At 64.2% G+C, this 55,883-nt stretch carries 59 protein-coding genes (2 of these 59 cut by a window edge); 17 read left to right on the top strand and 42 right to left on the bottom strand.

The annotated features are described in order from the left end of the window. The 19 genes from M1D74_RS00595 to dacB all read right to left on the bottom strand — a co-directional run. Positions 1-917: the 5' end (the start) of a S9 family peptidase gene (locus M1D74_RS00595; RefSeq protein WP_458116149.1), read on the bottom strand. Its footprint begins 1,174 nt before the window's first position; the window shows 917 of its 2,091 coding nt (coding positions 1-917); it begins with the start codon at positions 915-917; its stop codon lies beyond the left edge, outside the window. A 113-nt stretch (positions 918-1,030) separates the two neighbouring features. Then, positions 1,031-3,538: an ATP-dependent Clp protease ATP-binding subunit gene (locus M1D74_RS00590; protein WP_309070099.1), complete on the bottom strand. Its 2,508-nt coding sequence runs from the start codon at positions 3,536-3,538 to the stop codon at positions 1,031-1,033. Between the two features lie 118 nt (positions 3,539-3,656). Next, entirely contained in the window at positions 3,657-3,980 is a 324-nt protein-coding gene (locus M1D74_RS00585; RefSeq protein ID WP_309070100.1) for a histone-like nucleoid-structuring protein Lsr2, read from the bottom strand. Between the two features lie 95 nt (positions 3,981-4,075). After that, positions 4,076-4,258 carry a hypothetical protein gene (locus M1D74_RS00580; protein ID WP_309070101.1) on the bottom strand — a complete coding sequence of 61 codons (183 nt, stop codon included), beginning with the start codon at positions 4,256-4,258 and terminating at the stop codon, positions 4,076-4,078. 3 nt (positions 4,259-4,261) lie between these two features. Continuing rightward, complete coding sequence (gene lysS / locus M1D74_RS00575) at positions 4,262-5,716, bottom strand: lysine--tRNA ligase (RefSeq protein WP_309070134.1); 1,455 nt, start codon at positions 5,714-5,716, stop codon at positions 4,262-4,264. A gap of 64 nt (positions 5,717-5,780) precedes the next feature. Continuing rightward, positions 5,781-6,683: a pantoate--beta-alanine ligase gene (gene panC, locus M1D74_RS00570; RefSeq protein ID WP_309070102.1), complete on the bottom strand. Its 903-nt coding sequence runs from the start codon at positions 6,681-6,683 to the stop codon at positions 5,781-5,783. Then, positions 6,680-7,624: a Rossmann-like and DUF2520 domain-containing protein gene (locus tag M1D74_RS00565; RefSeq protein WP_458116148.1), complete on the bottom strand. Its 945-nt coding sequence runs from the start codon at positions 7,622-7,624 to the stop codon at positions 6,680-6,682. Before M1D74_RS00565 ends, panC begins: the two co-directional genes overlap by 4 nt. Next, on the bottom strand, positions 7,611-9,149 hold the full coding sequence (locus tag M1D74_RS00560; protein ID WP_458116147.1) for a PH domain-containing protein: 1,539 nt from the start codon (positions 9,147-9,149) through the stop codon (positions 7,611-7,613). Before M1D74_RS00560 ends, M1D74_RS00565 begins: the two co-directional genes overlap by 14 nt. Beyond that, a complete protein-coding gene (locus tag M1D74_RS00555; protein ID WP_309070105.1) occupies positions 9,146-9,658 on the bottom strand; it encodes a PH domain-containing protein in 513 nt (170 codons plus the stop codon). Before M1D74_RS00555 ends, M1D74_RS00560 begins: the two co-directional genes overlap by 4 nt. After that, entirely contained in the window at positions 9,651-10,142 is a 492-nt protein-coding gene (locus M1D74_RS00550; protein ID WP_309070106.1) for a DUF3180 domain-containing protein, read from the bottom strand. Before M1D74_RS00550 ends, M1D74_RS00555 begins: the two co-directional genes overlap by 8 nt. Positions 10,143-10,150: 8 nt before the next feature. Beyond that, complete coding sequence (gene folK, locus M1D74_RS00545; RefSeq protein ID WP_309070107.1) at positions 10,151-10,645, bottom strand: 2-amino-4-hydroxy-6-hydroxymethyldihydropteridine diphosphokinase; 495 nt, start codon at positions 10,643-10,645, stop codon at positions 10,151-10,153. Continuing rightward, positions 10,642-11,025: a dihydroneopterin aldolase gene (gene folB / locus M1D74_RS00540; RefSeq protein WP_309070108.1), complete on the bottom strand. Its 384-nt coding sequence runs from the start codon at positions 11,023-11,025 to the stop codon at positions 10,642-10,644. The genes folK and folB overlap by 4 nt, the downstream gene beginning before the upstream one ends. A gap of 6 nt (positions 11,026-11,031) precedes the next feature. Then, positions 11,032-11,937 carry a dihydropteroate synthase gene (folP, locus tag M1D74_RS00535; protein ID WP_309070109.1) on the bottom strand — a complete coding sequence of 302 codons (906 nt, stop codon included), beginning with the start codon at positions 11,935-11,937 and terminating at the stop codon, positions 11,032-11,034. 14 nt (positions 11,938-11,951) lie between these two features. Beyond that, positions 11,952-12,569 carry a GTP cyclohydrolase I FolE gene (folE, locus tag M1D74_RS00530; protein ID WP_309070110.1) on the bottom strand — a complete coding sequence of 206 codons (618 nt, stop codon included), beginning with the start codon at positions 12,567-12,569 and terminating at the stop codon, positions 11,952-11,954. 43 nt (positions 12,570-12,612) lie between these two features. Further along, positions 12,613-14,712 (bottom strand): ATP-dependent zinc metalloprotease FtsH, encoded by a 2,100-nt coding sequence (ftsH, locus tag M1D74_RS00525; RefSeq protein ID WP_458116146.1) that lies wholly within the window; start codon positions 14,710-14,712, stop codon positions 12,613-12,615. 174 nt (positions 14,713-14,886) lie between these two features. Then, positions 14,887-15,438 carry a hypoxanthine phosphoribosyltransferase gene (hpt, locus tag M1D74_RS00520; RefSeq protein WP_309070112.1) on the bottom strand — a complete coding sequence of 184 codons (552 nt, stop codon included), beginning with the start codon at positions 15,436-15,438 and terminating at the stop codon, positions 14,887-14,889. A 15-nt stretch (positions 15,439-15,453) separates the two neighbouring features. Beyond that, positions 15,454-16,524 (bottom strand): tRNA lysidine(34) synthetase TilS, encoded by a 1,071-nt coding sequence (gene tilS, locus M1D74_RS00515; RefSeq protein ID WP_458116145.1) that lies wholly within the window; start codon positions 16,522-16,524, stop codon positions 15,454-15,456. Continuing rightward, complete coding sequence (locus M1D74_RS00510) at positions 16,521-17,645, bottom strand: zinc-dependent metalloprotease (protein WP_458116144.1); 1,125 nt, start codon at positions 17,643-17,645, stop codon at positions 16,521-16,523. Before M1D74_RS00510 ends, tilS begins: the two co-directional genes overlap by 4 nt. A 69-nt stretch (positions 17,646-17,714) precedes the next feature. After that, entirely contained in the window at positions 17,715-19,142 is a 1,428-nt protein-coding gene (dacB, locus tag M1D74_RS00505) for a D-alanyl-D-alanine carboxypeptidase/D-alanyl-D-alanine endopeptidase (RefSeq protein ID WP_309070115.1), read from the bottom strand. Positions 19,143-19,371: 229 nt separating this feature from the next. On the opposite strand from dacB, the gene M1D74_RS00500 reads away from it, so the two are divergent. The 5 genes from M1D74_RS00500 (at position 19,372) to M1D74_RS00480 (ending at position 23,022) form a co-directional block, all read left to right on the top strand. Then, on the top strand, positions 19,372-19,938 hold the full coding sequence (locus M1D74_RS00500; RefSeq protein ID WP_309070135.1) for an inorganic diphosphatase: 567 nt from the start codon (positions 19,372-19,374) through the stop codon (positions 19,936-19,938). A gap of 71 nt (positions 19,939-20,009) precedes the next feature. Then, on the top strand, positions 20,010-20,504 hold the full coding sequence (locus tag M1D74_RS00495; protein WP_309123632.1) for an RDD family protein: 495 nt from the start codon (positions 20,010-20,012) through the stop codon (positions 20,502-20,504). Between the two features lie 101 nt (positions 20,505-20,605). Next, positions 20,606-21,568 (top strand): hypothetical protein, encoded by a 963-nt coding sequence (locus M1D74_RS00490; protein WP_458116143.1) that lies wholly within the window; start codon positions 20,606-20,608, stop codon positions 21,566-21,568. Continuing rightward, on the top strand, positions 21,565-22,362 hold the full coding sequence (locus M1D74_RS00485) for a hypothetical protein (protein WP_309070118.1): 798 nt from the start codon (positions 21,565-21,567) through the stop codon (positions 22,360-22,362). The genes M1D74_RS00490 and M1D74_RS00485 overlap by 4 nt, the downstream gene beginning before the upstream one ends. A 33-nt stretch (positions 22,363-22,395) precedes the next feature. Then, positions 22,396-23,022, top strand: a complete 627-nt coding sequence (locus M1D74_RS00480; protein ID WP_458117211.1) for a hypothetical protein — start codon at positions 22,396-22,398, stop codon at positions 23,020-23,022. Here the strand turns inward: M1D74_RS00480 and M1D74_RS00475 are convergent. Then, positions 23,019-23,876, bottom strand: a complete 858-nt coding sequence (locus M1D74_RS00475; protein ID WP_309070119.1) for an HAD family hydrolase — start codon at positions 23,874-23,876, stop codon at positions 23,019-23,021. The two genes, M1D74_RS00480 and M1D74_RS00475, sit on opposite strands and share 4 nt — an antisense overlap. 87 nt (positions 23,877-23,963) lie before the next feature. Here M1D74_RS00475 and M1D74_RS00470 point away from each other — a divergent pair, with 87 nt between their 5' ends. Next, positions 23,964-24,230 (top strand): serine hydrolase, encoded by a 267-nt coding sequence (locus tag M1D74_RS00470; RefSeq protein ID WP_458116142.1) that lies wholly within the window; start codon positions 23,964-23,966, stop codon positions 24,228-24,230. Between the two features lie 65 nt (positions 24,231-24,295). Here M1D74_RS00470 and serS read toward each other — a convergent pair whose 3' ends face one another. Next, positions 24,296-25,561 carry a serine--tRNA ligase gene (gene serS, locus M1D74_RS00465; protein ID WP_309070120.1) on the bottom strand — a complete coding sequence of 422 codons (1,266 nt, stop codon included), beginning with the start codon at positions 25,559-25,561 and terminating at the stop codon, positions 24,296-24,298. Positions 25,562-25,627: 66 nt separating this feature from the next. Between serS and M1D74_RS00460 the strand changes: the two genes are divergently transcribed. Further along, positions 25,628-26,731 carry a diacylglycerol/lipid kinase family protein gene (locus M1D74_RS00460; protein ID WP_458116141.1) on the top strand — a complete coding sequence of 368 codons (1,104 nt, stop codon included), beginning with the start codon at positions 25,628-25,630 and terminating at the stop codon, positions 26,729-26,731. 8 nt (positions 26,732-26,739) lie between these two features. Here M1D74_RS00460 and M1D74_RS00455 read toward each other — a convergent pair whose 3' ends face one another. The 4 genes from M1D74_RS00455 to M1D74_RS00440 all read right to left on the bottom strand — a co-directional run bounded on the left by M1D74_RS00455 (position 26,740) and on the right by M1D74_RS00440 (position 29,486). Then, positions 26,740-27,126 carry a hypothetical protein gene (locus M1D74_RS00455; protein WP_458116140.1) on the bottom strand — a complete coding sequence of 129 codons (387 nt, stop codon included), beginning with the start codon at positions 27,124-27,126 and terminating at the stop codon, positions 26,740-26,742. 85 nt (positions 27,127-27,211) lie between these two features. Continuing rightward, positions 27,212-28,183, bottom strand: a complete 972-nt coding sequence (locus M1D74_RS00450) for a DNA topoisomerase IB (protein WP_458116139.1) — start codon at positions 28,181-28,183, stop codon at positions 27,212-27,214. A 32-nt stretch (positions 28,184-28,215) separates the two neighbouring features. Continuing rightward, a complete protein-coding gene (pheA, locus tag M1D74_RS00445) occupies positions 28,216-29,163 on the bottom strand; it encodes a prephenate dehydratase (RefSeq protein ID WP_309070124.1) in 948 nt (315 codons plus the stop codon). Continuing rightward, on the bottom strand, positions 29,160-29,486 hold the full coding sequence (locus M1D74_RS00440; protein ID WP_309070125.1) for a rhodanese-like domain-containing protein: 327 nt from the start codon (positions 29,484-29,486) through the stop codon (positions 29,160-29,162). Before M1D74_RS00440 ends, pheA begins: the two co-directional genes overlap by 4 nt. Before the next feature lie 92 nt (positions 29,487-29,578). Between M1D74_RS00440 and M1D74_RS00435 the strand changes: the two genes are divergently transcribed. Together M1D74_RS00435 and M1D74_RS00430 are read left to right on the top strand one after the other, a co-directional pair. Continuing rightward, on the top strand, positions 29,579-30,997 hold the full coding sequence (locus M1D74_RS00435; RefSeq protein WP_458116138.1) for an amidase: 1,419 nt from the start codon (positions 29,579-29,581) through the stop codon (positions 30,995-30,997). A gap of 49 nt (positions 30,998-31,046) precedes the next feature. After that, on the top strand, positions 31,047-32,513 hold the full coding sequence (locus tag M1D74_RS00430; RefSeq protein WP_309070127.1) for a peptide MFS transporter: 1,467 nt from the start codon (positions 31,047-31,049) through the stop codon (positions 32,511-32,513). A 69-nt stretch (positions 32,514-32,582) separates the two neighbouring features. On the opposite strand, the gene M1D74_RS00425 is transcribed toward M1D74_RS00430, so the two are convergent. Both M1D74_RS00425 and M1D74_RS00420 read right to left on the bottom strand, forming a co-directional pair. After that, positions 32,583-32,741, bottom strand: a complete 159-nt coding sequence (locus M1D74_RS00425; RefSeq protein ID WP_309070128.1) for a hypothetical protein — start codon at positions 32,739-32,741, stop codon at positions 32,583-32,585. A 216-nt stretch (positions 32,742-32,957) separates the two neighbouring features. Continuing rightward, positions 32,958-33,911, bottom strand: a complete 954-nt coding sequence (locus M1D74_RS00420; RefSeq protein WP_458116137.1) for an endonuclease domain-containing protein — start codon at positions 33,909-33,911, stop codon at positions 32,958-32,960. 421 nt (positions 33,912-34,332) lie between these two features. Here M1D74_RS00420 and M1D74_RS00415 point away from each other — a divergent pair, with 421 nt between their 5' ends. Beyond that, positions 34,333-35,352, top strand: coding sequence for a LacI family DNA-binding transcriptional regulator (locus tag M1D74_RS00415; protein ID WP_458116136.1), 1,020 nt, complete (start codon positions 34,333-34,335; stop codon positions 35,350-35,352). Here the strand turns inward: M1D74_RS00415 and M1D74_RS00410 are convergent, their stop codons facing one another. The 5 genes from M1D74_RS00410 to M1D74_RS00390 are packed head-to-tail and all read right to left on the bottom strand — an operon-like array spanning position 35,353 to position 41,328. After that, positions 35,353-36,714 (bottom strand): CoA transferase, encoded by a 1,362-nt coding sequence (locus M1D74_RS00410; RefSeq protein ID WP_458116135.1) that lies wholly within the window; start codon positions 36,712-36,714, stop codon positions 35,353-35,355. It abuts the gene before it with no gap. A gap of 32 nt (positions 36,715-36,746) precedes the next feature. Next, entirely contained in the window at positions 36,747-38,036 is a 1,290-nt protein-coding gene (locus tag M1D74_RS00405) for a glycoside hydrolase family 32 protein (protein WP_309124145.1), read from the bottom strand. 27 nt (positions 38,037-38,063) lie between these two features. After that, positions 38,064-38,915, bottom strand: a complete 852-nt coding sequence (locus M1D74_RS00400) for a carbohydrate ABC transporter permease (RefSeq protein WP_458116134.1) — start codon at positions 38,913-38,915, stop codon at positions 38,064-38,066. An 11-nt stretch (positions 38,916-38,926) separates the two neighbouring features. Further along, positions 38,927-39,886 carry a carbohydrate ABC transporter permease gene (locus tag M1D74_RS00395; protein WP_458116133.1) on the bottom strand — a complete coding sequence of 320 codons (960 nt, stop codon included), beginning with the start codon at positions 39,884-39,886 and terminating at the stop codon, positions 38,927-38,929. Beyond that, positions 39,883-41,328 carry an extracellular solute-binding protein gene (locus M1D74_RS00390; RefSeq protein ID WP_458116132.1) on the bottom strand — a complete coding sequence of 482 codons (1,446 nt, stop codon included), beginning with the start codon at positions 41,326-41,328 and terminating at the stop codon, positions 39,883-39,885. The genes M1D74_RS00395 and M1D74_RS00390 overlap by 4 nt, the downstream gene beginning before the upstream one ends. A 248-nt stretch (positions 41,329-41,576) precedes the next feature. On the opposite strand from M1D74_RS00390, the gene pgm reads away from it, so the two are divergent. From pgm to M1D74_RS00360, 6 genes are all read left to right on the top strand, one after another. Further along, the gene (gene pgm / locus M1D74_RS00385) at positions 41,577-43,208 is read left to right on the top strand and encodes a phosphoglucomutase (alpha-D-glucose-1,6-bisphosphate-dependent) (protein ID WP_309070802.1); all 1,632 of its coding nucleotides are present in this window, start codon (positions 41,577-41,579) and stop codon (positions 43,206-43,208) included. Positions 43,209-43,271: 63 nt separating this feature from the next. Beyond that, on the top strand, positions 43,272-44,600 hold the full coding sequence (locus M1D74_RS00380; RefSeq protein ID WP_309070801.1) for a uracil-xanthine permease family protein: 1,329 nt from the start codon (positions 43,272-43,274) through the stop codon (positions 44,598-44,600). Positions 44,601-44,746: 146 nt separating this feature from the next. Beyond that, complete coding sequence (locus M1D74_RS00375) at positions 44,747-45,508, top strand: mechanosensitive ion channel family protein (protein ID WP_458116131.1); 762 nt, start codon at positions 44,747-44,749, stop codon at positions 45,506-45,508. Positions 45,509-45,561: 53 nt separating this feature from the next. Then, positions 45,562-46,392 (top strand): DUF2382 domain-containing protein, encoded by an 831-nt coding sequence (locus tag M1D74_RS00370; protein WP_458116130.1) that lies wholly within the window; start codon positions 45,562-45,564, stop codon positions 46,390-46,392. Positions 46,393-46,534: 142 nt separating this feature from the next. Next, positions 46,535-47,212 (top strand): aspartate/glutamate racemase family protein, encoded by a 678-nt coding sequence (locus M1D74_RS00365; RefSeq protein ID WP_458116129.1) that lies wholly within the window; start codon positions 46,535-46,537, stop codon positions 47,210-47,212. Further along, positions 47,209-48,216, top strand: a complete 1,008-nt coding sequence (locus tag M1D74_RS00360; protein WP_309124142.1) for an aminoglycoside phosphotransferase/kinase family protein — start codon at positions 47,209-47,211, stop codon at positions 48,214-48,216. The genes M1D74_RS00365 and M1D74_RS00360 overlap by 4 nt, the downstream gene beginning before the upstream one ends. 2 nt (positions 48,217-48,218) lie before the next feature. Here the strand turns inward: M1D74_RS00360 and M1D74_RS00355 are convergent, their stop codons facing one another. The 9 genes from M1D74_RS00355 to M1D74_RS00315 form a co-directional block, all read right to left on the bottom strand. Further along, positions 48,219-48,701: a MarR family winged helix-turn-helix transcriptional regulator gene (locus M1D74_RS00355; protein ID WP_375164421.1), complete on the bottom strand. Its 483-nt coding sequence runs from the start codon at positions 48,699-48,701 to the stop codon at positions 48,219-48,221. A gap of 4 nt (positions 48,702-48,705) precedes the next feature. Continuing rightward, on the bottom strand, positions 48,706-48,966 hold the full coding sequence (locus M1D74_RS00350; RefSeq protein ID WP_309070796.1) for a hypothetical protein: 261 nt from the start codon (positions 48,964-48,966) through the stop codon (positions 48,706-48,708). Positions 48,967-48,992: 26 nt separating this feature from the next. Next, a complete protein-coding gene (locus M1D74_RS00345; RefSeq protein ID WP_458116128.1) occupies positions 48,993-49,763 on the bottom strand; it encodes a glycerophosphodiester phosphodiesterase in 771 nt (256 codons plus the stop codon). 6 nt (positions 49,764-49,769) lie between these two features. Further along, the gene (locus tag M1D74_RS00340; protein WP_458116127.1) at positions 49,770-50,576 is read right to left on the bottom strand and encodes an HAD family hydrolase; all 807 of its coding nucleotides are present in this window, start codon (positions 50,574-50,576) and stop codon (positions 49,770-49,772) included. 65 nt (positions 50,577-50,641) lie between these two features. Beyond that, a complete protein-coding gene (locus tag M1D74_RS00335) occupies positions 50,642-50,869 on the bottom strand; it encodes a zinc-ribbon domain-containing protein (RefSeq protein WP_309070793.1) in 228 nt (75 codons plus the stop codon). A gap of 24 nt (positions 50,870-50,893) precedes the next feature. Beyond that, on the bottom strand, positions 50,894-51,421 hold the full coding sequence (locus M1D74_RS00330; protein ID WP_309070792.1) for a YbhB/YbcL family Raf kinase inhibitor-like protein: 528 nt from the start codon (positions 51,419-51,421) through the stop codon (positions 50,894-50,896). Further along, positions 51,418-52,347 (bottom strand): carbohydrate kinase family protein, encoded by a 930-nt coding sequence (locus M1D74_RS00325; protein ID WP_309124139.1) that lies wholly within the window; start codon positions 52,345-52,347, stop codon positions 51,418-51,420. The genes M1D74_RS00330 and M1D74_RS00325 overlap by 4 nt, the downstream gene beginning before the upstream one ends. 44 nt (positions 52,348-52,391) lie before the next feature. Continuing rightward, complete coding sequence (locus tag M1D74_RS00320; RefSeq protein WP_458116126.1) at positions 52,392-52,826, bottom strand: PGPGW domain-containing protein; 435 nt, start codon at positions 52,824-52,826, stop codon at positions 52,392-52,394. 43 nt (positions 52,827-52,869) lie between these two features. Beyond that, complete coding sequence (locus M1D74_RS00315; protein WP_458116125.1) at positions 52,870-53,628, bottom strand: alpha/beta hydrolase family protein; 759 nt, start codon at positions 53,626-53,628, stop codon at positions 52,870-52,872. Positions 53,629-53,671: 43 nt separating this feature from the next. Here M1D74_RS00315 and M1D74_RS00310 point away from each other — a divergent pair, with 43 nt between their 5' ends. After that, the gene (locus M1D74_RS00310) at positions 53,672-54,766 is read left to right on the top strand and encodes a GTP pyrophosphokinase (protein ID WP_309070788.1); all 1,095 of its coding nucleotides are present in this window, start codon (positions 53,672-53,674) and stop codon (positions 54,764-54,766) included. Here M1D74_RS00310 and M1D74_RS00305 read toward each other — a convergent pair. Further along, positions 54,753-55,883: the 3' portion of a cytochrome b/b6 domain-containing protein gene (locus tag M1D74_RS00305; protein WP_458116124.1), read on the bottom strand. The gene runs 528 nt beyond the window's last position; only the last 1,131 of its 1,659 coding nucleotides appear in the window; its start codon lies beyond the right edge, outside the window; its stop codon occupies positions 54,753-54,755. The two genes, M1D74_RS00310 and M1D74_RS00305, sit on opposite strands and share 14 nt — an antisense overlap.

Genomic DNA, 55,883 nt, shown 5'->3' with positions numbered 1-55,883 from the left:
ACATCAGCACCGGTCCGGCGGCGCACCACCGCGACGATCGTTGAACTGTCCGGACTGATGGGGCCGGCGTCGTAATCGAAATCCGGGTGGTCCAGCAGGACAGTGCGTTCCCCCGTCGCAGCCTCAACCCGCACAAGAACCGACCGCTGATCACCGCCGGCGAGAGGCACGGTGTGGGAGGTGACCAGGAACGTGCCGTCCGGGCTGAACCGGGGAGTGGCGTTTCGCAGGCCCGGACCGAAGTCGGCGGTGACGTTGCGAAGTGTGAGGCGGGGTTCATCGTCGACTGTGACCGGTTCAGCCTCGCGCTGGACGTCCTCCTCAACCAGGAAGTAGCGGGGCTCCGCCGGCCCCAGATCGACGTCCCAGTGGCGCACGGGGTAGCCGCTGTGCAGAATCGCAGCGACCCCGGCTTCCTTGCGCGTCTTACGGCGCACCTCATCGTCCGCCTCATCGGTAGATCCCGCCAGCACCTCCGCTACTGCGACGACGGCGTCCGCTTTCGCTGCAGCGATGACCGACTGGATACCTCCTGGCCGGGAATGAACTATGCGGGCCTCGCCCCCGGCTGCGGGGAGTTTCCACAGCGCTGCGACGGGATCCTCATCGGATCCGTCCGGGTCCGGCCTTGAGGAGGTGAAGAGCAGGTCACCGCTGGGCACGAACGCGGCGCCTGACTCCCCCTTCGAACTGCGGGTAATGCGCCGAGCGGGTTCCTGTCCCGTGGGATCCAGTTCCCATAGCGCTGTGGCGTATGCGGTGCCCTTGGGGTTGAGGGTGGCTACCGAGGTAACAAGCCGTGTGCCGTCAATACTCAGGGTCAGACCGCTCAATCGCGGGAGGGAAACGAAGCGGTCCAGGTCGTGGAAGGCAGAGGCAGATTCAGCGGGGGTGGGCGAATCGGATGCAGATGTCATGCATCAATCTTTATCACCGGATGTGTCCTGCTTCACAGTCAGCGCCGGCCGCACCTGACGAAAATGCCCGCACCGGCGATGCGGTGCGGGCATTTTCGATCAGGCAGTTACAGTCACTCGGGAACGACAGCCTCGATCGCGGGCGGTGCATCCTCGATCTCCTTGGGTGCGCCGTGTCCGACGAAGGTGAAGCGAGCATCGTCGCCTTCGCCCTCGACGTCTACCGAGACGGTTTCGCCCGACTTCAGGTCTCCGAAGAGGATCTTCTCGGACAGCTGGTCCTCGATCTCGCGCTGGATGGTGCGGCGAAGCGGCCGTGCGCCCATCGCCGGATCGTAGCCGCGCGTGGCGAGCAGCACCTTGGCTGCGGGAGTGAGCTCGATGCTCATGCCCTTGTCCGCCATGCGCTTGCTCAGGCGCTCCAGGAACAGGTCGACGATCTGGATGATCTCGTCCTGTGTCAGCTGCGGGAACACCACGGTGTCATCAACACGGTTCAGGAACTCGGGGCGGAAGTGCTGCTTGAGCTCTTCCGTGACCTTCGCCTTGATGCGTGTGTAGCTCGTGTTGGTGTCGGTGCCCGACTGGAAGCCGGTCATGACGCCCTTCGAGATGTCCCGCGTACCCAGGTTGGTGGTCATGATGATCACGGTGTTCTTGAAGTCCACCACGCGGCCCTGGCTGTCGGTCAGGCGACCATCCTCAAGGATCTGCAGCAGCGAGTTGAAGAGGTCGGCGTGCGCCTTCTCCACCTCGTCGAACAGCACCACGGAGAACGGACGACGACGGACCTTTTCGGTGAGCTGTCCGCCTTCCTCGTAGCCCACGTACCCCGGGGGCGCTCCGAAGAGACGGGAAACCGTGTGCTTCTCGGAGTATTCCGACATGTCGAGCGTGATCAGGGCGTCTTCGTCGCCGAAGAGGAATTCCGCCAGCGCCTTGGCCAGCTCGGTCTTACCCACACCGGTAGGGCCGGCGAAGATGAACGAGCCACCCGGGCGCTTCGGATCCTTGAGGCCGGCACGAGTACGACGGATTGCCTGGGAGATTGCCTTGATGGCGTCGTCCTGGCCGATAACCCGCTTGTGCAGCTCCTCTTCCATCTTGAGCAGCCGGGAAGACTCTTCCTCGGTGAGCTTGAAGACCGGGATGCCGGTGGAGTTGGCGAGAACCTCGGCGATCAGTTCCTCATCAACCTCGGCGATGTCATCGAGACCACCGGACTTCCAGCGGCGCTCCTTGTCCATGCGCTCGTCGTGAAGCTTCTGCTCACGATCCCGCAGGCGGGCGGCGCCCTCGAAGTCCTGGGCGTCAATAGCGGATTCCTTCTCCCGCTTTACCGAGGCGATGCGCTCATCGATCTCCTTGAGCTCCGGCGGCGCGGTCATGCGGCGGATACGGAGACGCGCTCCGGCTTCGTCGATGAGGTCAATTGCCTTGTCCGGGAGGAACCGGTCGGAGATGTAGCGCTCGGCAAGGTTCGCGGCCGAGGCGAGTGCCGCATCGGTGATGGACACGCGGTGGTGCGCCTCATAGCGGTCGCGCAGCCCCTTCAGAATCTCGATGGCGTGCGCCACCGAAGGCTCCTGAACCTGGATGGGCTGGAAGCGGCGTTCCAGCGCGGCATCCTTCTCAATGTGCTTGCGGTACTCATCCAGCGTGGTTGCGCCGATGGTCTGCAGCTCGCCGCGGGCGAGCATGGGCTTCAGGATGGAAGCCGCATCGATTGCGCCCTCGGCGGCACCGGCACCGACGAGCGTGTGGATCTCGTCGATGAAGAGGATGATGTCACCGCGGGTGCGGATCTCCTTCAGAACCTTCTTGAGGCGTTCCTCGAAGTCACCGCGGTAGCGGGAACCGGCAACCAGCGAGCCGAGATCCAGGGTGTACAGCTGCTTGTCGCGGATGGTCTCAGGGACGTCTCCGCGGACAATTGCCTGTGCCAGACCCTCGACGACGGCGGTCTTGCCGACGCCGGGCTCACCGATGAGCACCGGGTTGTTCTTGGTGCGGCGCGAGAGGACCTGCATCACTCGTTCCATCTCGAGCTCGCGGCCGATGACCGGATCCAGCTTGCCCTCGCGGGCGGCCTGCGTGAGGTTGCGGCCAAACTGGTCCAGCACCACGGAACCTGCAGGAGTGCCCTCCTGCTGCTGACCCCCGGACGCCACGGGCTCTTTGCCCTGGTAGCCGGAAAGCAGTTGGATGACCTGCTGGCGGACACGGTTCAGGTCAGCGCCGAGCTTGACCAGGACCTGCGCCGCAACGCCCTCACCCTCGCGGATGAGGCCGAGCAGGATGTGCTCGGTTCCGATGTAGTTGTGACCGAGCTGGAGCGCCTCACGGAGAGACAGCTCAAGCACCTTCTTGGCACGCGGAGTGAAGGGGATGTGACCGGAGGGAGCCTGCTGGCCCTGCCCGATGATCTCCTGCACCTGCTCGCGCACCGCGCCCAGGGAAATGCTGAGAGATTCAAGCGCCTTCGCAGCGACGCCCTCACCCTCATGAATTAGCCCAAGCAGGATGTGCTCGGTGCCGATGTAATTGTGGTTGAGCATGCGGGCCTCTTCCTGGGCCAGCACTACAACTCGACGGGCACGATCCGTAAATCTCTCAAACATGAGACACACTCCTAGCTAACGCGTAATTCGATGCTACGTGCCGATGGAAGGCTTGTGGGGCGTGTTCGCCACAGGCGAGATAGCCCGGTGAGGCAGGAGTGCGTGCCCCGAGACCCAGCTAGCGCTGTGCGGCGCGGTATGCCTCGATGATTTCCGAATTGACCCGTCCCCGCGAGGAAACGTTGTAGCCGTTCGCTTTGGCCCATTCACGGATTTGCGAGGCTTCCTGGTTTCTGGAAGCCGGTGCGCTCTGGCGCTGTTTCGGCTGGCTTTCACGCCGGCCTGCCGAGACATAGCTGGAAAGAGCGCTTCGAAGCTCCTCGGCGTGTGCCGCCGAAAGGTCTATTTCATACTGCGTACCGTCGAGGCCGAACCTCACGGTTTCATCTGCCTCGCCGCCGTCGAGGTCGTCAATCAGGATGATTTTGACTTTCTGCGCCACGATAATCTCCTCAATCGGCCCCGGATCAGTATTCCAGAATAATCATCCTCCGCAATAAAGCCAAACGTCAAAGAGAAAGAATCGAACCTGAGTTCTTACTTCTCCTCCGCTGCGGCATCCTCTTCCGGTGGAAGTTTTGTTATTGCATTCTCCCGATTGGTCCGCTCCACCGATTCCGCTTCCCGCTCGGCCCGGTCCGCATTGAAGATCGCCTTCATGACGAAGTAAAAGATGAGCCCCACTGCGAGGGATGGGAGGAGAACTGTCAAATACTCCATGAATTAACCAAGCTCCGGCTTCAGCAGCGGGAATAGGATCGTTTCCCGGATACCGGCGGAAGTGAAAAGCATGACGAGTCGATCGATTCCCAGGCCGATTCCACCCATCGGCGGGGCTCCGTATTCGAGTGCACGAAGGAAGTCCTCGTCCAGTTGCATGGCTTCCTCGTCCCCGGCAGCCGCGCGCAGCGACTGCTCGGTGAGGCGCTCGCGCTGGATCACCGGGTCAATGAGCTCGGAGAACGCGGTTCCCCTTTCCATCCCTCCGATAATCAGGTCCCAGGCTTCGATCAACTGAGGCTGATCCCGGTGAGGGCGGGCCAACGGCTGGGCAGAGGGCGGGTAATCGTAAACGAACGTCGGCTGCAACAAAGTGGGTTCGACAATTTCACTGAAAAGTTCGAGGACGAGTTTTTCCTCGCCCCACGCGGGATCCACCGAAATTTCCCGTTCGGCTGCGACCGCGAGGAGCGTTTGCTTCGGGGTTTGGGGCGTGATCTCCCGGCCGACGGCTTCCGAGAGTCCGGGATAAACGCCCAACCAGCGCCATTCACCGTCGAGATCAATGGTGCCGGCCGGAGTCTCGATCTGCCTCGAGCCAAGGAGATCCGCGCAATTGAGGATGATCTCCTTCATTCGCTCGGCCATGACGAACTGGTCGGCATAAGCCTCGTAGCACTCGAGCATCGTGAATTCAGGGCTGTGCGTCGAATCAACACCCTCATTGCGGAAAATCCGGCCAATTTCGTAGACTCGGTCGATTCCACCGACGACGGCGCGCTTGAGATAGAGCTCCAGCGCGATGCGCAGAGTCATCTTCTGGTCAAAAGCGTTGACGTGCGTCTCGAATGGACGCGCCGCCGCCCCTCCATGGACGAGCTGCAGAATAGGGGTTTCAACTTCGATGTATTCACGCTGATGCAGGGTCTCCCGGATACTGCGCGTGATCATCGCGCGCGTCCGGACCATCTGCCGCGCTTCCTCCCGCACCAGCAGGTCGACGTAGCGCTGGCGGACCCGGGTCTCCTCATTGACGCCTGCGTGCAGTGTCGGCAGTGGGCGCAGGGCCTTGGACGCCATCATCCAGCCGGAAGCCATGACGGAGAGTTCACCGCGCCGTGAGCTGATGACCTCGCCGGTGACCTGCACATGGTCGCCCAGGTCGACGGTCGCTTTCCAGTCTGCGAGCGCTTCCTCACCCACAGCGGCAAGGCTCAACATGGCCTGCAGACGGGTACCGTCACCCTCCTGCAGGGTTGCGAAGCAGAGCTTTCCCGTGTTGCGCAGGAAGACCACACGCCCGACGACGCTGACGTTCTCCCCCGTCGACTCACCGGCTTCCAGGTCAGCGAAGCGTTCGCGGATCTCAGCCAGCGACGAACTCCGCTCCGGCTTGACGGGATACGGCTCATCACCGCGCTCCAGCAGTCGGGCACGCTTCTCCATGCGGATGCGCATCTGCTCATTGAATTCTTCGGTGGAGAGGATTGGCTCAGTGGTCACGATATCCAAGGTTACCGGTTCAGCTCTGGACGCCCACCGGATCAGCCGCGAGCGGCTGGTTGTCGATGAGCCGAACACTCCCTACGCGGGCGGCGATAAGTGCCAGTCCGTCACCTGTGAAGGGCGTGTCCCGGCAGTTGAAGGCGAGCGGCTCCAGTGTTTCCGGATCCACCACCTCGAAATATTCCAGCTTCACCAGTGGCTGGCTTTCAACCAGCGCGACGGCGGAGTCCAGGTCGAGCGGCTCACACCGGGAGGCTCGCTCGGCCAGGAGCCGCAACGCGCGAGACAGGACGAGGGCGGCCTCTGATTCTGCCGTACTCAGGAACCGGTTACGGCTTGAGAGCGCCAGCCCTTCCGCGGAGCGGACGGTAGGGACCGCCCGGATCTCCGCGGCGAAGTTGAGGTCACGTGCCATCCTGCGGATCAGGGCTAGCTGCTGGGCATCCTTCTGCCCGAAGTACGCGCGATATCGGACATCAGCCGCGGGCCATGCCAGATGCAGCAATTTGGCGACAACAGTCAGCATGCCGTCGAAATGTCCCGGCCGGAACTCGCCCTCGAATCTCTCACCGAGCAGACCGGCAGACAGCCGGACCAGCGGCTGGCCGCCGGGATACATCTCTTCCGGTGATGGAGCGAAGATCAGGTCAACCCCGCAGTCTCCCAAAAGTTCGGCATCGGCTTCAAGCGTCCGCGGGTAGCGGTCAAGGTCGTTCGGATCACCGAACTGCAGCGGGTTCACGAAAATGGTGGCCACAACGACGTCGTTTTCTTCCCGCGCGGCGCGGGCAAGCGCCGCGTGACCCTCATGCAGGGCGCCCATGGTGGGAACGAGTCCAAGGCTGCGGCCGCCGGACGTCAGCAACTCGATGGTCGCCGCACGGAGTTCGGCTGCGGTGGAGATGATTCGTGGGCTCATTCGGTTCCTTTCTGCCAGGACGATGTGAGGGCGTCGGTGATCGCCCGTGCCTGGTCGGCGCTGAGCAGGCCTCGATCAACCGCGCGGCGGGCGGTCACCTCGGCGAGCCTGATGTATGCGAGATGGATGTCTTCCGGCACGTCTGTGAGGGCTGCCGCGTGGGCTGCGACCGTTCCGGCGTCACCGCGCGCGACAGGTCCGGTCAGCGCACCCTCACCGCCGGCGAGGGCGTTCTCGAGCGAGGCCCGCATCAGGGGTCCGAGGAGCCGGTCCGGCCGCTCCACTCCTATGCTCGTGAGCAACTGGGTGGACTGCGCGGCGAGGGTTACCAGGTGGTTCGAGGCGTGCGCCAGCGCAGCGTGGTACACAACCCGGTCCTCCTCCTCGATGACCACAGGCTCTGCTCCCATCTCAACCACGAGCGCCTGCGCCACCGGGAGTATCGCGGCCGGTGCCGTGACGCCGAACGTGCAGTCAGGCAACCGTGTGAGGTCCAGGCTCATACCGGTGAAAGTCATCGCCGGATGGAGGGCGAGCGGGATGGCGCCCAGGGCGCGCGCAGATTCCAGGACGGCCGTGCCGAACCGGCCGGAGGTGTGAGCGACGAGCTGCCCCGGCTGCCAGGCATCGACCGCGGCGAGGCCGGAAACGAGTTCCGGGAGGGCGTCGTCGGGCACTGCCAGCAAAACGAGTTCAGCGCGCTCCACGATCGCTGGAATCTCAAGCACCGGGACGCCGGGAAGCAGGTTCTCCGCCCGCTCGCGGCTGGCTTCCGAGACTGCGGAAACGCCGACGACGGCGTGCTCAGCCGCGCGGAGAGCAGCCCCCAGTACTGCTCCCACCCGGCCTGCGCCGATGACCCCGACCCCGAGGCGGCCTGGCTTCCGGCGCGGCTTCTGCGAGCGGGAATCGGGACGGCCCGGAAATTCAGGAACGCTCATGTGCTGGACCCTCCTGGTAGGTCGGCGGCGGAGGCATGACGGGAGTTTCGGGTGGAACGTTCGGTTCTTCGGCGATCTCCTCAGCCGGCACCGGCCGCATCCACTGCTCCGGGACACTGCGCCTGCGGGCCTCCGCGGCCCGGGACGCCTGCTCATGGAAGAGTCGCCAGGCATCCTCCGCGGCGATCTGCTGCACACGGGGAGCTACCGGTCCCGGCGTGGTGTGGAAGATGAGGTCAGCGACGCCGAACCTGCGTGCCAGCGGTCCCTGGTGCAGTGCCAGCGACTGGGTCCGTTCATGAGGTACGACGGCGAGCTGCCGCCACCAGGCGCCGGACCGGGCCAACAACGCGGTGTCCGTCACGGCCACACCATTTCGCCGCCAGGCCAGCGGGGCAATCAGGCGGGCCCGCTGGGGAGTGGTGATGAAACCGGCGTCGGAATCCCGTCCGGCGAGACCGGCGGAAAAGACCTCAACCGGAGAACCCGTTCCGGGATCGGGGAGCACAAGCGCCATCACCTGGAGGACCTCGTCGAGCGTCCCCACTGGCAGGAGCGTTGCCCGTGCCTGCGCCTCGCCACTGACGGAAGCACCATACCCGGCGACGTTCACCGTGACCTTGTACCAACCCTTGAGGCGCCATAGCGGTGATTGCACCACGCCTACCGCCTGCACACGCCCGGGCGGCACGGTTTGGGTCCGCGTGTCGAGGAGACCGTAGCGGATCCGGATCCCGTCCGGCGAGATGGCCGCCCGGAAGTTGAAGCCGGTGTTCAGGACGTTCCAGTAGCCGCCAACGACACCGATGAGGATGGGTACGAGAGCTGCAAGCAGTGCGCCCGTATCAAGCACAACGGCGAAGACCACCACGCCGACCAGTCCGAGCAACACCGCCACCGTATTGCCCGAGAGGACCGCCGACCCGATGACCCGCGCCGGCGTGAGGGCGAGCACCTCCCGTTCCGGCGCTTCGGGAATGTCCTGCGGATGCTCGGGGTCCACGACAATTCCTGCCGCACGGGCAAGGATCGTGGCGCGGAGTTTCTCGGCCTCAGCCAATCTGAGGAAGGAGAGCCGCACTGCCGATTCGCCGGCGTCGGCCACATCGAACTTCAGCTCCGCGAGCCCGAAAACCCGCGCGAGAAAGGGCTGGACGACGTCGATGGCCTGGACCCTGTCCAGGCGCGCCTGCCGGTGCTGGCGGAAGATGACGCCGGAATTGACCCTCACATGTTCCTCGGTGACCTGATACCGGGTGTAGAACCAGGAGAGGAAGAAACCCGCAGCGATCAGCAGTACAACGCCGGCCCCGATTGCAACAGCAATGGCCAGGTTGTCGACCGATTCTCCCCGGAACCCCCTCGGTTCCCCGATCAGGAGTCCCTCGAACCAGTCCCTTCCCCCGAAAAAGATGAGCGCCGCGATGGCGATCCAGCCGCGCACCAGCGGCGAGATGATGTGCACCCGCTTCCATTCATCCGGCGAGCCGGACAAGATTGCCGGGTCGGGTTCTGCGTTGCTCACAGTCCAGCCAGTTTCGCTTCACCGCGTGCTGAGAGCTGCTCGCGCAGACGTGCTCCCTCGCTTGAAGGAAGCCCGGGGATCTCAGCGTTGGTGCCCGGGGATGCGGTGTGCAGCTTGAGGGTGCACAGCCCGAGGGCGCGTTCGATCGGCCCGACCGCGACATCCACGTACTGCATGCGGCCGTAGGGAACGACCATGGTGCGCTGGAAGAAGATTCCGCTGCGGATCAACAGATCCTCGTTGCGCTCGGCGTAACCGATGGCCCGCACCTGCCTCGGCAGCAGGAGTCCGCGCCAGGCGGCAAAGATGACGACGACGGCAGGCAGCAGCCATGCGAGCAGCAACGGAAGCCGCGGGAGGACACCGGTCAGCAACAGGATGAGCGGCACTGAGAAAATAGCCAGGAAAATGAAGCTGCCGATTGCCCACCCCGCGAGGCGCACCTTCAGATACTTCGGCGACACCCGCGTCCATTCAATGCCCGCCGGATCTATCGGTTCCCTACGCATACTCCCCCTCGCCGCTCTCCCGGGACGTGCCTGATCCGGCCTCGTCATCCGGGGGCAGCTTGCAGAAACTCTCTACGATCAATCCTGTTCCGATCATGACTATGCCACCGGCGATCAACGCCAGCGAACCCCACACCGGACCGAGGTTGCTTCGCACGCCTACCAGGATCAGCTGGTCTGCGAGGATGCCGACGTGCCATCCCGTGGTCAGCGCTCCCGCATAGGCGGTTGCCTGGGCCAGCACCACCGTGCGGGCCGCCAGAATCGGGTTTAGTACCCGGTTGCGGTTGCCCGAGCGCCAACGCCTCACCCTGAACCCGAACACCAGCGTCACGGCGACGACTGCGGCGATTGTGAGGAGGGAGCTGAGCGGAAGCGACGGCGTGGGATAGCCGTTCCTGGTGGCCCACCAGTTGATCAGCCACCCCGCGGCGCCGAACACGAGGCCGATAAGAAAAAGCCAACCTATTCGGATTGATCCCACTGGTTTGTTCAGGCCCCCTCGAACGGTATGAGCCCGGGGAGGTCCTCCGCCTGTTCCGCCAACTCGGTGACAGGCCGCCCGGAAAGGGTTGCGGTTCCGTCCATCCACGCCCAGGGTTGCAGGACGAACGCCCGCTCAGCCGCCCGGGGATGCGGCAGCGTCAGCCTCTCATCTTCCAGCACGAGGTCACCGTAGGTGATGATGTCCACGTCGAGCGTCCTGGGACCCCACCGTACGATTCGCACCCGGTGGTGTTTGTTTTCCACTGCCTGGCAGTGGTCGAGCAGTTCATATGGCCCGAGATCGGTTTCGATCTCGACCACCATGTTGAGGTAGTCGGGCTGCTCCGGACCGCCGACCGCTTTGGTCTGCACGATCGGCGAGACTTCCCGCAACCGGACGTTCGGGGAATCGACAAGGTCAGCAACGGCGAGGGAGAGGGTGTCCCGGCTTTCCCCGAGGTTGCTGCCCAGCGCGAGTATTGCCCGCACCGTACCGCTCATGTGCGCTCCCGATAGATCGAGACCGCAACGTCCCCGAACGGAACCTCGATGGGTGCCTTCGGCTTGTGAACGGTGACTTCAACGGCTTCCACGGCGAACGTTGCCAGAACGGAGGAAGCGATGCGCTCTGCAAGAGACTCGATCAAATCGAGCGGCTCGCCGGTGATGAGCTCCACGATCTGCTCGGCCAGCTCCCCGTAATGAGCGGTTTTGGTGAGGTCATCGCTCTGCCCCGCGGGCCGCAGGTCAAGATGAAGTACGACGTCGACAACGAAGGGCTGCCCATCGCGCCGCTCATGCTCGAAAACGCCATGATGGCCGACGGCGGTGATACCCGTCAGGGTGATTGTGTCCTGCCGCGCGGGCAGGCTGGGCGCCATAGCCGCCTACCTGGTCCAGGCTGCGGCGACCTTGACCGCATCCAGGTTCGCCGCGACGTCGTGCACGCGGACGCACCATGCGCCGTGGGCGGCAGCGAGGGCGGTGACCGCAATGCTGGCGCTGTCGCGTTCCGACGGAGGGGCCGCTTTGCCCGCCGAACTGAGCAGCGAGCCGAGGAAGCGCTTGCGGGAGGCGCCTACGAGGATGCGATGGCCGAGGACTTCCAACCGTTCCAGCGAACCCAGCAGCGCCCAGTTGTGGCTGTCGTTCTTGGCGAAGCCGATTCCGGGATCGACGATGATCTGCTCCTGCGATACTCCGGCGGCGTAGAACTTCTCCCGGATGTTGGTGAGCTCTGTAATCACGTCGTCAACGACGTCGTCGTAGTTGGCGAATGTCGCCATGGTCTGCGGGTTGCCGCGCTGGTGCATCAGGACGTAGTGGACACCGCGTTCGGCCACGAGGTCGGGCATCTCCGGATCGAATTCCAGCCCGGAGACGTCGTTGATGATGGCCGCGCCGGCCTCGATTGCCTTCGCTGCGGTGGACGCGTTCATAGTGTCGACGCTGACGAGCGCGCCGGCCTTCACGAGGGTTGAGATGACAGGGATGATGCGCTTCTGTTCGTCTTCGGCCGAGATGCGATCAGCGTTCGGACGGGTGGATTCCCCACCAACGTCCACGATGTCGGCTCCCGCGTAGTGCATGCGGAGACCCTCTGCAATGGCGTCATCCGCAGTCGCGAACTTGCCTCCGTCACTGAAGGAATCGGGGGTGACATTGAGAATCCCCATCACCAGCGACCGATCGGTAGGCAGATCCGCGAAGGACTTGCGGACCCGGGTCGGACGCAGGACTGGAATGGGCGAAGTTGCCGGTCCGGTTCCTGGAGCTGCCGCGAGTGAATCCATAAAGTTGCTGTGTCCTATCTTCCGAGTATCAGGCTCATGGCCTCGGCCCGTGTGGCGGCGTCCCGCACCTGCCCACGCACCGCCGAGGTGACCGTTTTTGCTCCTGGCTTGCGGATCCCCCGCATTGACATGCACATGTGCTCGCACTCGATGACTACTATGGCGCCCTTTGGTTGCAGGTACTCCATCAGCGCATCAACGATCTGCGTGGTGAGGCGTTCCTGAACCTGCGGCCGCCTCGCGAAGATTTCCACCAGTCGCGCCAGCTTGCTCAGACCGGTGACCTTGCCGTCATCAGAGGGGATGTACCCGATGTGGGCTGACCCGTGGAATGGTACTAGGTGATGCTCGCAGGTCGAGTAGAACGGGATGTCCTTGACCAGGACAAGTTCTTCGTGATCGATGTCGAAGGTTGTCGACAGGATGTCTTTCGGGTCCTGATGGATACCGGCGAAAAACTCGGCGTAAGCCCGGGCCACCCGCTTCGGGGTGTCCAGCAGTCCATCCCGAAGCGGATCCTCACCGATCGCCGCAAGGATCTCACGGACCGCTCGCTCGATTCTCGGCTGATCTACCGTGGAACCACTGGCCGCCAGCGCGGCATCAACCATCTCATCGTCAAAATCGGTCACGCCAAGAATCCTATCCCGGCCCGTGTGGCCGTCCCGCTAGTCGTTACGAGGCTTGACCGGGCCCCTGTGGGCGGTCGGCACCGGTATTTCCGGTTGTTCCGCCCTTGTCCTGCGGTTCGGTTTCGGGTTCCGGCAGCCCATCACCGGTGACGTCGAAGTCAGCCGGGAGGTTTGCGTCGGCGATCTGGTCCTGCGGTGACACGCTCTCCGGATCCGGTTCGCCGGCAGCCTCGGCTTCCTCACGCTCGCGGGGGGTGACCACCGGGGGCAGCGAATGCACGGGCCGACTGTCCTTCGACAGCCAGATGCTGCGTGCGTCCCGCTTGCGGATGTCGGCGAAGACCTCTGCGATTTCTGCCTGATTCAGCGTCTCCCGTTCAAGCAGTTCGAGAGCCAGCCGGTCCAGGACGTCACGGTTCTCGGTGAGGATCGCGTACGCCTCGTCGTGAGCATTGTCGACGAGGCGGCGCACCTCTTCGTCGACGATGTAGGCGATGTGGTCGGAGTAGTTGCGCTCGTGACTCATGTCGCGGCCCAGGAACGGCTCGCCGCCGCCCTGCCCGAGCTTCACAGCACCGATGCGCTCGCTCATGCCGTACTGCGTGACCATTTTCCGGGCCGTCGCTGTAGCCTTCTCGATGTCATTGGAAGCACCGGTGGAGGGATCGTGGAAGACGATCTCCTCGGCCACGCGGCCGCCCATGGCGTACGCCAGCTGGTCGAGCAGCTCATTTCGCGTGATCGAGTACTTGTCATCGGCGGGCAGCACCATGGTGTAGCCGAGCGCGCGACCGCGGGGCAGGATGGTCACCTTGGTGACCGGATCCGTGTTGCGCAGGGCGGCAGCAACAAGCGCGTGACCGCCCTCGTGGTAGGCCGTGATCTTCCGCTCCAGCTCCTTCATGACGCGGCTGCGCTTCTGCGGTCCGGCAATCACCCGGTCAATAGCCTCGTCAAGAGCACGGTCATCGATGAGCTGGGCGTTGGACCGCGCTGTGAGCAGGGCGGCCTCGTTCAACACGTTCGCAAGGTCGGCACCGGTGAAGCCGGGTGTCTTCTTCGCGACGGACTGAAGGTCGACGCCGGGCGCCATCGGCTTACCCTTTGAATGAACCTGCAGGATGCGGTGGCGCCCGCCCATGTCCGGAGCCTCGACGCCGATCTGCCGGTCGAACCGGCCCGGTCGCAGCAGCGCCGGGTCAAGCACGTCGGGGCGGTTGGTCGCCGCGATAAGGATGACGTTGGTGGTCGCGTCGAATCCGTCCATCTCGACCAGGAGCTGGTTCAGGGTCTGCTCGCGTTCGTCATTGCCGCCGCCCACGCCCGCACCGCGGTGGCGGCCGACGGCGTCGATCTCGTCCACGAAGATGATCGCGGGAGCGTTCGACTTGGCCTGCTCGAACAGGTCACGGACACGGGAGGCACCGACGCCGACGAACATCTCCACGAAGTCCGAACCGGAAATCGAATAGAAAGGCACTCCTGCCTCACCGGCAACCGCGCGGGCAAGAAGGGTCTTACCGGTTCCCGGAGGACCGTACAGAAGGACGCCTTTGGGAATCTTTGCGCCGAGGGCCTGGAACTTTGCAGGCTCCTGCAGGAATTCCTTGATTTCGTGAAGTTCTTCGACCGCCTCGTCCGCACCGGCTACGTCGTTGAACGTCACCTGCGGCATGTCCTTATTGATGAGCTTGGCCTTTGACTTGCCGAACTGCATCACCTTGGAGCCACCGCCCTGCATCCTGCTGAGCAGGAACCAGAAGATCACACCAAGGATCAGAATGGGCAGGATCAGTCCGAGGATGCTGGTGAACCAGTTGTTCTCGACAGGCTGGTCGGTGAAGCCGTCAACCTCGGAGCTGTTGATGGCGTCGACCACATCTTCAGCACGGGCAGCGCTGAAGAAGAAGGAGATGTTCCGGCCGAGGTCTTCATACTCATCGCGCAGGGTGAGGTCGACGCGCTGTTCGCCGTCGTAAATCTTGGCCTGCTCCACTTCATTGCTGGAAAGGAGTTCCAGGCCGACATTGGTGTCGACGCGGGCGCCGCTGGTGTTGAACACGGAAGGCAGGATGACCAGGAGTGCAGCGACAGCCAGCACGATCCAAAAGATCGGTCCTTTGATAATGTTCTTGAATTTCATTCAACTCAGGGCTGAGTGCCCTGTCCCTCCTGCTTAACGGCCACGATGGCGCCCGGTTGTCACGCTGCGCATCCCCAGTGAGGTGCACCCAACGTGCTACCAGCTTTACATTCCCTGCAGAATCCACGCGCATGCAGGGCGGAAAGTTCCCTCTGGGCGTACAGGACCGCCGTTTTACTCGTAGACGTGGGGCGCAAGCGTACCGATGAAGTCCAGGTTGCGGTACTTCTCCGCGAAGTCCAGGCCGTACCCGACCACGAACTCGTTGGGGATGTCGTAGCCGACGTACTTCACGTCGATGGCAACCTTCGCAGCATCCGGCTTGCGCAGCAGGGTGCAAATTTCCACCGAGGCGGGCCCACGCGAGAGCAGGTTCGCCTTGAGCCAGGAAAGCGTAAGCCCGGAGTCGATGATGTCCTCGACGATCAGGACATGCTTGCCCATCAGGTCCGTCTCGAGGTCCTTGAGGATCCGTACGACGCCCGAGGACTGGGTTCCCGAGCCATAGGAGGACACCGCCATCCAGTCCATGGTGATGTGGGAGTGCATGGCGCGGGCGAGGTCCGCCATGATCATTACGGCGCCCTTCAGCACGCCGACGATGAGCACGTCCCGGTCGGAGTAATCGCGGTCAATCTCCGCGGCCAGCTCCTGCACGCGTTGCTGAATCTCTTCCTTGGTGTAGAGAACGTGCTTGAGGTCCGACTGAACGTCGTTTGAATCCACCAATTGCTCCCGGATTTAGAGGTTTTTTCTAAGGACAAGACTGCCATAGCTTGGGTCCCCTTGGGGAACCCGGGAACCCCTCACCTGACGGTAGGCGCTCACCTTCCCGCCGAGCTGCACCGGACCCGCCGAACCGGTGCGCCGCAGCAGGTTTTCGGCGGCCAGCAGCCGCTCGAAACTCGGTTGCACGCCGCCCAGTTCGACGACGGCGAGCGCCAGGACCCGCTGCCGGATCGCAGGCGGCAGGGCACGCAGGGCGTCCTCGGACAGCAAGAGCTGCGCACCGTCGTCGTGCTCTGTGTTGTCAGCCTCCGCGCTGACCGCCGGCTTTCTGAGCCGTTCATACTCCGACGCGGCGAGTTCGTCCAGATAGGCGGCGTCCTGGGCGAGGATGCGGGACGTGCGGTAGAGCGATTCGGCGATGCCGGGACCGAGCGCGTCCTCCAGATATGGCAGCACCTGCGTGCGTACGCGTGAGCGGGTCAGTGCGGGATCGGTGTTGGTGGGGTCATGCCACGGCATCAGCCCCATGAACCGGCAGATTTCTTCTGTCTCCATCCGCCGCAGGCCAAGGAACGGTCGCAGATAGACTCCCCGCCGGGCCGGCATCCCGCTGAGCGAACGCGTCCCGGAGCCGCGCGCCAGGCCGAGCAGTACCTGCTCCGCCTGGTCGTCAAGCGTGTGGCCGAGCAGGACGGCCGCGGCTCCCTGCTGTTCCACAGCTGCGTCAAGGGCTTCGTAGCGTGCTGTCCTGGCTGCCGCCTCGGGACCCATCCCGGTAGTGGCCACCCGGACCCGACGCACCTCCACCCCGTCGAGGCCCAGTCCGGCGAGTTGAGTCCGTGCCGATTCTGCGACGTCAGCACTGTCCGGCTGCAGCCCATGATCGACGACGACGGCACCCACCCGGTACTGCCCGCTGTGCTCGAAGTAGGCGGCAGTGGCCGCCAGCGCCAGCGAATCCGTGCCGCCGCTGCAGGCCACCAGGATGTGGGATCCCAGGGCGATCCGTGCTTCGTCAAGCGCAGCACGGATGAGATTCCTCGCCGTGCCAACGGTAGGGCTGAGTCGTGGTCGCCGGGTCACAGCCCCATCCGGCGGATCCACTCTGTGGGGGCGTGGATCTCCTTCTCCGTGGGAAGGTTCTCCGCCCGCTCCCAGACCCTGTTGAAGCCTTCCATGCCGGCTGCGTCAACCACCGCGCGGACAAAGCGGGCACCGTCGCTGTACTGGCGCATCTTGGCATCCAGGCCCAGGAGGCGGCGAATGAACTTCTCCACCGGTCCCCTGGTCTTCCCGCGGGCATTGAACCGGCGGCGAATGGTCTTGACTGTGGGCACGATGCTGGAGTCGACGGCGTCCATCACCACGTTGGCGTGCCCTTCCAACAAACTCATGACGGCGGTGAGGTGTGAGAGGCGCGCCTTGTCTTCCGGGTCCTGGAGCAGGGACAGGATGCCGCCGTCGCCGGGCGGCACGCCGTCGTCGTCGTGCTGTTCCTGATTGTTCTGCTGACCGCGGGAGGGCAGCGACTTCAGCGCGTTGGCTAGGCGCTCGGCCAGTGTGTCGGCCTTGTCTGCCAGCCCGACCGTGAGCTTTGATATGTGCTCCATCATGTGGTCTTTCAGCCACGGAGCAGCGGCGAACTGCACCCGGTGCGTCTGCTCATGGAGGCACACCCAGAGCCGGAAATCAGCCGGTTCGACGTTCAGTTCCCGCTCCACGGACACGATGTTCGGTGCCACGAGCATGAGGCGACCGCCCGGACCGCGTGCAGAGGCGACAAAGGGATCGTACTGGCCAAGCACCTTGCTCGAGAGGAAGGCCAGGATGGCGCCCATCTGCGCGCCCGTGACCGTGCCGCCCAGTGCGGCGTTCGCGGCTTTCAGCTGCTCGGCCTTGGTGTGTGCGAGGTGGTCGATGGCCGGTGCCATCAGCGTCTTAAAGCTCTGGGTGTTGGCCTTGGCCCAGGATGCACGGTCCACGATGATCAGGTCCGAATCCCGAAGGTCCCGTGCTGCCTCCAGCCCGGTGATGCGGTGGACGTGCTCAACCGAGAGATCAGCCAGCTCCCGCAGATTGTCGACGACGGAGCGGACCTCCCGGGCACTCAGCTTCGGACCCGGAGGCGTAAGTTTCGCTGCCGTGGTCGCGGCGAGATCCCAGTTGACGAGCTGAAGAGGGGCGTTGCTGTCCATGGTGGCCATTCGACCACATTAGTCTGGGAAGCCGCTTGGGGGGCGTCCGTCTGCACCCGCCCCGTCGGTCGGGACTGGTTACCGGCACCCGCAGGTGGCGAGGACCGCCGCCGCCGCATCGACCGCTGCACGCGCGGGATCAGTGGTTCCGTTCAGGCCGCTGGCGATGAAAGAGAACACGAGCAGTCGCCCGTCGGCGGACACCACGTGGCCACTCAGGGCAGTCACGGCGTTGAGGGTACCTGTCTTGGCGCGCACCAGGCCTGCTCCGGCGAAAACCGGAGAGTCGGCGTCGTCGTAGCGGTCTGCCAGGGTCCCCGAGAGGCTTGCCACCGGGAGGCCGTGGAGCACGTGCCGCAGCGCGCGGCTGTCCGAGCGGAGCAACGTGCGCATCACGTCGGCCAGCTGCCGGGGCGCAACGCGGTTGCGGGGCGAAAGGCCGGCAGCGTCACCGAGCACCATGCCTTCCGTCGGAACCTCGAGCTCGGTGATGACTTCACCGATCGTTTCCAGACCGCCGCCGAAAGACGCCGGCCTCCCACTGGCGTCCGCAGCGAGGCGGGCGAGCACCTCTGCGAGGTAGTTATCCGACGTCAGCAACATGTGCTCCACCTGCGCCTCGACGGTGGCCGACTCGACGGACGCCAACACCACGGCGTTTTCAGCTGCGGGCTGCCGCTCGATGCCTTCCTCCACCTCCACTCCGGCGGCGATCAGCGCCTCCCGGAACACCGTCGCGGCGGCCATCGCTGCATCCGGGTTTCGGGCGCCGGACTGCTGCGACTCGTCGGCCCACGAGGAATTGATTGCGAGGGGATAGACCGGCGCGATCTCGCCCGCTTCGATGTCACCGGGCTGCCAGGTGGGATTCAGCGGATCGCCGACGAAGAACGTGTCGTCCAGGACGAGCCGGTAGGGTTCGCCGCTGCCGACTGCCGACGCGGTGCGCTCGGCAAGCGTTGCCAGACCGGCGTGGCCGCGAACGTTATCCGGGTCCGATTCCCCTGAACCTAGGAGGACGTCCCCTCCCCCGCGCAACACCAGAACGCCCTCGGCGCCGGTGCCTCCGGCGAGTACGGAGGTGGTCATGCGGTGGTCCGGAGCCAGTTTCGCGAGCACCGCCGTGGCGGTCAGGACCTTGATGTTCGACGCCGGCAGCTGCGGTTCGCTTCCTTGTTGGTCAAAGAGAACGTCACCGGTTTGCGCATCGAGGACGACGCCGCTCACCGGCGTATCGCCTGGTACCTGCAGCGCCGCCGTCAGCAGGGGCGCGAGCACCGCGGGGTCGGGTGTCGGCGCGTGGGCGTCAAGCTGGTCCACGACCGTTGGGGCCGTGACGTCGCGGGGGGTCTGCTGGATTGCGGGAATGTCCGGTTCTGCGTCGGCCGGTGGAGCGGTGAGGAGCTGAGCGACCTGGGGTCCGTAATGGAGGCCGAAAGGCACTGCGAGCGCGCCCAGAACGAGGGCAAGCAGGAGGGCAGTGAATACCCTTGCACTGCGCGTCATTGTGACCCCCCTTCCGAACATTCATGGAACTGCGTGAATCGGCGCTCCGGTCATGAATCGATGATGTCGGCGGCGGCCTATATCTTTAACAGTAGATCGGGGCCATGGGTAGATGGGTCACGCTGGATTGACACGTTTGAGTCACATTCCAGACGCGTCGCGTCGCCCTGCCACGGCCCGTCGAAGTTGCCCGTTTCTTCCCCGCTGACCGCAGGAGTTCCACATGGCCATGAAGCTCGACGTCACCATCGAGATCCCCAAGGGGTCTCGCGTCAAGTACGAGATCGACCACGAAACACACCGTCTCCGCCTGGACCGGGTGCTTTTCACCTCCATGCAGTACCCCACGCATTACGGCTACTTCGAGAACACCCTCGGAGAAGACGGCGATCCCCTGGATGCTTTGGTGCTGCTGCAGGACTTCGACCTCATTCCGGGCGTGCTGGTTGAATCCCGCCCCATCGGAGTCTTCAACATGGTTGACGACGGCGGCGGCGACGCCAAGGTGCTGTGCGTTCCCGTCGATCCGCGTTTCGATGACATCCAGGACCTCGGCGATGTCTCGAAGTTCCTGCTGGATGAAATCGAGCACTTCTTCCGCAAGTACAAGGACCTGGAGCCAGGCAAGTGGGTAGAAGCAGCTGACTGGCAGGGCCGCGAGGCTGCCGAGGCAGAGGTCGAGGCATCGCTGAAGCGCTTCGAGGCTCTCGGTGAGGCCAGCGAAGAGGACGAACCGCAGGGCCGCTCAGTGGACACCGACGCTGACAATGCCGACGTGCAGCCGCAGGGCCGCTAAATCAACCAGCACGGCGGCGCGCCACCCAGGCGGTGCGCGCCGCCGTCGTTCTCGAAAATCACAGGGGGAGCATGAGCCAGTCGACCCAGCAGAAGCCGTTACCGCCGTGGCGTGAAGGAACGTTCAAGGACGGACGGCCTTTCGTCGAGGCGACCAGTGGTCAACGCGTCGGTAAGTACGCCCTGGATGTGCTCATCGTCCTGGTGCTGTTCGTGATCCTCTTCTTCATCCTGGCGGCGGTCACGGCCGGAGCCGGCCTGTCCCGGGATGTTGGGGCCGCGATCGCGCTCGGCGGTGGATATGCGCTGAGTGCGCTCGGCTACGGTTTCGTTGCCGGCTTCTCACGCAGCCTCGGCGCAAAAGCCGCTGGTGTCCGTAATCTCCGCTACCGCGACGGCAAGCCCATGGGCCCTCTTCAGAGCTCCTGGCGGATGCTTGCGCTTGCGCTGTTGTGGCCCTTCATTTTCCTTGGCGTAGTGGTGAGCCCACTGACCGGCTCACCTGGGATCAACGCCAACAAGACCCGCTTCCGCAGCTACGTGGTTGCGGATGTGCGCCGCCGCTGAATCGGCCTTTCCGCGCTCATGGGGAGCTCTGCCCATGGCAGCACGCGACGGGTTGCCGATAGGTTCGGAACCTGATCCCTTAGTCTCAGCAGAAGGCCCTCATGTCGGAAACCCTTGGCGCCAACCTCGAGCAGCTTGAATCGCTGGCCGAGTGCTTCTCGCAATCCGCCGAGACCCTGCGCGGCATTCGATCAACGCTCACCGTAGGCGTCATCAATAACACGGGCTGGCTAGGACCGGACGCTGAATCACTGCGGGCGTCCTGGGACAGCCACCAAATGGCGATCATGTTGGCTGCCAACACCCTCGACCGCGGTTCCCGGGACCTCCTCGAACAAGCGCGTCAGCAGGAAGCCACCAGCGACGCCGGCTCCGGAGCCATCGGCGGCTCCCCCGACGGAACCGGGTTGCCCGGAACGCCGGCAGTCACCACTGAGGACGACTTCAGTATCTGGGAGGCCCTCGGTCAGGTCGTCGGTTTTGGACTCGACGTCAACAAGGTCTTCAAACTGGCCGACATTCAGAAGTTCCTGGCGAACACCCGGATACTCGACGTCACCGACCTGCGGAACATCTCACTCGCGAGCGAGTTCCTCGAAGAAACCTCGAAGATCACCAAGTTCTCCCGTTTCGCGGGCCCACTCCTGGCACCGCTCGGGATCTACGGCGGAATTCACGACATGATCAATCCGGAGCACGAGGGCTGGCGCGGAGCCGGCGACCGCGCAGCCGGTGGGCTCGGCGTCGTGGCTTCCGGCGGCACCCTGCTCCTTGCCGCAGGCATGCTGGGGCCGGTAGGTGCCGGTATCGTGGTCGGAGCCGGGCTTGTTGCGGGAGCGTGGGCTCTGGGAAATTACGTCTACGACAACTGGGACGGCATCACCGAGTGGACCTCCAACGCCTGGGACGCCACCACCGATTTCGTCGGCGACGCCTACGAGGGCGCTACCGACCTGGCGGGTGACGCCTGGGAGGGCGCGACGGATCTGGCGGATAGTGTGACAGAGGGTGTCGGAGATTTCGTTGAGGATCCGATCGGATCAATTGGAGGACTGTTCTCGTGACCACGCAGCCGATCGAGTGGACCACCCGAGACCTGGAAAGTGCACGTAAGGTCCTTGCTCTCTCCTTCGAGGAGAGTGAAGACCTACCCACCCTGACCGATGAAGAGATCGTGGCGCTCGACGGGATCGAACGCGAGCAATTCGTTGCGCTGCCGTTCCTCGAAAAGCACGAGGACCAGAAATACCTGGCCGCAACCGTTGCGCTGCGCAGCCTGATGTCCAAAGGGCTCGCATTTCCCGTTGTGGAAGAGGGTTATAACGAGCCCACCAGGCTCAACGCCACCGAACGCGTTACCGGCATCATGACGCTCCGCCGGACCGCCAGCCGCATCGTTACGGGTCAGCGGACGTCGCAGGTCGGAAGACACTGGCTGTTTGCCTACATCCACGACGACATCGTGCTGGAGGAAGAAGTGAACGACGGCGGCATCCACGCCTTCGTTGTCTACCCCACCTCGCGCCTCGCCGAACGGCTTGCCGTCCTGGCAGATCCGGAGAACAGCGCGTCAGTCGATGGGGAGCCCGTGATTCTCCCGCAGTCCGAGTTCGAAGCACAAGGAGCGCCGCTGCTGGCCGAGAGCCGTGCGGTAACGGTTTTCACCGGCGCATCGGGGGGTGCGGAGACGTTCACCAACCTCACGGTGTACACCGCTCCCTCGACTGTGAAGACGCTTCTGGCCGCCGAGCATGAGGGCTCTGTGACCTTCAGCATTACCGAGGTCTCACCCGCCTCCTTGCGCTCCTCGCTGCAGTCCGTGGTCGACGACCCGTCGGAATCAACGCAAATCGGTTGATTCCGCGCCTGACTCAGTCATACTGAGGTCATGCTGTTCGTGGTGACGATCAACCAGCGCGATTCCCGCGAAGTCGGCGACCTGGTTCCGGAGCTGCTGCGGGAATTCCGGTTCGTCGACGCCGTCATCCCCTTTCAGCGCTCCGTCGGAGACGAACTTCAGGGCGTCGTCGGGAGCGCAAAGCTGGCCGTCGATGTAGCGCTCAAGGCAATCCGGTTCCGCCGCTGGCACGTCGGTATCGGGGTCGGCGAAGTCCATTCGCCTCTTCCGGAACGGATCACCGACGCTGAGGGTTACGGCCTGGTGTACTCGCGCAGAGCTGTGAACCGTGCCCAGAAAACCGGCGAGCGTATACCGCTGGCCATCGAGGGGCCGGACTCGGAAGTCGCTGCCGAAGCAGAAGCGGTCCTGCGGCTGCTCGGGCAGATTGTCTATACCCGCACGGATGCCGAGTGGAACGTGCTGGATCTCATGACGCCCGGGGCACGCGGGCAGCAAAAGCTGATCGCAGTTGAGCTGGGTATTACCACCCAGGCCGTGAGCAAGGCCGTTATACGGTCGCACTGGGTAGAAGAGTGGGCCACGCGTCCCGCTGCCGCCCGGCTCCTCGATCTGACCTACGGTCCGGCGGCGCTGCCGCCGGCAGCGCTGGCCTACTAACGCTCCTCTTGCGCCCCGCGGGCGAGCGAACGCAGGATCTTGGCCGCGCCGTCGTCGTACACCGACGCCGTCACCTCGGAAGCGGCAGCCAGAACCTCTTCTGGCGCCTGCCCCATGGCCACGCCGCGCGCCGCCCATGAAAGCATCTCGATGTCATTGCGGCCGTCCCCGATAGCCACCGTCTCCGAGGGGTCGATGTCCAATCGCCGCCGAACCAGCTCAAGGGCGCTGGCCTTGGTGACCCCAGCGGCAGCAATGTCCAGCCATGCGGTCCAGCCCACTGAATAGGTCACGCCGTGGAGGCCGATTGACTCGACGGCATCGCCGAATTCCTCGGCGGTGCTGTCCGTGCTGAAGACCACCACGCGGACAGCGCGAGCCTTTAGCATGCGTTCGAAATCGACGCTTTCGGCTTCTGCACCGAAGCTCGCGTCCTGGAACCGCTCGGTGGAGAGGAAACGTCCCTCATCGTCCTCGAGGGCGAACTTTGCGGTGGGAAGACTTTTTCTCAGGGCAACGAGGGCCGGCCGCGGGTCGAAGATTACGCGGTTGATGATTTCGTAGCCGTCCTCGAACTCATCGACCCCGATGCGCAGGGTGACGCCGCCGTTCGAGCACACAGCATGCCCGCGGGTGAGTCCGATTTTCTGGATGATTGGAAGAGTGGCACCCAAAGACCTGCCGGTGGCGATCACCACTTCGTGGCCGGCGTCGACTACGGCGCTGGCCGATGTCCGAACTTCGTCCGACATCTGTCCCTCGTGATCGACCAGGGTTCCGTCGACATCGAGGGCAATGAGTTTCCGTGTTGTCTGCTGCTGGTCATCGATGCCAGCTGGATACGTGGTTGTCATCGTTAAAGTGAACCAGAAACCCGGTAATCGCGGGTAGGTTTTTGATCACAACTGGGCAAATGCGCGGTTACGGAACGGGGTGCCGGCATGCAGGTCGATGAACAGATACTCGACGAGGCGGTGGCGAAGAAGGCATTCACCAGCGAGCGTTTCGAGTACTGCAACGGTAGCTACATGGTGCTGGCGCTCATCCTGGAACGGATCACCGGCCAAACCTTCCACGAGGTCGTGCGCCAGCACGTTCTGGAACCGGCCGGCTTGGAGGACACCGGCTTCCTGCGCAGGGGCCTCGTTCCGGTCAACGCACCTCACCGAAACGAGCACTACGGTAAGCGTGCTGGGCAACAGCTCTGAGGGCGCGTGGCCGGTGATCTCGGCGCCGGCCGCACTGATTGATGCCGAGCTGGGTTGAGTCCGGCCTACAGGACCGGCAGGACCTCGAGTCCGCCGAGGTAAGGACGCAGCGCTGCGGGCACTGTCACCGACCCGTCCGGGTTCTGGTGGTGCTCAAGGATGGCAACGATCCACCGCGTGGTTGCGAGCGTACCGTTCAGCGTCGCCACGGCACGCGTGGACTTCGCGCCCGGAACTCGTTCGCGGATGTTCAGCCGCCGCGCCTGGAAGCTCGTGCAGTTGGACGTGGACGTCAACTCGCGGTAGGCATTCTGCGTCGGCACCCACGCTTCACAGTCGAACTTCCGGGCCGCTGACATCCCGAGATCGCCGGCGGCGGTGTCGATGACCCGATAGGGCAGCTCGACCTTGGCGAGCATCTCCTCCTCCCAGGCGAGCATGCGCTCGTGCTCCGCGTGCGACTCCTCGACGGTGGTGTAGGAGAACATCTCCACCTTGTTGAACTGATGCACCCGGATGATCCCACGGGTGTCCTTGCCATGCGATCCCGCTTCCCTGCGGTAGCAGGATGACCAACCGGCATAGCGCAGCGGTCCTGCCGAAAGGTCGAGGATCTCGTCCGAGTGGTATCCGGCCAGCGCTACCTCGGAAGTCCCGGTGAGGTAAAGGTCATCTTCCGGCAGCCGGTAGATCTCGGCGTCGTGGGCGACGTCGAACCCGGTGCCCTGCATCGTCTCCGGACGCACCAGCGTGGGTGTGATCATCGGCGTGAATCCGGCTGCAACCGCCTGGTCCATGGCCATGTTCAGGAGGGCGAGCTCAAGCCGCGCGCCTACGCCTTTGAGGAAGTAGAACCGCGAGCCTGAGACCTTGGCGCCCCGTTCCATGTCGATGGCGCCGATGAGCTCACCGATCTCGAGGTGGTCCCGGGGTTCGAAGTCGAACTCCCGCTTCTCCCCCACCGTCTTCACGACGACGAAATCGTCCTCGCCGCCGGCCGGCACGCCGTCGAGAATGGCGTTGGGAAGCCGGCGAAGCAGGGACTCGGCCTCCGACTTCGCCGCTTCAGCCTCTGCGGCTGCAGCTTTCACCGATGCTGCCAATTCCTTGACCTCTGCGAGGAGAGCCTGCTTCTCATCGCCCTGTGCCTTCGCGACCCGCTTACTGAAGGTGTTCTGTTCGGCGCGAAGCGACTCCGCGCTGGTGACTGCCTCTCGGCGGCGGGAATCTGCCGCGATCAGAGCATCCACCAGAGACTCATCCGCCTTTCGCGAACGCTGCGAAAGGCGGAACTTTTCGGGATTGTCGCGGAGTTCGTTTACGTCGATCACCACCCAAGAGTACCGAACGCCACCCGGGCGCCCGCACCCGGGCGCTGAAGGATAGTCTGGGGAATCATGCCCCTCGAGTGGATCATCGTCGCCCTTGCGGTTGTTGCCGCGGCCGCGTCAGCTTTCAGCTGGTGGGGAGTAGGAAAACTGCGCCGCGAACGGGCGCCTCACTGGGACGAGCCGCGTGCGGCGGTCCAGCCGACCGGTGAGCGTCAGCGGGTGGCGCTGGTCCTCAACCCGGTGAAGCTGAGCGCGCCCCTTGCACGCGAACAGGTCGAGCAGGCCTGTTCCGATGCGGGCTGGGATCCGCCCCTGATCCTGGAGACCACGGTGGAGGAGCCCGGTGAAGCCCAGGCGAGACGCGCGGTCGAGGAGGGGTGCGACGTCGTGATCGCCGGAGGTGGGGACGGCACAGTTCGTGCCGTGGCGTCCGCCCTGGTGCACAGCGGTGCCGCATTGGGACTGCTGCCGCTGGGGACCGGAAACCTGCTGGCGCGCAACCTCGGCATCGCCGTCAACGATGTCCCCCGCAGCGTACGGCAGGCACTCCACGGGGCGGTGCGGCGGATCGACATGGGCCGCGTGCAGCTGCACAACGAGCGGACCGGAGTCAGCGGCGACCATACGTTCCTGGTGATGGGCGGCGTCGGCCTCGACGCCGTAGTCGTCGCGGCGACCAAGGACACCCTGAAGCGGAAATTCGGCTGGCTGGCTTACAGCGAGGCAGGGGTACGGAGCCTGCCCGGCAAGCGTCAGCGCATGTCGATCAGCCTTGATGGAGAACCTGCGCAGACACGCAAGGTCCACAGCGTCCTCTTCGCCAATTGTGCCCGGCTCCCGGGCGGGATCACGTTCATACCGGATGCCACGATCGACGACGGCTACTTGGACATAGTGATCACCAGTCCGCGCAGCATGCTCGGATGGCTATGGGTGGCCGGGAAAATCCTGTTCCGCCATCCGGGCCCCATCCCCGTTATCAGCTACCACCGGGTGAAGCACGTGGAGGTCCGCGTATCCGAGGCAACAGGCACGCAGCTGGACGGAGACACCTCCGGTGATGTCACGTCGCTCAGCGTCGGAGTCGTCCCAGGCGCACTGATGGTCCGGGTCCCCGGGAGGGCAACCGGACCATCAGCAGGAATGTTCAGCGATTCCCTGAAGGAGTAGCGGGTCCGCTAGCGGCGGTCAGTGCCTTCTGCGTCGTCCCCGCCCTCCTGAAGGGATGGCACGGAGTCGACATCCGTGTATTCGCCCTCGAGGTCGGAGCCGGCGTCTGTAGTGCCGTCGACGTCGGTGTACTCACCCTCATCGAGCTGGTCCCCGCCCTCGGTGTACTCCCCCACGCCGTCCGCACGCTGGGCGCCGGTGTAGCCTCCGGTAACCCCCGCTGAGGCATCTCCGACAGCATCGGCGTTCTGCGCCTGACTGTTGATCAACTGCTGTTCCTCCGCGAAGCGAAGGTCATTCCCCTGGTCTCCGGCGTCGCCGTGCCAGTTCGGGTCGGAGGTTGCTCCGTCACCCTCGTTCGGGTTGACCTCGCTGTTGTGTGGCTGCTCGCTCATGGTGCCTGCCTTTCATCAAGGGTCGCGCCCCTGGCCGGGCGCTCACCATCAGCCTACTTAGCATCTGGGCGTGGCGAAAGGATTCCTAGTCATTAAGCAGCTCGCGAACAGCCTTCTCCGACGCTGAGTAGCTCGCCACAGGGATGACCTCCCCTGACATGAAGCGGTCCACGATGCGGGGATCAACGTACGAGCTCCGCGCGACCGCCGGAGTGTTGCCCAAATGGTCCGCGACTGAGCGCATGGTCGCTGCAACAGCCTTCTGCCGCGCAGTGCGGCTGGTGGCGCCCAGGTCCATCCGGGCGAGTTCCATGGAAGCCACGACGGTTGCCTGCCAGGTGCGGAAATCCTTCGCCGTGAAGCCCCCGCCCGTGACCTGGCGGAGGAACTCGTTGAGCTGGGAGGCATCGACTGAATGCCAGGATCCGTCCGGCATTCGATACGCCAGCATGGTGTCTGCGTCCTCCCTGGACATCATCGGTTCCAGCGCCGCGGCGAGGTCCGGGTCTTCTATCGTCGTATCCCACTGCTGTCCGCTCTTGCCCGGAAACTGCAGGGTGATCAGCGGACCGCTGATGGTTACGTGGTCCACTCGTAGGGTCGTTACCCCGAAGGAGCCGTTCTCGGCAGCGTACTGCGCCGAGCCGATGCGCAGCGCACCGGAGTCCACGATTCGCAGTGCAGCCGCGAACGCGCGTTCCTTGCCGCTACCATCGCTCCGAAGATGCTGGGTGATGACCCGACGTGCGCTGGGCAACCGCTCGCCGAAGTTCAGGGCACGGTCAAACTTTTCCCGGTCCTTTTTCTCACGCCAGGCGGGATGGTAGATGTACTGGCGCCTCCCGGCGTCGTCCGTTCCCACCGCCTGTATATGCCCATTGGGGTATGGACTGATCCAGACGTCCCGCCAAGCCGGGGGAATGACAAGCTCCCGGATCCGGGCCAGATCATCAGGAGTCAACGGCTCCCCGTGCTGGTCCCGGTAGCTGAAGCCCTTCCCATGACGACGGCGCGTATAGCCGGGCTTGTTACAGTCACTGCGTCTGAGTCGCGGCACGCCGTCTCCTCTTGTTGCCCGGAAAGAATGCCCTAGCCTATGTCCTCGGAGCCTGCTGCGGGGGAGACCAGGATGGATCGGACCCAGCCTTGCGCCGCCTCGAACGCCTGATCGGAGGTGTGTCTGGCCACCTCGTACTCTCTGCGGTCCGCACGGGCATAAGAACCGAGGAAACGAAGACCCGGACTGATCCGGTGTAGGCCCTGAAGTGCATCAGCCACCCGGGCGTCGGCGATATGGCCGTCCGCGTCGATGCTGAAGAAATAGTCGCCCAGGAAGAGCCCCGTGGGTCGGGACTCGATCCTGCTGAGGTTGACGCCGCGGGCGGCGAACTGGTCGAGGATTTCCATCAGGGCGCCGGGATGGTCCTCCGGCAGGGGGATAACCAGCGTCGTTTTGTCCGCCCCGGTCCGCTCAGGCAGGAAGTCAGGCTTGCTGACCAGGATGAAGCGGGTCACGGCGTCGGCAACGTCGCCGATGTGCTCAGCGAGCACCGTCAATCCAAGGCGGCTGGCAACCAGTGGAGAGCAGATCGCTGCATCATGGTCGGCGCCGTCGTCAAGCAGCTCGTGTGCTGCTGCAGCGGTGGAGGATGCGGGTATGTATTCCGCCGCGGGAATGTTCTTCTCCGTCCACCCCCTGCACTGCGCCCAGGCATGGCCGTGGGTTGCGACGAACCGGATGGCAGCGAGTTCCATGCCGGGCTTGCCGACCAGGACGAAGGAAATCGGTACGAGCACCTCACGGATGATGCGAAGCTGCTCGCCCTGCGCAATGGCGTCCAGCGTTGCCGAAACTCCGCCCTCCACGGAGTTTTCGATCGGAACCATTGCAGCTTTTACCCGACCGGAGCGCACCATGTCGAGGGCCGCATTCACCGTGGTCGCGGGGACCCGTTCCGCGTTCTCCGCGCCGGGAACCTGAAGCAGTGCGGCCTCTGTGAACGTTCCCTCAGGGCCTAGATAGGCGTACGAACTCATAGGACGCGCGGCTCCTTGCCCGTCTCGGAAACCATCGGCCTGGATGCCTCAATCCACGCATCCATACCGCCGACGACGTTCACCGCCGAGTAGCCGTTGGCGACCAGCCATTCCGTCACCCGGTAGGAGCGGCCGCCCGTGCGGCAAATGACATGCAGGTCCTCGTCAGGGTCCAGCTCGTCGATCCGTGCGGGGAGATCATTCACCGGGATGTGCCGCGCACCCTCGATGTGCCCGGCTTCCCACTCGTAGTCCTCCCGGACGTCCAGAACGACGGTGTCCTCGCTGATTGCCTCGATGGACACATTCTCACTGTTGGTCATACCGCCCCGCTCCTGTCGCTCACCCGATTCTGCGGACTGCATCCAAGCCTATAGTGGGACCGGACTCATCCCACAGCTAACGAAAGGTGCCCATGAGCTCCCTCCACGAGCTGACCGCCCTCGAGCAAGTCAGCCATCTTCGACAGGGGAAGTTGAGCTCGCGGGAACTGACAGAGCACTACCTGGACCGGATCGAGGCACTGAATCCCGCTCTGGGAGCTTTCATCACCGTGACCGCCGATGCGGCGCTGGCCGAAGCTGCCGCAGCTGACCGGCGGCAGGCCGCAGGTCATGACCTGCCCCTGCTTCACGGCCTGCCTCTCGCCCATAAGGATCTTGCCGACGTCGTCGGTGTGGTGACCACCCACGGAAGTGCGGCGCTGCAGCATTCGGTCGCCGCTACGGACTCCCCGCTCGTGTCCGTGCTGCGCCGCGCGGGCGCCATCTGCGTGGGGAAGACGCAGGTGCCCGAGTTCGGACTGAGCTGTTACAGCGAGAACCTGATCGCGCCGCCGTCGCGGAACCCGCTGGATCCCGCATTGAGCTCGGGGGGCTCGTCGGGTGGAAGTGCCGCGGCCGTCGCAGCCGGCATGATCCCGCTGGCGCCGGGCACCGACGGCGGCGGCTCAGTACGGATCCCCGCTGCGGCAACGGGGCTGATCGGCCTCAAGCCCAACCGCGGCCGGGTTCCGTCCGGGTCCGGTCAGAGCGATCTGGGACAGTTTGTGGTTGCCGGACCGCTTGCGCGCACGACGACGGACGCCGCCCTGCTGCTCGATGCGATGGTTGATGAGCCGAACTACCACGCGACGAGCGCAGCCGCCCATGGCCCCTTCCTCGATGCGGCCCTCCGTGCTGAGGGGAAGTTCCGCATCGGTGTGAGCGATCTCTCACCCTTCGCGGCGGCCTTCCCGATTGAGCTCGACGACGATGCGCGTGCCGCCTTCGACGCGGGCGTGCGAGCACTGGTCGCTGTGGGACACGACGTCGTTGAAGCGGACCTGCACTACGACGGGCGCTATCACGAGGCTTTCCAGTCGGTATGGACCGCCGGTCTCGCCGTCGCGCGCATCCCCGCTGCCCGTGAGAAGGACCTCACAACACTTGCACGGACGCTGCGGCACCGTGCACAGGGCAGATCGGCAGCGGACCTGGCCGCCGCCGTCGATATCCTCAGGCAGTTCGAGCAGGACACGATCGAGCAGTATTCGGCATTTGACTTCATCGCCACACCGGCGCTGGGCATGACTCCCCGGCCCATCGGCTGGTACACCGATGCCGATGCGGACACCGACTACATGCGCCAGTGCCAGTATTCGCCGTATACCTCGATGGTGAACGTGTGCGGGTTGCCCGCCATCTCGGTGCCGGTTTACACCACTGCCGGCGGGTTATCAATGAGTATCCAGCTCATCGGCGGGCCAAGCGCCGAGGCGTATCTGCTTAACGTCTCCGCCCAGCTGGAGCACCATTTCCGCACCCATCCAAAACCGATCAGCATAACTGGTTAAGGACGCTTTGAATATGACAGTCCGAAATGTGACTGGCACTATGGAGTAAATGAGCACAACTCACAACCAAACAGCCACAGTGGCGGACAAGACGTTCCTGGGTCATCCCCGGATGCTTGCAAACCTGTTCAGCGTAGAACTCTGGGAGCGCTTTTCCTTCTACGGCATGCAGGGCATTCTCCTCTACTACATGTACTACTCGGTGGCCGACGGCGGCCTCGGGATTGACCAGGGAATCGCCACCGGCCTGGTCGGCGCCTACGGCGGTGGCGTCTATCTCTCCACCATCCTGGGAGCGTGGCTTGCAGACCGCGTCCTGGGTTCCGAGAAGGTCCTCTTCTATTCGGCGATCATGATCATGTGCGGTCACATCGCCCTGGCCCTGCTTCCGGGCGGGCTCGGCCTGGCCGTCGGCCTGGTCCTCGTCGGAGTGGGCTCCGGTGGACTGAAAGCCAATGCAACCTCGCTGGTCGGGACCCTGTATGCCGAGGGCGACGAACGACGTGATGCCGGCTTCTCCATCTTCTACATGGGCATCAACATCGGCGCCCTCATCGGCCCGCTGCTGACGGGGCTCGCCTGGACGGAACTCGGCTTCCACTACGGATTCGGTCTGGCAGCCATCGGCATGGCCATCGGTCTGGTGCAGTACGCGCTGACCCGGAAGAACCTGCCGGACACGGCCCACGCGGTGACCAATCCGCTGCCGTCCGGGCGGCTGGGCCGGTTCGGCCTGATCGCCGTTGGCGCGGTCGTCGTTATTGTTCTGGCCTTCGCGACCGGCCTCGTCACCCCGGCCAACCTCGCCCAGACCATGGCATATCTGGCAATTGCGGCATCGATCGCCTACTTCGTGGTGATCCTGCGCAGCAAGCGCGTCACGGCCATCGAGCGCAAGCGGGTGTACTCCTTCATCCCCCTGTTCATCGCGAGTGCTGCCTTTTGGGCGCTCTTCCAGCAGCAGTTCACCGTCGTCGCGATCTACGCGGACCGCAGCCTCGACCGCAATCTGTTCGGGTGGACCATGCCCCCGAGCTTCGTGCAGTCGATCAACCCGATCTTCATCATCATCTTCGCCGCAGTTTTCGCTGCGCTGTGGACCAAGCTCGGCAGCCGTCAGCCGTCCTCGCCGCTGAAGTTCGCGCTCGGCCTCGTGTTCATGGGCGTTGCGTTCCTGCTCTTCATCCCGTTCTCCGGTGGTGGTCCCAACAGCACCCCGCTGATCGCGCTCGTGGTCATTCTGCTGTTCTTCACTTGGGCGGAACTGTTCCTGTCGCCGATCGGCCTGTCCGTGGCGACTAAGCTGGCCCCCAGCGTCTTCCGGACGCAGATGGTGGCGCTGTTCTTCCTCTCGATCTCATTGGGAACGACCCTCGCCGGCATCCTCGCCGGGTACTACAACCAGGACAATGAGGTGCCGTACTTCTCCTTCAGCGGCATCACTGCGATCGTGCTTGGCATTGCCCTTGCCCTCGCGACTCCCGCCATCAAGAAGATGATGAGCGGCGTCCGCTAACCCCTACCCATAACGACGACGGCGCCCCCCTTCGCGGGAGGGCGCCGTCGTCGTAATGGATGAGAAGTATCAGGTGCCGTCGTCGTCGCCTGTCTCGCTTTCGGGACCGGGACCGCCATAGCCGCCCTCATCGAGGGAACTTGACGTGCCGGCGGCGCGCTCGGCGTCCTTTTCCAGAACTTCGTCGTCGGTTTCGTCGAGCTCGTCGCTTGTGGGGTTATCGCTCATGTCACAACCTTTCGTTGACGGGTCTTCCCAACGTACCGCCCGGCAGGCGCAGGCACTAGGGCGCCTCTGACCATCCTCCCCATCGAGTGGGCGCTGAGAACCACCCCGCCCCCACCCCGATCCTCCTCATCGAGTGGGCGCTGGGAACCACCCCATCCTCACCCCGATCCTCCTCATCGGGTGGGCGCTGGGAACCACGTCGTTCGCTGAAATCCGTTATGGGCGCCCGGTCGATGCACCGGCTCTGGTCATCGTGGCCCTGATTCGGGCAACCGTTGACCGCTCCCTGCCCGGCTCAAGGTCCTTCTTCGTGAAGCGCAGCACTGTCCATCCCATCTCGCGCAGTCGTTCGTCCCGGCGGATATCGCGGTGCCATTGGTCGGCGTCCACCAGATGGTGCTCGCCCTCGTACTCGATAGCAATGCGCAGTTCCCGGTACATCTGATCGGGTCTTGAGACGCGCTGTCCGTTCTGGTCGAGTACCCATTGGTTGACCTCCGGCTCGGGTAGTCCCGCCTCCACGATCAGTAGCCGCAGACGGGACTCGGGTCCTGAATCCACACCGCGTCGGAGAAGAGGCATCGCTTCCCGTGCACGCCGTATCCCCCGCGAGCCTCGACGCCGATCCACGACATCGGCGATCTGGGCCGGGGTGGCAAGTGGATCTGGAATGTTGAGACTGCACTGGCGACGCGGGGCGTCGGGCCGCCGCAAAAGAGAATCGCCTGCGATGACCAGTTCCTCTAGAGACAGGACAGCGGCCAGGTCGGTCCACGTCCAGGCAGGGGAGGTTACTGAGGCACCGTAAATTTCGACGACGTCCTTCGGCATCAGCGGTGCGCGATGCCCGACTACGCCGGGCCGCCTCACCCGGTTTGTGCCCTTCCACCGGGTGAGGTGAAGTCGCTCGTCCTCCTCGAGACGGAACGGAAGCAAAATTCCCCAGAGTCCCGCGGCGGTCGCGTGACTGGCGGCATCCGGGCAGCCGAGCCGGGTCAGGGGCGCCACCCTGTCGAGCAGCGATGGGTCGGATCCGTTGACGGATCTGATGCCCCGGCTCGGAATGGTGAGGTCCGAGCGCCGAAGCCGGCTGTATGGCAACCCACGCTCGAGGGCCTCGTCGACCGTGAAGGAAAACGGACCGGGGAGGGGAATGGATGCGGAGTTCACCCGTTCCATGTTGCCGTCGAGGCAGGGCGCGCAGACGTTGTCCACAGGACGCATTCCACCCTCTCGAGCACTCCATGAATCGAGTGGGCGCTGGCGACCACGTCCGCTGTGGAAAGGCGTCACACGCGCCCACTCGACGCGGGCCCTCATTCTTCACCGAACGCCCATCCCATCGAGTGGGCGCTGGCGACCACGTCCGCTGCGCAAAGCCGTCATACGCGCCCACTCGACGCGGGCCCTCATCCTTCACCGAACGCCCAGCCCATCGAGTGGGCGCTGGCGACCACGTCCGCTGCGGTAAGCCGTCATACGCGCCCACTCGACGCAACCAGCGCGCACTCGATGCGGAAGGAACAAGGACGGCCCACCACTCTGACACGTATTAGTTAGACTGGCTGCACCGATCCGGCGAAGGAGATCCATGGCAGCACGCAAAGCGACGGCGCTCGATGTCGCCAAGGTCGCCGGCGTATCCCGGACCGCCGTGTCGATGGTGCTCAACGGCAACATCAAGGGCAACGTCTCGAAGGATGCGCAGGAGCGAATCCGTGCTGCAGCCAAGGAGCTCAACTACCTACCCAATCCGGTGGCGGTGAGTTTGAGAAACCAGCGGACGGCCACCCTGGGGATCGTCACGGACGAGATCGTCACCAGCCCCTTCGCCGGCCGGTTGGTCAGCGGTGCCACCAACGCCGCCCTGGCTCGTGGGTACATGATCCTCGTCGTGGATACCGAACACATCCCGGGCCGTGATGAACTCGCCATCGAAGCACTGCAGCACCGCCGCGTGGACGGATTGATTCATGCCACCGGCGGCCTCAAGCCCTACGTCCCGTCTGAACTGTTCCGCTCGCAGCCAAGTGCGCTGGCCAACTGCTTCGACCCGGAGGACACTCTTCCCGCGGTGGTCCCCGACGAAGTCACCGGGAGCCGACGGGCGACAGAACTCCTCCTCGGCCTCGGGCACAGGCGCATCGCCCTTCTGGGCGGCGATGACCAGAATGCGGCCGTCCTTCGTGAGCAGGGTTACCGCGCCGCTATGACGGTCGCCGGATTGGATCGCCACCACCAGCGAGTGGTGGTCACCGGGTGGGACATTGACCAGGGATACCGCGCAGCCGAGTCCGTACTCCAGGGACCTGACCGACCCACCGCAATCCTCGCCGCAAACGATCGCGTCGCCACGGGCGTCCTGCTGCACGCCGCCGCTGCGGGCATCAAGGTGCCGGAACAGCTGTCGGTAGTGGGCTACGACGACCAGCAGTACGTGGCCGCGAATCTTGTGCCGGCTCTGACCACGGTCGCCCTGCCCCATGCCGAGATCGGCGCCATCGCTGTGAACAGCGTGCTTGATGAGCTCGAGGGCGGGGATCGCCGGACCGAACGCGTCCTGGTGCCCTGTCCGCTCATCACGCGCCAGTCCACAGCCCCGGCAGGCTGACTACTTCCAGTCGAGAGCGGCGCTGCCGTAACGCTGCGGCGGATCAGGATACTCAACCTTCCGCCCATCAATCATCAACGGCGGCGGCACGAAAATCAGTTCCCCGTAGTCGCTCATCATGCGTTGCAGCGGCGGGTCAAGCTCCACCGGCAGCAGACCCGCGGTCGCCGGCATCCGCAGCAGCTCGGCAGCCGTACGCGCCAGTGAGAGGTGGGCGGATCCGGTCACTCCCCTACGGCGTGCAGTCATGAGTACGACGGCGGCGGCCGCCATCCCGAGCCCGGTTGCGTAATCGAGTGCCTGGACGGGAAGAGCACCGGGTGCGAACTTGCGCCCTTCCCCGGTGCCGTAGACATGGGCCAGTCCGGTTGCCGCCTGCACAATACTGTCGAACCCGCGGCGGCCCGCCCACGGGCCGTGATCGCCCCAGGCATCGAGGCAGACCACCGCCAGGTCCGGGAAGTCGGTGCGCAAGGCCTCCACGCCGAGTCCAAAACGGTCCAGGGCTCCCGGGCGATAAGCGTTGAGCACCACGTCGGCCGTAGGAAGGAGCATTCGCACGCGAGCCAGCTGTTCCCGGTTTCCGAAATCCGCTACGGCGCTCCGCTTGGCAAACCCGGTTTCGACATGCTGGTGCTCCAGCTCGGGAAGGGCGGTCGGATCCACGCGGAGAACATCGGCGCCCAGCGCACCCAGGAGCCTGCTGGCCGACGGTCCGGCGATGACCCGGGTGAGGTCCAGGATACGCAAACCTTCCAGAAGGCTGCCCTCGCGGCGTTCCTCCGCTACCTGAGCGGGGTCGGTGGAGAAACGTATCCACGGCTCATTCGCAACAGCCTGCGCCGCCGGCATCGCGGCCCACTCCTGCGGGGTACGGACAGCTGTAGCCAGCCCTCCCCGGCCGGTAACTGCGTCCTCAATGACGGCGACCGGCAGCTCACGTAGAGCCGCCTCAACCTCTGAGGCCCGGGTCACCGCGAGTGCATCCAGCAGCGCACGTTCATGGTGCGGGTAGTTCCCGTGAATGCGGACCCACCCGTCGGCGCCCCGGCGAAATCCCGACAGCGGACCGAAGCCCTGGATCGGCGAACCCGCAATGCGAAGGTGGGAGAAGGAGTCGAACCATGCGGCCACCGCCGCTGAGGTGAAGGTGACGTCGCGGCCTGGGGAACACACGGCGAGCGCGGTGGCCGCCGCCTGCATGGAACCGAGGGCGAGTCCTTCCACGTCCAACGGCCCTCCCCACCAGCGGCGGGGACCGGTCCAGGACACCGGCTCAATCCCATCGGGCAGCAGTTGGCAGAACGAATGCCAGAGGGCGGGTATCGGCTCCGCTTCCGGCGAAGTTGAGGCTGCATCCATGCCTGCATTATGGATGCAGCCCTGCTCGGCGGCTACGGCAAACCGAGTTCCCATGCTTCGATCCCGGCATCGCCGGAGACGGTCAGCTGCCACTCCTCATCCGGCGCGGGATAGGCGCGGAACGTCACAGCGGTGGAACCTTCCCGGTAGACCTCCACGATCGACGCATCGATCAGGATCCGTAGGCCACGTTCGGTTTCCGCCGCATACACCTCACGGAGGCCCGACGGCGACACCAGGTTCAGCGCCACCCGCACGGCCCCGCGCGGCGAGACGACAGCCTCTGCTGCCGACGGCAGATCCGTCACGGCACTGGACTCAAGCACACGACGGCGGTAACCCACCAGTTCCCGCGCGGGTTCCACAACCAATGAGTCACCGACAATCCGCAGCTCCCGCGGCAGGGTGAGCATTCCGGCCCACCCCGCAGCGTCGACCTCCTCGGGAGTCCGCGATTCCCAGGACCAACCCCACAGCAGAACACGGTCCTCGGTCTGGACGGCCTGCGGAGCGTAGAAGTCGGGCCCATCATCGGTCGATGCGCAAGAGTCCGGTTCGAAGATGGGGCGACCTGCGCCGTCGTCGTTCATGGAACCGATCAGATGCGCCACACCGGAAAGGTGATGTGCTCCGTTCTGCCGCTTCCAGAGGGAGACGATCAGAACCCAGCGACCGTCGATTTGAACCAGCTGGGGGCATTCCCAGATGTTCGCCTGCGCTCGGGCCGCGGCGGGATGTCCGGTGGTCAACCAGATGTCCAGGTACGTCCAGGCTGAGAGGTTCGTGGCGTCGTAGAGCAACAGGGCGCCGCGGCCGTCCGAGAGGCCGGCACCTTGAATGGCATACCGGGTACCACCCCAGTTGAAGAGGAAAGGATCGCGAACGTCGGTGACCGAAGGATCAGCCGGCATGCCGGCAGCCACCTCTCCGCCCTGCGTCCAGGTGCGCAGGTCAGCGGAACCACGTGCGAGGGTGACCTGTGACTTTCCGCTGTGGTCCTGAACGCCGCTGTATACGGCTGTGGGGACGCCGTCGTCGTCGGCCATGACACCGGACCAGCAGCCGGCCGCGTCGGGACCGCCGGCCTGCGGCCGAAGCGCAATAGGCTCGATGTCCCAGCTCAGCAGGTCCGATGAGCTGACGTGGCCCCACGCGATAGCGGAATGCCGGGCAGAGTCCGGATTGTGCTGGAAGAAGACATGCCAGCGCCCATTGCGGTAGCAGATGCCGTTCGGGTCATTGAGCCAGCCCTGACGGGGTCGGGGATGAAGGGCCGGAAAGGCCCGATCGACGGCGACGGCGGGAGGTACGAGGGAGTTCACAGAGTTCCTTTGCGTGTGTTTTCGTTACTACTTGCTGGCGCCGGCGGTCAGGCCTTCGCGAAGGGTTCGCTGGCCGAAGATGAAGACCACCAGCGCGGGGATCATGGAGAGGATGACGCCGGCAAGCACAACGGAGATGCTGCCGGTGCCGAGGTTGCCCTGCAGCGTGACCAGCCCAAGCGGGAGGGTGTAGTTCTCCTGGGAGATGGTCAGGATCAGTGGCCGGAAGAACTCGTTCCAGTGGAAGTTGAAGGCCAGGATGCCCACGATCGCCATCCCGGGCACTGCCAGCGGTGCGTAGACGGAACGGAACGTGCGCCACGGGGAAGCGCCGTCAAGGGATGCCGCCTCCGCGAAATCATTCGGCAGTCCCAGAAAGTACTGCCGCATCAGGAAGGTACCGAACGCGGTGGGGATGGCGGGAAGGATCAGCGCCAGGAGGGTATCGGACAGTCCCATGCCGCGGATCAGCATGAAAACCGGCACGATCGTCACCTGTACCGGAACCATCATGGTGGCCAGCACAATCGAGAACAGTGCGTTCTTGCCCTTGAAGCTCAGGCGGGCGAAGGCGTAGCCGGCGAGCGCCGCCGTCGTCATCTGCCCTACGGCGATCAGGAGGGTCACCAGGGCGCTGTTCAGCACCAGGAGGATCATGTTTACCTGCTGGAAGACCTGGGCGTAGGAGGAGAAGTCGGGGTTGAGCGGCAGGAACTGCGGGGGGAGGTTGAAGGACTCCGACGGCGTCCGGAGCGACGTGGACAGTGTCCACAGGACCGGGCCGAGCGTCAGTGCTGCGGCCACCAGGAGGACGGCGATCCGGACGGCGGTGCCGGGACGGGGCAGGCGGGTCTTGCGGGGTTGGATCAGGGTGCTCATGCTCGGGTTCCTCACTGGTAAAAGACGAATCGGCGGCTGAGCCGGAACTGGAGAGCTGTGATGGCCATGATGAGCATCATGAGCACCAGCTCGATGGCGGAGGCCCGTCCGAACTCGAGCTGCTGAAACGCCGACTCGAAGATGACCATCACCGCAGTCCGCGTGCTGTCGCCAGGTCCGCCGCGGGTCAGGACGTATGGCTGGTCGAACACCTGCAGGGCGCTGATGATCGCCATGACGGAAGCCACCAGAACGGTGGGGCTCAGGAGCGGCAGGGTGACATTGACGAACTGCCGCCACCCGGTGGCTCCGTCGAGGGCTGAGGCCTCGTGAAGCTCCTTGGGTATTGAAGCCAGCCCACCGACAAAAAGCAGGAACGAGAACCCGAAGTTCTGCCACACATACACCAGCACGACGACGGCGGCGGCCCCAGCTGAGGTGGTCAGCCACGGAACCGCCGGAACGCCGACCACGGAGAGCATCCAGTTCACGACGCCGAACTGCTCATTGAACAGGTAGCCCATGAAGATGGACACGGATGCTGCCGAGAGGATCAGTGGGAAGAAGAAGGCCGAACGGAAGAAGACCCGCAGCCAGTTGGGCATCCTGCCCTGGATTGCGACGGCGAGCACCATGGCAATTCCGAGCTGCAGCGTCACCGCCACAATCACGAAGACGATCGTGTTGAGGAAGGAGACCCGGACGGTTGGGTCGCTCACGATGTCAGCGAAGTTGCTGAATCCCACGAACTCGGGGGCGGAGATGATGTTCCAGCGGAAGAAGGCCAGCAGGACTGAGGCGAGGATGGGCACGATCGTGAAGATGGCCATGCCGATCACGGTGGGGGCGAGGAAAAGCGGTGCAATCAGGCGTTCCGCCATGGACTTGTTCTGCCGTGCGGACCGTTTTCGTGCCGCGGGTGCCGCCGTCGTCGTCGGGTTGGATGGGGTTTTGAGTGTTGGGGCGCTCATTGGTTGCTCCTCAGTGCCAGTTCGAGGTCACGCTGCAGGCTTCCCATCGCGGAGCGCACCTGGGCGGACGACCCACTGACAGCAACCGAGACGTTCTTCATAAGGGCGGTTTCCACAGCGGCCTGCTGGGGTGGGGCGGGAATGGGTCCGGAGGTCGGGAAGCGGTCGAGGGTGTCGTAGAAGACCTTCCAGTGCTCCGGTCCAGTCGATGCGTACAGGAACTGGTTCACCATTGAGCGCCGCGTAGGCGTGGTGTTAGGTGTCGGGAACGCAAGCTCCATGGCGGGCTTGGACGCGCAGAACTTCACCCATTCCCAGGCTGCGTCCTTGTCCTTGGCGGTACGCATGATCGCGTAGCCCGCAGCACCGAACTGGTGCCTCTGGGTGCGCCAGCGGGGGAAGAACTGGACGTCGAAGTCATCGGCACCCATGCCGGCCTCATGAAGACCCTGCACCCAGTAGCCTCCGGCGGGGGTTGCGCCGATACGGCTGCTGGCGAAGAGGCCAACCAGTGCGTTGCCGCCGCCTCCCTCAGGCCGCACACCCAGGCCTTCCGCGACGAGTTCCCGGAGGTAATCGAAGGTCTCGATGACCCGGGGGTCCTCTGCGTTCGGTGTCTCCCAGAGATAGCCGCCGCTGCGAAGGGATCGGGTGGGGTCTTTCGAGTAGAAGCGGTCCCAAAACCAGTCGCCTCCGGTCGCCTTCTCCTCCGCGAGGAAGCTGGTGTCATTCGCGTACAGCCATGGGACCACTCCGCCGAAGAGGCGGTTGGTCCAGTAGTAGGGAGTGAAGCTGCCGTCCGTCGTCGACTTCATGGCGCGCATGACCGCCGTGAAGTCCTCGTTGGTCCAGTCGTCGGCTGGCCTGTCGAGCCCTGCGCGCTGGAGGGCGCTGGTGTTCAGGTACATGTTGGCGGCGTTCCAGTCCAGCGGCAGCTGGTAGAGGCTGCCGCGGTACATGAACGCCTCGATGAGGCTGGGGTGGACGTCCTGGAAGTACTCCTGAATGTCCGCGGCGTCGCGCGTCAGATAGGGATCGAGCGGTTCGGCCAGTTTCTTGGCGAACAGCTGGGCGCCCTCGGTAGCGACGTAGACGACGTCGGGCGGGTTCCCGGCAGCGACCATGGTGAGGATCTTGGAGAAGAAGTCACGCCAGTCAGCGCCCTGGATTGCCTGGATGCGAACCGGGATATCCGGATGCAGGCTCGTGAACTCGTCGACAAGGGCCTGGCGGGCAGCGGCGTCGGCCGAGGTACCCAGGATCGCCACGTTGAGTGCTGTGCTGTTTCGGCCGGGGATATCGGCGCCGGTGAGCCTCGGCCAGGCGCCAACCGTTGCCCCAACGGCGCCGATGCCGAGGGCTCCGAGGAGGGTGCGCCGTGACAGGTCGCCGGCTCGGGCGAGAGTGGAGTTGCCCTGCCCGGATGATTGCGTGGACGTCATCGTCGATCCTTTCTAACACGTGTTAGGAACGCTACTCGCCGCACCTGACACGTGTCAAGGGTCACATTTGAAGGACTTCGCCGAGCTGATGGCCACCCCGCATCGAGTGGGCGCCGAGGACAACTCTCAAGCCGAACGAAGGTTGCCAGCGCCCACTCGATGCTCGAAAGGACGGGATAACCGCGCGAGGTGACGAAATTTGCGGTCATCCCACCCAGCAGATGGCACACGATGGCATGCTTGGTCCCATGGCTAATCGAGCAGGCACCGTTGCCCAACCCAGCGACCTCGTTGATGTAGGCGCCCTTCTGGACGCGTACTTTGATTCCAAACCCGATCTGACGGATCCGGCCCAGAGGGTAGCCTTCGGGACGTCCGGCCACCGCGGGTCGTCCCTGAAGTCATCCTTCAACGAAGGCCACATCGCCGCGATCACACAGGCGATAGTTGAGTATCGGGCAGGCCAAGGAATCACCGGCCCGCTGTTCATGGGCAAGGACACGCACGCCCTGTCAGAACCCGCCCAGAACACGGCCCTCGAGGTGCTCGCTGCCAACAACGTGGCCGTTCGCATCGACGCACGCGGCGCTTACACGCCCACCCCGGCTCTCTCGCACGCCATCCTTGCCTACAACGGTTCACGAACGGACCGGGCAGACGGCATTGTCATCACTCCTTCGCACAATCCCCCTGCCGACGGCGGCTTCAAGTACAACCCACCTCACGGCGGGCCCGCGGACTCCGACGCCACCAACTGGATCGCAGCCCGCGCCAATGAACTGCTCGAGAATGACCTGCGTGATGTCAAGCGCCTCCCCACCGCCCAGGCCCAGCAGGCGGACTCCATCGGTACGTATGACTTCCTCCAGCATTACGTCGAAGATCTGCCGAATGTGTTGAACCTTGAAGCGATCCGAAGTGCGGGCGTGCGCATCGGTGCTGATCCCATGGGCGGGGCATCGGTCGATTACTGGGGTGCCATCGGCGAGCGGCACAACCTCGACCTCACCGTGGTGAACCCAACCGTCGACCCGCAATGGGCGTTCATGACCCTCGATTGGGACGAGAAAATCCGCATGGACTGCTCTTCCCCCCACGCCATGGCCTCGCTGATCAAGCGGGCAACGGACTACGACATCTCCACAGGCAACGACGCCGACGCGGACCGCCACGGCATCGTCACCCCGGATTCCGGCCTGATGAATCCCAACCACTACCTCGCCGTCGCCATCGACTACCTGTACCGGAACCGCCCGCAGTGGCGACAGGACGCGATGATCGGCAAGACACTGGTCTCCTCGTCGATCATTGACCGAGTCGCCGCTGATCTTGGCCGGGTGCTCGAGGAAGTTCCGGTCGGCTTCAAGTGGTTTGTTCCCGGGCTCGTGTCCGGTGAAGTGGGCTTCGGCGGAGAGGAGTCGGCCGGCGCGTCCTTCCTCCGCCATGATGGTTCAGCCTGGAGTACCGACAAGGACGGCATTCTCCTCGCGCTCCTTGCGGCGGAGATCACGGCTGTCTCCGGGCGCACCCCGTCGCAGCACTATGAGGGTCTTACCCAGCGATTCGGTTCCCCCGTGTACGCGCGAATTGATGCCGCCGCTACGCGGGAACAGAAGTCGGCGCTGGGCAAGCTGTCGCCGTCGGACGTGGCAGCGACCACCCTGGCGGGGGAAGAAATCACCGCACGCCTGACTGAAGCGCCCGGCAATGGTGCGCCGATCGGCGGGCTCAAGGTCACCACCGAGAATGCCTGGTTCGCTGCGCGCCCCTCAGGAACAGAGGACGTCTACAAAATCTACGCAGAGTCTTTCCTTGGCGCGGACCATTTAAGGCGCGTGCAGGAGGAAGCCAAAGCCCTGGTGGACGGTGTAATCGCCTGACCTCCCGGGGGCCTTTCTCGCGTAGGATTTCCGGAGATCCCCCAATCCCCGGAAGGCACCGCCATGAGCAGACTCGGAACGAACTGGACGCTGCACGGAGACGGTCGCAACGTGCAGCCAGGGCGGTTCGTCGCACCCGATGAGAGGCTGAGCTGGCCTCGGACCGTCGGCATCGGCGCACAGCACGTTGTTGCGATGTTCGGTGCAACGTTCCTGGTGCCGCTGTTGACCGGCTTCCCGCCGTCCACCACCCTGCTCTTCTCGGGGCTGGGGACCCTGCTTTTCCTGGTCATCACGGCAGGCAGGGTCCCCAGTTACCTCGGGTCGAGCTTCGCATTCATCGCGCCGATCGCTGCGGCTCAGAGTCAACACGGTCCGGCGGGCGCACTGGGTGGCGTTGTCATGGCAGGTGTCGTCCTGGCCCTGATCGGATTGGTGGTCCACTGGGCCGGCGCGCGGTGGATTCAGGTCTTGATGCCGCCAATCGTCACGGGTGCGATCGTCGCCCTGATCGGCCTCAACCTTGCTCCGACCGCGAAAGCCAGCTTCGAGCAGGCTCCCGTGACCGCTCTCGTCACGGTCGCCTCGATCCTGTTGGTCACCGTGCTCTTCAAGGGGATCTTGGGCCGCCTGTCCATCCTCATCGGCGTGCTGGTCGGGTACCTCGTAGCCGTACTGCGCGGTGAAGTGGACTTCACCGCGATCAACGATGCCGCGTGGTTCGGCCTGCCGGCGTTCATGACGCCGGAATTCCACCTTTCCGTGGTCGGGCTGTTCGTGCCGGTGGTCCTTGTTCTGGTGGCTGAGAATATTGGCCACGTGAAGTCGGTTGCCGCAATGACAAACCGCGACCTGGATCCGATCACAGGTCGCGCACTCATGGCGGACGGCCTGGCTACCGTCCTCGCGGGGTCCGGCGGAGGGTCCGGCACCACCACGTACGCCGAGAATATCGGCGTCATGGCCGCGTCACGCGTGTACTCAACCGCCGCCTACTGGGTCGCCGGAATCATCGCTGTGCTCCTCAGCCTCTTCCCTAAGTTCGGGGCGCTCATCGCAACGGTTCCTGCCGGCGTACTGGGGGGTGCCGGCGTCGTGCTCTACGGCATGATCGGCATCCTCGGGGTGCGCATCTGGGTCCAGAACAGGGTCGATTTTTCGAATCCAATCAACCTATCGACGGCGGGCGTCGCGTTGGTGGTGGGCATTGCCAACTTCACCTGGACTGTCGGTGCGCTGACCTTCGAGGGAATTGCGCTGGGGACTGCGGCGACGCTCCTTATTTTCCACGGAATGAGCGCAATTGCGCGGGTACGGGGTAGCGAACACGTCGCCGGGCCCGACGAGATTGAGGCGGAAGACCACGGCACGCGGCCGTCCAAACTCGGGTAAATTCTCACAAGCTCCGAAGGGTATACCACGGCAACCTAGTAATCAGTACGCTTCCTATTACCCGTTTTTGTGGCTAGTGTGTGAACACCAGATCGGCATGTTGTCTCCCCGGGGCTCGGCCGATGTTCCCCACCTCGGAGGCATTGATGGAAGAAAACCTCAGAAGCGGCCTGGCCACGGTCGTGGAATTCGTTCCAAAGCTGCTGCTGTTCCTGGTCATCCTGATTGTCGGGCTGCTGATCGCCAAGGCAATCTCCAAGGCACTGTCCAAGCTCCTCGAGCGGGTCGGCTTCGACCGGGCCGTCGAGCGCGGCGGAGTCAAGAAGGCGCTTGCGAAGTCCTCACTGGACGCGAGCGACATCATCGCCAAGATCGTCTACTACACGCTCGTTCTGTTCGTCCTGCAGTTCGCCTTCGGGGTCTTCGGACCGAATCCGGTCAGCGACCTGCTGCGTGGCATCATTGCCTTCCTGCCGAAGATCATCGTTGCAATCATCATCGTGATCATTGCTGCAGCCATCGCTGCAGCGGTCAAGAGCCTCATCCAGAACACCCTCGGCGGGCTCTCCTACGGCAAAGTTCTGGCGAACATCGCTAGCATCTTCATCCTCGGTCTGGGCATCATCGCCGCCCTGAACCAGGTGGAAATCGCTACCACCGTCACCACCCCTATCCTCATCGCCGTCCTTTCGGCGGTTGTCGGAGTGATCATCGTCGGCGTCGGCGGTGGCCTGATCAAGCCGATGTCCCAGCGCTGGGAGCACTACCTCAACAAGGCAGAAGAGGAAGCGCCCCGCCTCAAGGCCGAGGCCCAGAACTCACCCTCGGCCTCGCAGCAGCTCAAGGGAGCTACCGAGAAGGCCAAGGCCACGAACCAACCCAATAAATCCGGCGCACACCGCGTCTGATCGCAGAACTCCCATCGCAGTACCCATGCACCACCACTGAAAAGGAGAAAAACATGATTTCCCAGGACAACATCTCGCAGATCCTCGAATCCGGCGGCAAGGTCATCGATAACGACGGCGACAAGATCGGCTCAGTCGGGCAGATCTACGTCGACGATCACACCGGAAACCCGAGCTGGGTCACAGTCAACACCGGCCTCTTCGGCTCGAACGAATCCTTCGCACCCCTCGAAGGAGCCTCGCTCGAGGGTCACGACGTTCGCATCGGTTACTCCAAAGCCAAGGTGAAGGATGCCCCCAACGTGGCACCGGACGGCCACCTGAGCGAGCAGGAGGAGAGTGAGCTCTACCGCTACTACGGCATCTCGGCCGGTGGAGCCGACGGATACGACGGTGACAGCGCCAACTACACCACCGGCACCACCGGTGACTACGACTCCAGCCGCACTGACTACGAGTCCGACCGTGCCACCGTTGGACACGACACGTCCGGTCCCACCACCGACGACGCGATGACCCGTTCCGAGGAGCAGCTCCACGTCGGTACGGAGCGCCGTGAGGCCGGCCGTGCACGCCTGCGCAAGTACGTCGTCACGGAGAACGTCACCAAGACGGTTCCCGTGCAGCGCGAAGAGGTCCGCATCGAACGCGAGCCGATCACTGACGCCAACCGGGACGAAGCCTACGCCGGCCCCGCCATCAGCGAGGAAGAGCACGAAGTTGTTCTCCACGAGGAGCGCCCGGTCGTCGAGAAGGAAGCCGTTCCTGTGGAGCGGGTTCGCCTCGACAAGGAAACCGTCACTGAGCAGCACACCGTCAATGAGGAAGTTCGCAAGGAGCAGATCGACACCGACGACGTCGATGGCATCCGTGACGGTCGCTAGCTAGCACCCCACGACAGGCAAACGGCCCACCTCCTTCGGGAGGTGGGCCGTTGCTGTGACGGGCCATCCTCGCCTACCGTGGTCCCGCGCCGGACCCGCCTGTCAGAATGGGATGATGTTGCGCATCGGCATGCTTGGGGGCATGAGCTGGGAAAGCACGGCGGAGTACTACCGCCTGGTCAACGAGATGGTCAGGGACCGACTCGGCGGACTCCATTCTGCCGACTGCCTCGTGAGGTCGGTTGACTTCGCCCCCATCGAGGAGAAACAGGTCAGCGGTCGCTGGGAAGAGGCCGGTGCTGCCCTGGCAGCGGCTGCCGTTGAACTCGAACGTGGCGGCGCCGAACTGCTCGTGCTGTGCACCAACACCATGCACAAGGTGGCTCCTGCGATTGAGCAGGCGATCAGTATTCCGTTCATCAACCTGCTCGACGCGACGGCGAGCGCGGTGAAGAAGACAGGCACGACGACGGTGGGCCTGCTGGGAACGGCCTTCACCATGGATCAGGACTTTTATCGTGACGGACTGTCCGCCCATGGGCTGCAGGTGCTCGTTCCTGACCAGGAGGACCGCGCACTCATACACCGGGTTATTTATGACGAACTCTGCGTGGGAACTGTATCCGACGATTCCCGGAAGGAGTACCAGCGAATCATCGCCGACCTGGCGTCGCGCGGCGCAGAGGGGGTAATCCTGGGCTGTACCGAGATCGAACTGCTGATCTCGCAGGAAGACGCCAACGTCCCACTGTTTCCAACGACGGCGATTCACGCCGAAGCGGCCGTGGACGCCGCGCTGAGTGGCACAATAATCCGGTGACTACCCCCGCCGCGCACCCGGTCGATCTCTGGAGAAGTGCTGACTGGCAGTCGAAGGCGCAGTCGTGGGTCTCGCAGGTCCTGGCCACCCTCAATATCGAGCAAACGGGTCCGATGAGTAAGCCGCGGATCCGCTTCTGGTCAGTGCAACTCACCTTTCCCACGGACCACGGAAAGCTTTGGTTCAAGGAGAATAATCCGGGTCAGTTCCAGGAAGCGTCGATTGTTGCGGCGCTGGCCGAGCTGGCGCCGGAGCGCGTCGTGGCGCCCCTGGCCATCGAGCCGACCAGGGGTTGGATGCTCACCGCGGATCATGGGGCCACCCTCGCCACCCTGAAGTCCTCGGATTACGCCCTGTGGGCGCGGGTGGTCACAGATTTCGCGGAGCTGCAGCAGCAGGTGGCTCCGCACAGGGAACGTTTGGCGGGAGCAGGGCTTGCTTCACTGGAGCCCGGAATTGCGGGCAACTTCGTCAGTAACCAGCTACTCCTCCACAGCGGACTTCCCGAGAACCATCCGCTGTACCTGAGCGCCGAACAGGCGGATCGTGTCTACGCCAGCGTGCCCGCCATCGAAAACGCAGCCGCCGTGCTGAACGGACTGGGTGTGCCCCTGTCCCTGGAGCACAACGACCTGCACCCCAACAACGCCTTCATACCGGGTTCAAGCACGGACCCCTTGCGGTTCTGCGACTTCGGGGATTCCTACTGGGCCCATCCGTTCAGCTCGCTCTACGTCCCCCTTGGAATCATGATGGAGGACTGGGAGGCCGGGACCGACGACGCCCGCGTCCGCAGGGTACTGACCGCCTACCTCGAGCGGTGGACAGCTTACGCGCCGCTCCCCGCCCTGAGGGAGGCGCTTGTTCCGGCCCTCCAGCTTGGCCGCCTCAACCGGTACGCCTCCTGGCTGCGCCTGCTCATCCACGCCGATGACGAATCAATGCGCGAGTACGGCCCGCATGCCCTGAACTACCTGCAGTCGATCTCGGATCCTGTCCTCTAGTCTCAGGCGCCGTGCGCAGCGTCGATGACTTCGCGCATCATCCGGTTGAGGTCTTCTGCCTGCTGCCGTGACAACCCAAGCCTGGCCATCATGGTGCCGGGAACGGACAGCGCACGCTCCCGCAGTGCCCTGCCCTCTCCGGTGAGGCCGACGGCGAGCGCCCGCTCATTGCCGACCACCCGCTGGCGCGTCACAAGCCCATTCGCCTCAAGACGCTTGAGCATCGGCGAGAGGGTAGCCGGCTCCATCGCGAGCGCCTCTCCTATTCCGCGCACGCTTCGTGGGCTGCTCTCCCAAAGCGCGAGCATCACGAGATACTGCGGATGGGTGAGGTTTAGTTCCTCCAGTACCGGGCGGTACGCGCCGATAACGCTCCTCGATGCGACCGACAGGGCGAAACACAGCTGTCGCTCAAGGAGCAGGTCATCATCCGTCGGCACATTCTCGGAGGATCCCTCCGACGACTTACGGGGCGACTGCGTGATGGTGTCAGTCAACCTTGTCCTCCCCGCGCTTCACCAGGTAGGTCGAGCCATCAGCATTCCGAACCACGTCCCATTGCTGCAGTTCCTGCTGGCGCTGCTGATGGGCGGCACCATCGGCATATTTGATCGGACCGTCCAACCCGCCCTGATCTGCTGGACCGAAGAACATTCGCAGTCGACCCGTCGCCCGCATAAACCGATGCGACAACGGCATTTTCTCCGCCATGTGTGATGCCTTCCTGATGGTGGGCTCGATCGCCTTCATCAAGTATATGCCTAACAGTTAGTGCACTAACTGTTAGGCCAATACCCCCGACGCCGCATTACTCCCGCCAGTACATCGGCCCGGTCGGAAACCAGTCCTCCGGCCCCCAGATCCAGCAATTCTTCCATTTCGGAACGATCGTTGATCGTCCAGACATGGACGGGAATGCCCGCGGCACGGCAACGTGCAACGAAGGCGCGCGTCACCACCGGCAGCCCTCGGTATCGACGCGGAACTTGTAGGCAGTCAACACGCGTCAGCCTCGCCACCCACTGCGCGAGACCGAGCGGAGAGAGAACCTTGATCACCGCATTGACAGCCATCCCGGCCGACGACGCTGTCGGCCGACTCAGCCGCTTGAGCACCCTGAGTCGACGCCGATCCGAGAACGACGCAACCAGCACGCGGTCATGGGCGCCGGCCGCTTCGATGACCTCCGCAAACGGCTGCACAGAGAAGTCATCTTTGACATCGATATTCAACCGCGCGTGCGGCCACCGCTCAAGCACTTCGGCCAGCGTGGGAATCCTTTCGCGACCGCGGACCCGTACTGCATCCAGTTCAGCGAAGGTATGGTCTGCTACCCGCCCGGTCCCGTCCGTCACCCGGTCGAGGCGCTCGTCGTGGAAGACGACGACGACACCGTCGCGTGTAGTGCGTACGTCCAGCTCCAAGTACCGGAAACCAAGGTCGATGGCCGCTTCCATAGCGACCAGGGTGTTCTCACAGCCATCGCGTGAGAAGCCGCGGTGTGACAGGGCAAGAGGGCCGTCAGCATCGAAGTACGGCTTCACCACGGCGTTTCAGGCTGACTTCAGCGCTGAGAGCCGCTCCTCAAGCACCTGCGCCACGCCGTCGTCGTCGAACGCCGGCGCACGGAAGTTCGCCGCCGCAAGTGCTGCGGGGTGGCCGGACGCCATCGCATAGCCGTGGCCGGCCCAGTCCAGCATCTGAATGTCGTTGGGCATGTCCCCGAAGGCGATGACATCCGCCTGGTCGATCCCAAGGGAGGCGGCGTACCGGGCGAGAGTGACCGACTTGTTGATCCCCGGCACGCTCATTTCCAGCATGGGGACGCTCGGCGCTGAATGCGTCGTGGCGACGAGGTGTTCTACGGCGGGAGCCACCCGGTGCAGGAACTCGTCCGGGGTGATGCCGTTCTCCCGCGCGAGGAATTTGATGACCCCGGCCCCGTTGAGGGAGTCGCGGAGTGGCCGCGGCTCGGTCGCGCCGAGCAGCTCAACAGATCCCGGATCAGCGAAGCCCGGCTCAATGAGAAAGCTCTCCACAGTCTCGGCCGCGAAACGCGCCGCCGGGTAGAGGTCGCGGATGATCCTTTGCGCTTCGAAGATGCTCTCCCCGTCGAGGAGATGAGAGGCAAGTACTTCCTCACGACGAAGGTCATAGGTCAGCGCGCCGTTGGAGCAGATGACGGTGCCCTTGAACCCGAGTTCCCGGAGGGGTTGCAGCCACCGCGGCGGACGTCCGGTCACGAACACCACCTCGACGCCCGAATCCAGGCATGCCTCGAACGCACGCACCGTCCGGTCCGAGATCCGGCCATTATGGCCAACAATCGTGCCGTCCATGTCGCTGGCGACCAAACGCATGCTCAAACTCCTAGCCTGGGTAGGTATCAAGCCTACCCAAGCCGAACGAACGGGTGGGCTCCCCGTCAGGCAATCGCATTCATCTCACTCTTCGACACCTGTGCTGTTATGCCGCAATAGGAACACGTCCGAAAGTAGCGGCGGCTGGTGGTGAAGAGCGGAATGAAGAACAGCGTGAACTTCGACGCGCGCTCGTCGACGCGCTGGGAGGCATGCTGCCCGCAGTTTGGGCAGACAGCCTGCCGACGGAAAAGTTCCTTCACAGCGGTCTTGAATCCAAACAGAATCAACATGTCATGCCTCCCGGCGTCGGCTGCCTATTGTTCGTAGGTGCCCACGATACGCGCGCGGCCGAGCGTGTGGGAGAACAAATTGAAGCCGAGGTAGGCGTTCGACGCATCGGCGGGTACGTCGAGGCGCTCGACATCAACCGCGTGCACCACCACGTGATAGTGGTGCGGACCGTGTCCGGCAGGAGGTGCTGCGCCCACAAAACCGGGGAAACCGCCGTCGTTCTTCAACTGCACTGCCCCGTCCGGCAAGCCTGCACCGTCCTCGGTACCGGATCCGGAAGGTATCGACGTGGTGGTGACCGGAATATTGAAAACCGCCCAGTGCCAGAAGCCGCTGGCCGTGGGGGCATCGGGATCGTACACAGTGACCGCGAAGCTCTTGGTGCCCTCCGGGAACCCACTCCAGCTCAGCTGCGGCGAGACGTCATGGCCTCCCGCGCCCATCCGCCCCGATGCGTGCTTGATATCGAGTGGCTGGTTATCAGCTATGTCGCTGCTCGTGAGCGTGAAGGACGGTACCTCAGGAAGATCTGCGTAAGGATCGCGGGTCATGCGTACACTCCTCGTGTTCTCAGTTCATCTCGGGTGGGCGGGTTGGCACCTGCGCGTGACACCGTTACGGCCGCTGCAGCGGCGGCGAACGCCAGGACACCTTGTGTCTGCTCAACGGACAGGGTTCGCAACTCATTCCGCCGTTGTGCACCGTCCAGCTCGTGGTCCACCAGGGCGCTGAGCAGGGCCGCCATGAAGGAGTCCCCCGCACCGACGGTGTCCACCACGGAGGTCACCGGTGCGGGAACCTCACATTCCCCTCGGTCCACCACGGCCCACGGTCCTTTGGACCCGCGGGTTACGACGACGACGGCGGGCCCCAGTTCCAGCCAGTGGCGTGCGGATTCACGGTGATCCTGTCCGGGATACAACCACTCGAGGTCCTCGTCGGAGGCCTTCACCACATCGGCGAGGGCAACGAACTTCTCTGCCTGCTCGCGCGCGTAAGCGGCGTCCGTGATGATGGTCGGCCGGCAGTTCGGGTCGTAGGAAATCGTCGCGAAAGGACGTGCGTGACGGATTGCTGTCAGGACATCCCTGGCCCCGGGCTCCAGCATCGCGGCGATTGAACCGGTGTGCACAAGGGTGGTGCCGTTGAAAAGATCATCGCGGGCCGCGAGTCCCGGAAGTTCCCAGGAGAGCTGGAAGTCGTAGCTGGCGCCCCCGGCGGGGTCGAGGCGTGCAGAAGCGACGCTCGTCGGGTGGGAGTCGGCGGGTAAGGGTGCCAGGACGGCGTTGTCTGCAAGGTGCCGGTGGATCCGGCGGCCGAATTCGTCGTCTCCGAAACGTCCAAGGAACTGGGTGGCGTGACCAAGACGCGCCAATCCCACGGCCACGTTGAGGGGACTGCCGCCGACATGGGCACGCGGTGGTGCTGTGTCGCTGAGAACTTCGTCGATAAGGGCTTCGCCGATTACTGTGAGCACCGTCTCAACCTAGCATTTCGCCCGATGGCGGGATTCGGGAGAACCTACCGGAAACGACGGATGCTGTAGACGAGCAGGGTCAGCGCGATGATGGCGGAGAGCACAAGGCTGAGCCCCGCGCCCCATCCACCGAAGAGCCACCAGCGTTCCTCCAGCGGCCACCAGCTAGGCGCCGGCGGCTGCAGCATCCAGAGGATCCCGAGCCCCATGAAGAAGAAGGCACCCAGAGCGCTGAAGGCGATCCGCGGCCAGGTCTTCACGCCGACCCGCGCAGCCTTGTACGCCTGTTTCTTGATCGGGTGCAGCTTCCGCTCTGCCCACTCGTACTGCTGGGACAGCACGGCTAGGCCACCAACCAGCATCAGCAGCCCCGGTCCGGGCAGCACGAGCGCGGCGATTCCGAGCACCACAAGGGTCCAGCCAAGAATTTCGAGGCCGGTACGGTGGGCAGCCCGATGGAGCCGGGATCGTGCATTCATTGGTGCAGGATCCCACACTTCCCTGAATTCCCCATGAACACCGTTACGTGAGACGTTCTATGGCGGTAACGACGCTTGCCCATGCGTCCGTTCCAGGCGTGATCATCGCGTAATGGTCACCCGGAATGCGGATAACCTCCGCCGTCGCTCCCTCCGCGACCGCGGCATCCACGTACGACTGCGACTGACTCAACGGAACTGTGGAATCCTCCTCGCCGTGCAGGGCCAGCACCGGCACCGATAGCGGGACAACCGACATCGGGTCGGCAAGCCGGTACTTTTCGCCATCGGGCTCACCGAGGAAATCCTGAACGGCGCCGTTGCCCAGCCTCTCCTCGCGGGCTCGTTGCAGGTTCAGCACGCCGGACTGACTGACGACGCCGGTGATCGGGACGGTCGGCACGCCGCCTCCCGGAGCATCCGGGGGCAAAGACGGCCGCCCCGCCGCCCATACCGCAAGGTGACCGCCCGCGGAGTGGCCGAGTGCCGTCGTCGTACTGGCGTTGAGGCCGTGTTCCCTGGCCGCGAAGGCGAGCAGGTCTATGCCGGCGGCTACGTCCTGGAAGGATTCCGGCCAGCCTCCTCCGTCGCCCACGCGCCGGTATTCGAGGTTCCAGCAGGCGAAACCGCGTGAGCTGAGGTCTTCGGCGAGCGGGGTGCCCAGTTCTAATGTGTAGCGGCTCCGCCAGAACCCCCCATGAACAATGACGACGACGCCCGGCCGTTGCTGCCCGACCGGCAGGTGAAGTTCGGCAAACTGGTTCGGATCGCTGCCGTAGGTGTAGCGCTGGGGGCCAGTCACCTTCGACAGCGTAGCCGGTGTCGGTGACGGGTGTTTAGATGGGTTGGTGAGTGCATGGGATGAGTTGGACGAGAGGCTGCGGCCTGCCGTCGAGGAGAGCGTTCGGGAGTTTGAGCGCGTCCGGCCTGCGCTGGTGGCCGTCACGGCGGATGCCCGGGAGCGGATCGAGGGCATGTTCAACGGCACGGAGTTACGGCCGCTGTTCATCACGGCGCGCACCAAGACGGTTGAGTCGTTCCGGGACAAGGCCTCGCGGATGCTGGTGGACGGTGACGGACCGCCCAGCCTGGTGTTCCCCGACCCTCTCCGGAACCTGACGGACCTGGTCGGCGTGCGCGTGATCACGACCCTCCCCCACGAAGTTGACGACGCCGCCAACCTCATCAAGCGTCAGCGGCATGAGTTCGACTGCCGCGGGGACCGGGAGAAGGACATCGGTTCCATTGAATCGGGAACGTACGGTTACTCCAGCCGGCACCTGATCCTGCGCACCATCCAGAACGACGCCGTCCGTGCCTACCAGCAACTGCTCGGTTCAGATTCCGGCAGCTACCTCTTCGAGACCCAGATCCGCACCGTCCTTGCCCACGCCTGGTCGGAAATCGAGCATGACATCCGGTTCAAGTCGTTCAACCCGAAGGCGTGGAGCCCCTACTTCGACCGGCAATTCACCGCCACCGCGGCGATGCTGGAGAGCGTCGAGTCGACCTTCGCCGACCTACATTCCCGGTACCAGAAAGTCACCGGCTTCTGGGATCCGAACGGCGAGGGCGGCGTCGAACTGACGCCGGACCGCATCCGCGAGGTGTGGCAGACGCTGCTGCCGCATGTGGACCGCAAGTCCGACGACGACTGGCGCTGGGCGGCGGAGCTGCTGTCCGCGCACCGGCTCACCACCACCACGGCCCTCGTTTCGCTGCTGCAGGCTGACACCATCACCTCGGTCCGGCGCGCGCTGGACCACCGTTACTCGCCGGGGCCTGACCGGCTGCTCGACGACGTGCTGCTCTGGAACTTCGGTGAACGGCATATCGAACTGACGGCGGATCCGTCGTCGGAATCCGGTGCTTCGCGACGCGACAGCCTGGTACGACGGTTCCGCCAGATCCGTACGTTCCGCTCACTCAACGCGAGCTGACACGCCCAAACAACCCCGCGAGGGGGGCCAACACCACTGGTCGCGCCGCGATCCAGGCACCGATGACCAGCAGGAGCGATCCAAAGAAGATCCAGAACCCGGTCCAGTTCACTGCGTCCTGGCCGCCGTACATGTGATTGAGGTTCCGGAGGGCACCCGTCGCGAACACCAGTGCAACGTGACCGATGATGAACACCACGAAATAAAGCATCACGGGAAAGTGGATGGCCCTTGCCCACTCGATCGGATAGAGGCGGTTCAGGGTTTTGGCGTCCTTCGGCCAGATTCCGGACATGCGCGCGCCGGATATCGCTGCCAGCGGGGCGGCGATGAAGACGGTGACGAAGTAGGCGAGCATCTGGAGGCTGTTGTAATTCACCCAGCCGTTCTCGGTGGGCCAATCCAGCGAAACATACTGGATCAGGGCTGACAGCGCGTTCGGGATCACCTCCCAGGTGATGGGCACCAGGCGTGCCCAATGGCCCGTGACAAACAGGAGCACCACAAATATCAGCCCATTCAGGAGCCACAGGACATCGAGCGTCTGATGGAACCAGGAAGTGATGCTGATTTTCCCGTCGCTGCCCTTGGACCACTTCGGCGTCCAGTATCCCGGCGGTCGTGTTTCCCTGCGAACCTGCAGGCCCGACCGGATGATCAGGACAATCAGGAAGAAGTTGAAGAAGTGCTGCCATTGGGCCCATGCCGGGAACCCTGGATCCGTGCCGGCCGGCAGGGCGGTTTCACCCGGATACGCCGTCAGGAAGTCCCGCATGAAGTCGAGCGTGACCAGCCACCGCGTGAAGAACACCGCTGCCCATGCGACCCCCAGAAGCCCGAGCGCGCCGAACACCAGTATGGCTGTGCGGCTTCGCGGTTTCTTCGGGTTCGTGGGTTTCGTGGGTTTCGGGTCCGCCCGGCTTGCGGGAGGCTGGGGAAGCGGCGCGGATGCTTTCGCCTCTTCCTGTGCTCCTGACGTTTCCGTCCCCTCCTGAGTCGTAGGTGCCGCTACCCGTTTACGCTCAATTAGGGATTCGATGACGACGGCGGTCTCCGGGGGCCAGGGATCGCCGCCTGACACCCGGGGCAACCCGCGACGCAGCAGCGTGGACCCCAC

Source organism: Arthrobacter sp. D2-10 (assembly GCF_054161285.1).
The sequence above is the reverse complement of the archived record's forward strand: the minus strand, read 5'-3'. Positions and strand labels throughout refer to the sequence as shown.

Excerpts from the sequence above, each read along its gene's own strand:
- M1D74_RS00435 (WP_458116138.1), top strand. The coding sequence starts at position 29,579 with ATGAGCTCCCTCCACGAGCTGACCGCCCTCGAGCAAGTCAGCCATCTT.
- M1D74_RS00370 (WP_458116130.1), top strand. The coding sequence starts at position 45,562 with ATGATTTCCCAGGACAACATCTCGCAGATCCTCGAATCCGGCGGCAAG.
- M1D74_RS00565 (WP_458116148.1), bottom strand. The coding sequence starts at position 7,624 with ATGAGCGTTCCTGAATTTCCGGGCCGTCCCGATTCCCGCTCGCAGAAG.
- folB (WP_309070108.1), bottom strand. The coding sequence starts at position 11,025 with ATGGCGCCCAGCCTGCCCGCGCGGCAGGACACAATCACCCTGACGGGT.
- M1D74_RS00335 (WP_309070793.1), bottom strand. The coding sequence starts at position 50,869 with ATGTTGATTCTGTTTGGATTCAAGACCGCTGTGAAGGAACTTTTCCGT.
- M1D74_RS00395 (WP_458116133.1), bottom strand. The coding sequence starts at position 39,886 with ATGAGCGCCCCAACACTCAAAACCCCATCCAACCCGACGACGACGGCG.
- M1D74_RS00500 (WP_309070135.1), top strand. The coding sequence starts at position 19,372 with ATGAAGCTCGACGTCACCATCGAGATCCCCAAGGGGTCTCGCGTCAAG.
- ftsH (WP_458116146.1), bottom strand. The coding sequence starts at position 14,712 with ATGAAATTCAAGAACATTATCAAAGGACCGATCTTTTGGATCGTGCTG.
- dacB (WP_309070115.1), bottom strand. The coding sequence starts at position 19,142 with ATGACGCGCAGTGCAAGGGTATTCACTGCCCTCCTGCTTGCCCTCGTT.
- pgm (WP_309070802.1), top strand. The coding sequence starts at position 41,577 with ATGGCTAATCGAGCAGGCACCGTTGCCCAACCCAGCGACCTCGTTGAT.
- M1D74_RS00430 (WP_309070127.1), top strand. The coding sequence starts at position 31,047 with ATGAGCACAACTCACAACCAAACAGCCACAGTGGCGGACAAGACGTTC.
- M1D74_RS00475 (WP_309070119.1), bottom strand. The coding sequence starts at position 23,876 with ATGACAACCACGTATCCAGCTGGCATCGATGACCAGCAGCAGACAACA.
- M1D74_RS00495 (WP_309123632.1), top strand. The coding sequence starts at position 20,010 with ATGAGCCAGTCGACCCAGCAGAAGCCGTTACCGCCGTGGCGTGAAGGA.
- M1D74_RS00415 (WP_458116136.1), top strand. The coding sequence starts at position 34,333 with ATGGCAGCACGCAAAGCGACGGCGCTCGATGTCGCCAAGGTCGCCGGC.
- M1D74_RS00470 (WP_458116142.1), top strand. The coding sequence starts at position 23,964 with ATGCAGGTCGATGAACAGATACTCGACGAGGCGGTGGCGAAGAAGGCA.
- M1D74_RS00580 (WP_309070101.1), bottom strand. The coding sequence starts at position 4,258 with ATGGAGTATTTGACAGTTCTCCTCCCATCCCTCGCAGTGGGGCTCATC.
- M1D74_RS00365 (WP_458116129.1), top strand. The coding sequence starts at position 46,535 with ATGAGCTGGGAAAGCACGGCGGAGTACTACCGCCTGGTCAACGAGATG.
- folK (WP_309070107.1), bottom strand. The coding sequence starts at position 10,645 with ATGAGCGGTACGGTGCGGGCAATACTCGCGCTGGGCAGCAACCTCGGG.
- M1D74_RS00440 (WP_309070125.1), bottom strand. The coding sequence starts at position 29,486 with ATGACCAACAGTGAGAATGTGTCCATCGAGGCAATCAGCGAGGACACC.
- M1D74_RS00340 (WP_458116127.1), bottom strand. The coding sequence starts at position 50,576 with ATGCGTTTGGTCGCCAGCGACATGGACGGCACGATTGTTGGCCATAAT.
- M1D74_RS00590 (WP_309070099.1), bottom strand. The coding sequence starts at position 3,538 with ATGTTTGAGAGATTTACGGATCGTGCCCGTCGAGTTGTAGTGCTGGCC.
- M1D74_RS00460 (WP_458116141.1), top strand. The coding sequence starts at position 25,628 with ATGCCCCTCGAGTGGATCATCGTCGCCCTTGCGGTTGTTGCCGCGGCC.
- folP (WP_309070109.1), bottom strand. The coding sequence starts at position 11,937 with ATGGATTCACTCGCGGCAGCTCCAGGAACCGGACCGGCAACTTCGCCC.
- M1D74_RS00330 (WP_309070792.1), bottom strand. The coding sequence starts at position 51,421 with ATGACCCGCGATCCTTACGCAGATCTTCCTGAGGTACCGTCCTTCACG.
- M1D74_RS00390 (WP_458116132.1), bottom strand. The coding sequence starts at position 41,328 with ATGACGTCCACGCAATCATCCGGGCAGGGCAACTCCACTCTCGCCCGA.
- lysS (WP_309070134.1), bottom strand. The coding sequence starts at position 5,716 with ATGCGCATCCGCATGGAGAAGCGTGCCCGACTGCTGGAGCGCGGTGAT.
- M1D74_RS00375 (WP_458116131.1), top strand. The coding sequence starts at position 44,747 with ATGGAAGAAAACCTCAGAAGCGGCCTGGCCACGGTCGTGGAATTCGTT.
- M1D74_RS00410 (WP_458116135.1), bottom strand. The coding sequence starts at position 36,714 with ATGGATGCAGCCTCAACTTCGCCGGAAGCGGAGCCGATACCCGCCCTC.
- pheA (WP_309070124.1), bottom strand. The coding sequence starts at position 29,163 with ATGAGTTCGTACGCCTATCTAGGCCCTGAGGGAACGTTCACAGAGGCC.
- M1D74_RS00455 (WP_458116140.1), bottom strand. The coding sequence starts at position 27,126 with ATGAGCGAGCAGCCACACAACAGCGAGGTCAACCCGAACGAGGGTGAC.
- M1D74_RS00490 (WP_458116143.1), top strand. The coding sequence starts at position 20,606 with ATGTCGGAAACCCTTGGCGCCAACCTCGAGCAGCTTGAATCGCTGGCC.
- M1D74_RS00425 (WP_309070128.1), bottom strand. The coding sequence starts at position 32,741 with ATGAGCGATAACCCCACAAGCGACGAGCTCGACGAAACCGACGACGAA.
- M1D74_RS00320 (WP_458116126.1), bottom strand. The coding sequence starts at position 52,826 with ATGAATGCACGATCCCGGCTCCATCGGGCTGCCCACCGTACCGGCCTC.
- M1D74_RS00350 (WP_309070796.1), bottom strand. The coding sequence starts at position 48,966 with ATGAAGGCGATCGAGCCCACCATCAGGAAGGCATCACACATGGCGGAG.
- M1D74_RS00400 (WP_458116134.1), bottom strand. The coding sequence starts at position 38,915 with ATGAGCACCCTGATCCAACCCCGCAAGACCCGCCTGCCCCGTCCCGGC.
- panC (WP_309070102.1), bottom strand. The coding sequence starts at position 6,683 with ATGAGCCCACGAATCATCTCCACCGCAGCCGAACTCCGTGCGGCGACC.
- M1D74_RS00380 (WP_309070801.1), top strand. The coding sequence starts at position 43,272 with ATGAGCAGACTCGGAACGAACTGGACGCTGCACGGAGACGGTCGCAAC.
- M1D74_RS00555 (WP_309070105.1), bottom strand. The coding sequence starts at position 9,658 with ATGCGTAGGGAACCGATAGATCCGGCGGGCATTGAATGGACGCGGGTG.
- M1D74_RS00510 (WP_458116144.1), bottom strand. The coding sequence starts at position 17,645 with ATGGCCACCATGGACAGCAACGCCCCTCTTCAGCTCGTCAACTGGGAT.